Below are 57,671 nucleotides of genomic sequence, written 5' to 3'. Positions count from 1 at the left end.
CACAGTACTTGGCCCATCTACGTTGCGGCCAGCCTCAGTGGCATGGTGCGCTCCTTTCTAGTACCGGTGTACAACGCGCTCTTCGCACGTGTGCTACGACGCGAAGACTATGCACGTGGCGCTGGACTTGGCACGGTGGTGTTTCAGACCAGCTTAGTACTCAGCCCCGTGCTGGCGGGCATCCTGATCGCCTGCGGCGGCAAAGGGCTTGCGTATGCTACCGCGGTGGCAGCGGCAGCTGTCGCGCTGCTCGCACTGGCACTCCTGCGGATCGAGGAACCCACCGTCGACAAACCACGTGCCCCCGTATTGCGCAGCATCGCCGAGGGAGCACGCTTTGTATTCTCCAATCAGATCATGCTTGGAGCGATGGCGCTGGACATGTTTTCCGTACTCTTGGGTGGCGCAGTATCGATGCTGCCAGCATTTATCCAAGATATCTTTCACTATGGCCCAGAAGGTCTAGGCATTCTGCGCGGCACGCCGGCACTGGGTTCGGTACTGGCCGGGCTATGGCTGGCACGGTACCCGCTGCAGCGTCACGCAGGACGCGCACTCCTGCTGGCAGTCGCCGGATTCGGGGTGTGTACGATCGCGTTCGGCCTGTCCCAACACTTTTGGCTGTCAGCGGCCATCCTTCTGGTTTATGGAGCCTGCGATGGGGTCTCAGTCGTCTTGCGCGCAGCCATTCTGCAATTGGTGACACCGGACGAGATGCGTGGACGGGTCTCAGCGATCAATAGCATCTTCATTGGTTCGTCTAATGAACTGGGCGCATTCTATGACGGCGTTATGGCACGTTTTATTGGTCTGGTCCACGCCGTGATTCTGGGTGGCTGTATGACTTTAGTGGTGGTGAGCATCACCGCACTGAAGGCACCGCGGCTACGCCGGTTGGACCTGCGTGACCTGTAACAGCCAATGCGCCATCATCGTAGCCGCCATCAGGCTGGGAATGGCGCATCCAAGCAGCGTGCTGAGGTTCTATTCGGCCACGTCGGCTTTCTGTAAGCACGCCACCTAATCTCCAGCCCTTTGCCCAAGAACACATCGAGTACCTGATAGATGTGCACGGACAGAGGGCGGTCTGTGATGTTCATCGCGTTCGACAAGCCGGTGTCCCACATCCATGACCGCGTTGGCTTAGCCGTGCACCGTAAGCGTCAAGACCGCCATGATGACGATCTTGACGCATGGCTTGACAAGCATCGATTACAGAATCGTCTCAATTGTGTCCGTGCTCATCACTTCGCCGCGCGGTGCAATATAGGAGGTCACCCCAGTGATGGCGATCATTTGCCGCGTGTACATCAAGTGGGTCGCATACGCATGCATCGCACTCGTCGTGGTGCTGCTGTAGGCACTGCCCGATCCCATCACCATAACCAGCACCGAGACGCAGCCTTTTATGTTTACATCACGGTAACAGGGTAAAACGGGGTTGAAAGCTAGCGCTATACCTTCCCAAGGATGGATGAGCGTCACCGCACCCGCTTCATAGGGCACGTTGTTTTGGGATACCACGATAAAGCGCTGCGATACAGGAATGGCAGTGATACCGTCGTCTGACTTCAGGACACTAAGCCCGCTGCTTTTAGCTGTGATGGTCAAGTCGAGATAATGGCATGTTGATCGGTGTCAAATGTCAGGAATCGAAGACATGACTTGAGCCTCTCTTGGAGTGGGATCTGTGAACACTAATAGTGTTGAGATGATTTCCATGCGGCAGTGAACGCATGGAAATCAGTGCAACCCCATGTGTGCATGGTCGAACATTGTCTGCCGAGGCAACACCGCAACGTCAGTCCAAAGCATCTGCAAGTACTCAACGCCATCGTGTATCTCACTGAGTACGGCTGCCAATGGCATCACCTGCCCAAGCGCTTCGGTCACTAGCACCGATCTACACGCATACAAACCAATGGGCGAAACGGGGCTGCTGGATCAAGCTTTCGAGCCACTCCAGCAAGCACCCATCGTGCAGATCGAGCTCCAGGTTGTGTCGCTAGACAGCATCAGCGTGAAGATGCATCCGGACGGCACCGACGCGCCTCAAAAAACGGTCGGTCCACGATCGGAACATTTCTTAGTGGGTGGAACATCAAGAAAAAAATCACTTGCTCGCAACGGAGGTACGCGCGCCCATCACATGCTCTCTATCACCCGGATAAGTACACGATGTGCCGCAAGGTCGTAAGTAGCTGTTGCTCAAGCAGGTCGGGCCACCGCATCGCCCGTTGCACGTGCTTATTGCAGCGCGCGCTCCAGGAGATGATGTCCCTTAATTAAACAGTCTATGATCTCGATCACCAGGCAACTCAGGAAATACTAAAATTTAACCATGACATCGAGTGTGTACTTTGCCATTTGTTGCGCCTTCTGGCTTTTTGAAACACTGGCTTCCGCCATCACAAGAGAGCAGCGGTTCCTACACACACCCAGTGCTAGTCCGCCCAAGCACGATCACAGTCCGGCATGGTGGGCACTAAGTGCAGACCGCCTTGAATGGCTATGAAGCGACAGGTTGCCGTGAACACCTGGGAAGCGGCACGGGAACGCAATGGCGAGGCGATCACATGGTCATCGGCCTCCGGAAACACCAGTAGCTGGCGCTGCTTTAGCGGCGTCCCAAATTGGGTAAACATCGTACGCAGCGCCTCGACCGAGATCACCGAATCCTGATGCTGCGCATCGCGGTAGTAATAACCAACAAACACTGGTACTCGTACCTGAGCATACACTGACGGATGCATCCCCCCTCGACTCAGTGTGTACAACGCACGATATCCATCCAGATGCGCCCCACTCGCCCAGTACGCGCTTTTAACAGGCCAGCGCATCACCGGATCACCACTGTTTTTGACCCAGACCAGTAATTGGCTCCCCCAAGGCCATCCCAATACACGCAACTGTTCGTCACGCTCACGCACGAGCGGCGACCACAACACCAACGCCTGAACTTGGCGTGGATCAGCGGCCACAGCTTGGGTAGCCAGGGCGCCCCCCATGGAGGTACCAATCACCACCACGCGCTCGCCCAGCACACGCGCTACCGCGAGCGCTTCAGCCGCAGCCTGACGCAACTGTACGGCATCAACGCCACGCAACGCATCGATCGGCTGTAGACCATGTCCAGGCAACCGGGGCAAATACAAATTACAGCCAAATGCACGGGCCAACCGAACATGGGCGGGAGCACCTTCACCCTGACTTGCAGTGAAGCCATGCAGATAGACCATCGCACAACCAGCACGTGCCGGATGCAACGGATCAGCCCAGATAATGCGTGCCTTTGTGTCCGGGCGCAGATGACCTGCGGCACCCTCACGTTGCGCCAACCACTGGATCAGAGTGTTGGGATGATCCGGCACACTCACCGGCACAATCGGCGGCAGCATGGTAGAAGTACGCGGGCCTAGTACGAACATCACCCCCAGGACAACCAGTATCCCCAATAACCAGGGCCATCGACGTCTGCTCGACTGAGTCACAACGCACCACCCTCCTTGGAACAACAATGCGGATATGTTACGAGAAGAGAACCAGCATTCCGGAAGAACTGCAGCGACAAGGGAACGCTCATTGACAAGCGTGCTTGGCAATTGCGTATCAACCAACAACAATTAATGTGTAATAACACTCAACAAACAGACACCGGAAAAACAACCCGCGTTCAATCGCCCTGCTGCTTTTGCATATGTTCCCAACGCTCTTGCGCATCGATCGTACGCTCAGCCGTAAGGCGCGCATCAAGCCGCTCCAAACCGATCTCCTCGCCGGTATCTACACAGTAGCCGTAATCGTTAATTTCCAAGCGATTGAGCGTGCTATCGATCTTAGCGATCAGCTTACGGTAACGGTCACGGGTGCGGAGCTCCAGAGAATTCTCAGTTTCACGGGTTGCACGCTCAGCTTCATCGCCAATATCACGTACCTCCTCACGCAGGTTTTCGATGGTCTGTTTAGATTCTTCGACAAGATCCTTACGCCATTGCTCTAAACGCTGGCGGAAATACTCCCGATGCAGCGGGTTCATATACTCCTCTTCTGACGAGGGCTTATAACCCAACGGCAACACCGGGCGGCCCGTCGCCTCATCAACATCGTATTTAACGACCTTATATTTAGTCTTAGGCATACGAGGCATGGTTTCACCACTCACTGCCACAGCCACCTTACCTACAGGACGTGACGGACTCAGTGTGGCAGAAGAATCAAACTTGGCAGGAGTCTTCGCTGCGGATTTCGAAATAAGCGCAGCATTCTTAGCAGGCGCAGACTTAGATTTAACCGCAATTGCTACGACCGGAAGAGACCCATGATCGCCGATCGGCACAGACGCCACAGTAACGGGTTTACTTGCTGACTTCAGAGCAGGCTTAGCGATCGTATCCGCAGAATTCGCGGACACAGGCTTGACCGGGGCATCTTTATTAGCAACAGTCTTATTCACAGAGGCGTTCTTGCTGGCGGGGTGTTTCCTGGCAGACAGAGGCGCGTTCTTGGCAAGCAGTTTCTTGTCACTAGGAACAAGCGCCGTTTTCTTGCCAATGGGCTTGGCAGTTTGAGGGACGACCGAAACAATCTTCTTTGCAGTTTTTTTAGCAGCCACGAAACACGCTTCCTTGATTCCCCTGGACCTGGGAAAGCCGGTCTTTATAGCCTACCTGGACCTAACCAAGCAACCGCGCATTCATCCAATAACATTTAGAAGTCACAATGCACCCACTCATCGTCCTGCTAAAGATTTACAAGCGCCTCATCAGTCCGTTCTTAGGGCCGCACTGCCGTTTCGAACCAAGCTGTTCTGAATACGCGATGGGTGCCATTGCCCGCTTCGGCACACTGGGCGGCATTTGGCTGGCGGCACGCCGGCTAGTACGCTGTCATCCGTTGCAACCGGGTGGCTACGACCCGGTACCCGACAACGACAGCACGCAGGTCAATCCGTCTTCTTATCGCTGTACAGGACACCACCAATGACTCCCACCTTGATCGTTAACGCTCGCCTGATCAATGAAGGCCGTGAATTCGACAGCGATCTGAGAATCGAGAATGGGCGTATCGCCCAAATCGGCACAGGGCTATCAGCACATAAGGGTGAAATCGTCGTTGACGCAGCCGGGCGCCGTTTGCTGCCAGGCATGATCGACGATCAAGTGCATTTTCGCGAACCGGGGCTGACCCACAAGGGCAATATTGCCAGTGAATCAGCCGCTGCAGTTGCAGGGGGACTGACCAGCTTCATGGACATGCCCAATACCAACCCGCCGACATTGGACGCTGCCGCATTGCAAGCCAAGTACGACGCTGCAAGCGGCCGTGCCTGGGGCAACTATGGTTTCTACCTCGGCGCTAGCAACGATAACCTTGACGCAATCCATACACTGGACCCAAAAACCAGTCCAGGCATTAAAGTGTTCATGGGTGCCTCCACAGGCAACATGCTGGTGGACAATGAGGCCACGCTGGAAGCGATTTTCCGCAACGCACCAACCCCAATCATCACCCACTGTGAGGACACACCTACCATCAACGCAACACTGGCCGAGTATCAGTCCCGCTACGGCGATACACTGAGTGCCAAGCAACACCCAGACATCCGCTCGCGCGAAGCCTGCTTGAAATCCTCACAGTTAGCGGTGTCACTGGCAAAGAAGAACGGCACCCGGCTGCACGTACTACATATTTCTACCGCCGATGAGCTACGCCTGTTCGAAAGTGGTCCGCTGGTCAATGCGGCCGGCAAGCGATGCAAGCACATCACCGCTGAAACCTGCATCCATTTCCTGCATTTTGACCGCATGGACTATGCACGCCTTGGCAACCTGATCAAGTGCAACCCAGCCATCAAGGAAGCCAGCGACCGCGAAGCACTGATCACCGCTCTGGCAGAAGACGTGATCGACGTGCTCGCCACCGACCACGCACCACACACCTTGGAAGAAAAACAGCAGCCATACGCCCAGGCCCCCTCCGGCCTGCCACTGGTCCAGTACGCACTGGTTGCAGCACTGGAACTGGTGCATGCAGGTCGGCTGCCAGCCACCGAGATCGTGCGTAAGTTCGCCCATGCACCTGCGCAACTGTTTGACGTGACTGGACGCGGCTTCCTGCGCGAGGGCTACTGGGCCGACTTAGTCCTGGTCGAAGACACACCATTCACCGTAAAACGTCAGGAAATACTTTCTAAATGTGGCTGGTCACCATTCGAAGGCACCACATTTCGTTCTCGTATCGCTGCTACTTGGGTCAACGGCTACCACGTGTGGAACGGCAACCACCTGGTCGGCGTACCGAGCGGCCAGCGTCTGGAATTTGACCGCTGATGCCTACGCTTGCTTTGAACAAGTTGCTCAGACTCGGCATGTTAGTCATGCTGACTTTACCTGCAGTTGCATACGCCCAGGACAGCACAGCAGAAACCCGCGCTGGATTCCCCACCAGCGTATCCCAAGGCGCATTGGTAATCGGGACAGTCCCGGCAGGCAGCCAGGTCGAATACACCGGACGGATGTTGCGCGTCGACGACAAAGGTCAGGTCGTATTTGGTGTAGGTCGTAACGAAATCGGGCCACTGATACTACGTATCCAATCTCCACAAGGTGCTGTCAAACAAGTCAGTATCACCGTGACAACGCGCACGTGGCCGGTCGAAGTGGTTAACGGCGTGCCCCCAAAAACGGTCAATCCACCACCTGAGATCGCTGCACGAATCAAGCGCGAACAGGCACAACTCACCAATGCACGCCAACGCAACGACGCCCGCTCGGATTTCGCCCAACCCTTTATCTGGCCAGTGCAAGGCCGGATCAGCGGACGTTTCGGCAGTGCCCGCATCTACAACGGTCAGACTGCAGGCAATGGCCACTCAGGGATGGACATCGCCGCACCGACCGGAACACCAGTAAAGGCACCAGCGGCTGGTGTGATTACCTTCGCCGCGCCGGATTTGTACCTGACAGGCGGCACTGTGTTGTTGGACCATGGTTCCGGAGTGAGTTCCAACTTTCTGCACCTGTCACGGATCGATGTGAAAGTGGGCGATCAAGTGCATCAAGGTCAAGTGATCGGTGCGGTCGGCGCAACCGGGCGAGCCACCGGACCGCATTTACATTTTGGGATGAACTGGTTCAACGTGCGTATCGATCCAATGTTAGTACTCGAACAAACACGCTAAACCTCTACCGCTTTACACACCCAGTCCACAACAACGCATTCACTCCAGGGGCAGAGTGTCGAACAGCACCTGAACCCGCACAAGGAATGTGCCCTCCTCTTACATGGCACTACTGACCCGATCGCGTCCAGCCGCCTTGCTTGCATACAAGCCGTTATCGGCACGTTGTAGGAGTGCTTCAAGGGATTCATCGGGTAACCACGAAGCCACTCCAAGACTCAATGTGCAGCGCAACCGAGTACACTCAAATTGCAACGGCTGGCTTGAAACAGCGACACGGATACCCTCAGCAATGCGCCGGGCTGCTGACAAATCAGCGCCGGGGAAGATTGCGATTAACTCGTCGCCTCCATGACGCCCAAGCGCGTCGCTGGCACGCAGCCAGTCGCGCACACGCTGCACCACCTGACGCAGACAAGCGTCTCCAGCAGCATGACCATATTCGTCATTGATGCGTTTGAAATGATCGATGTCGATAAACGCCACCGATAATGGTGTGCCCATCTGCCGGGCATCATCGATATCGCGCTCTAATCTCCGCTCGATCGCAACCCGAGTCAGCGCACCGGTGAGACTATCCACATCCGCAAGCAACCTTGCACGGTCGCGATCACGCCGCAACTCCAGCATATGATCAGCCAATACCAGAGTGACCAGCAAACAAGATATTCCCAGCGACATGCTGAGCCCGTACCCAATCCAAGCACCATTGCCACTCAGTCCATTCCAGCCAATCAACTCCAAACTGCGCAGCAAAGAGCACAATAGCAATGGTGTCCAGGCCGCCAACAATGCCCAAGCATCACGGTGACCACGGACCCCACCCAACCAGGCACAACTAAACAGCAGCAGCAACGAAGCAACCATCAAAGAAAGATACGTGAGTGCCGGATATGGCTGGATCTGCGGCACCACGTTTAAGAGTGCCATCATCAGCAACCAACCAGCCGAACACTTCAACGCCAAATCCACCCGTGGTATCCGGGACGCCGTGTTCAGATAGTGACGCTGGAAATTAACGATGACAAAGCCACCGAAGGTGGCGACCACCCGTATCGGCACTGGGGAGGACCCGAACAGCTCTCCGAGCAGCGGCAAACCACGTGCCTCGCCGTCAAAGCCGATCAGGTACAGCAGTACGCACACCAGATTGACAGTAAAGTAACCATAAACAGGTTCACGCAACCGTCCCCAGAGTGAGGCTGAAAGCACGGCCAGCACCGCCGTGGAGCCAAGGATAAAACTATACCAAGCGACATGATCCAGATCACGACGATGCACCACGTCATTGCTCACAATCGAAACCGGCATCGGTATTGTGGTCTGTGCATGCACACGCAACCATACTGCTTTCCCCTGCGGAAGCCCATCGGGTAAGTCGATCACCAATGCACGTGTAGAGTAGCGGCGGTCCGCCGCCGGTCCGTAGATAGCATGGCGGCTCGGTACATGACGCCCCGGCACCCAAGCCTCGACCCAATTCAGATACGGAAATTCGATTTGCAACTTCGGTTGCCCAGCCGCAGTGATCTGACGGTCAGCGCGGATACGCCACCAGACCGGATGTCGCGCCGATTCATAGATGCTGCTACCAACGTTGTGATTCGGGCGCAACATAGCATCGTATACACCGGCCAACACCTCGTGTGCTGGCGGGTCGTCATCCAAGCGGTCAAGCATCAGCGACTGCGCGCCTGCTGGTACCACCAAGCACAGCAACAGGCATATCAACAGAAAATAACCAAGCTGACACTTCATTCGCTTCGTGGTTCTCAACGACAGCACCACTGAGGAGATGGGATGCCCGCAACGCCCCATAAACCAAAGTGCATGGACCGCTCTGCAGCCTCTCTGCGCTTCCACATGATTAATGTGCAATGGATGATCTCCAATGCCTTATTCTTGGTGATGTCCGCCTCGGTATGGATTGCAGTTCTTTGAATTTATTCACGCTGGCATGACCTTTGATTGCCACGTGTTGAGCTCTTTGACCAACACGTCAATTCATAACCCTAGCTCCTTGATGTCGCTGCATTGAACTTCAAACCAATAGCACGCCCTCTGCCCTTGAGCTGTGAACACAAACTGGCATACAACATCTCCCTCATCCTGTATATATTTATTGACCAGGTCTTGGACAACAGTGTGCTCAAGATCGAAAGCATTGGTACGAATGAATCCTTGATTGATGGAAAGAAGAGATCGGACAGCGTAGAAATTGAATGACGTTCTTTATGGCTAAACTATCTTCTCAGCAATACTGTTAATCGGCTGCTGAGAATTTTTTGAGAAAAATTTATTAATTAATATTCGCTGGCTAAATAACACTGAATAATCTCAGTTGGTCACATTGCGGCTGTCCAAATATATAGACCCTCAACGCCCTCTGGCAAAAAACGCAGATCAACTGTGAGCTAAGCAAGTTTACAGAAAATAATATGATTAAAATCACAATTTATATGATTAATCGACAAGCAATGTGCGACGTAACCACAAAAACCAGCAGCGAAAGTTGACAGTGTCTGAGAGAAATAGCTGTAAAGCCGTGCATTTCAAGCTAATCAATGAGGCAAAATATGAACGCATCGCTTAAATATACTTACCGAATACGAATCAAATCATCACGGCATGCTTATAGCACTCAAATGGCCGTTATACGCTACATTTATCATCAGTAGTCTCATATATACCGATTCAATCATTGACCAATGCAATCCTACTTACAGCGTGTAGGCAGGATTACAAGCGGGCCTATCACCGCTTCTCTTCAGTCAGCAAAACCTTTGCCTCACCCAGGGAATCACGCGGATCACTAGCAGCACTGAGCCTATTGGAACGGCGATCCCATTCCACCGTCTGCACGTTGCCCCACACGTGGCTGGAACCACGCCCGCCGGCAACCGTGTCGCTTGGCTCCCTAAGCGTATGTCCCATCGCTTCCAATCCCTTGATCACCTCTGCCGAAAATGTAGCTGCCTCGGTCTCAATCACATCCGGCAGCCACTGATGATGATAACGCGGCAACGCGGCGACCTGCTGTGCATCCAACCCGGCGTCGTAACCCAGGATCCCTAACAGCACCATCGTGATGATGCGGCTACCGCCAGGAGTGCCAATCACGGCCACTTTATCTGCAGATTCAAGGAAGGTCGGTGTCATCGAGCTGAGCATGCGCTTCCCTGGTTTTGGTGCGTTAGCCTCGTAGCCCATCACCCCGAAGACATTCGGCGCGCCTGGCTGGAGCGCAAAATCATCCATCTCATTGTTCAGCAACACGCCGGTCCCCTTCGGAATCAGACCCGAGCCATATAGCAAATTAACCGTCTGCGTCGCACCCACCCGGTTTCCTTCCGCATCAATGATCGAAAAGTGCGTGGTCTCCTCATCCTCCAGTGGAGTCGGATGACCTGATAACAGGACGCTAGGCAGCGCTTTTTCAGGGTTGATCGCAGCGCGCAAGCCACGCGCGTAGTCCTTGCTAGTCAGCACACGCTGTGGAATCGAGACAAAATCCGGGTCACCGAGAAAGAAGGTACGATCTCGATAGGCACGGCGCATGGCTTCTACCACCAAATGAACACGATGCACTTCATCCAGTCGAGTGAGATCCCAGCCTTCCAGGATCTGCAACATTTCCGCCAACGCGATACCCCCAGAGGACGGCGGCGGTGCCGTGGTGATCTTCCACCCGCGGTAATTAAAACTGATTGGAGCACGTGATTTGACCCGGTAGCCAGCCAGATCTTCAGCTGTCCAACGTCCACCCGCCTGATTCACCCCAGCTAGCAACCGCTGCGCAGTCTCGCCCTTATAAAAGCCATCGAAGCCCTTATCAGCCAATAAACTCAAGGTCCGTGCCAATTCAGGCTGTTTGAAGATATCACCTCCAGCGATCGGCTTACCGCCGCGGAGGTAGACGTCACGGGTACCTGGATAACGCTCCATCACTTCGCGGCGCGCCCGATAGCCCTCCGCCATGCGTCGGTAAATTGGAAACCCCGCACCCGCAATATGGATCGCCGGTGCCAATGTCTGTCTCAATGGGAGCTTGCCATAGTGCTCAGCCAATTCAACGAGTGCTGCCGGTAAACCAGGGATCCCTGCCGACCAGGGCCCGTTGATCGAGCGATCACGATCTAGCTGACCGTCCGTGTTTAGAAACGTACCTGGTTTGACTGAAGCCGGCGCGTATTCCCGGGCATCCAGCATGACATCGCGACCAGTCTTGGCATCATGAAGCAGAAAAAAACCGCCGCCTCCCAAACCGGAACTGATGGGTTGGACCACCGACAGCGTGGAAGACACGGCAACTGCAGCATCGAAAGCATTACCTCCCTGCCTCAGGATCTCCAGCCCAGCCTCAGTCGCCAGATGATGACTGCTGGCAATGACCGCACCAGGTGGGAATCTGGCGACTCCGTCCTGTGGCAGCGCTGTAACCCTTTGCTCCGCCGAAACTTGCGAGAAAAGAAAAAAAACAAAGAACAACAACAAACAACGAGTAAATAACCTCATATTGCGGGAGGTTCCTTTTCATACAACTCGGGATACTTACGCCGCAACTGCTGCAACTTGCTGAGGAGCTGTTCCCGCGTTTCTAAGAGATCAGGATCTGGGTCGATGCATTCCACTGGGCAAACAACCACGCACTGCGGTTCATCGTAATGGCCAACACACTCGGTACAGCGCACCGGATCAATAATGTAGATCGTCTCCCCCATCGAAATCGCCCGATTTGGACACACCGGCTCACACACATCGCAATTAACGCACAATGCATTAATCTTCAACGACATCACGGGTGTCTCTGAAATAAAGCTAGCCACATCCAAAGGGACATCACAGAAGCACCACCACTGCAGCATCGAAATCCTAGCAAACAAGCCATTGAGGCTGACAACACTGAGAGATGCATCAGGACGCCAGCAGGCAGCTGTTCGCACACATCAATATCAGTATCACTTTGCTTCGACGAAAACATACTCAGCCCCAGTGGGTTGCACCACTTTCTGTACACGGGGACTGTCAGCATTCATACCAATGAACAGCACATGCACACCCTTCATCGAACCGGCTTGTACCTTCTTGAACGCAGCATCGACCAAGTCAGCCATCTTAGCCGAAGCCGAAGAACCAAACACCAACAACGTCCCCGGCTGCACCCCACGCGCGAGCGCACTCGTGACGTTCTCTACCTGGCGATCATAGCTACCTTTGAAATCAGGATCTGACTCCGGTGGCAAATAATACAAAAATGGACTGCCAGTACTATTGCCCAAGTTACGGGAAACAACCTGACCAAGATACGTCTTCCAAGCAGCGTTATCATCCTTCGCCGGAGCGGTCAGCACTGCAGAAGCCGCATCGGTCACCGCTTGAACCTTGCCCTGATTACAAGCAGCGCAGGCCACAATGAACGAGGCGATCACTGCCACACGCAACATGTTCTTCATGGTTCCTCCCTGAGGGATTGTGGATAAAACACAAAATATAGTCTGCGCCTAGAAACTCTGCCGCAACGCTGCGACCACCGCAGCAGGTGCAAAGCCAGAAACATCCCCACCAAGCCGCGCGATCTCGCGCACCAGCGAGGACGAAATAAAGCTGTGCTGCTCCGCTGGAGTCAGAAACAATGTCTCAACTTCAGGAATCAGATGACGATTCATGCTCGCCATCTGGAACTCGTACTCGAAATCCGAAACAGCACGTAAGCCACGCAGCAACACACCAGCGCCAACGTGACGCACGAAATGCGCCAGCAATGTATCGAACCCAATGACCTGGACATTCGCATGCTGGTCCAACGCTTCACGCGCTAGAGTCACACGCTGCTGCAACGGCAACGAAGGGCCCTTGGATGGACTCTGCGCAACACCCACCACAACCGTCTCGAACAACGGAGCCGCTCGATTCACTAAATCAATGTGACCATTGGTGATCGGGTCGAAGGTGCCAGGATAAACAGCGATGCGGCGATTGACCACGGTCATATAGACGATACTGAGTTCAAATCAGCGCGCAGTGTAACAGCCGGGTACCGATACAATGCATAGCGCACTTCACGAGTGTGACCGTCACGGTAAGGCTCCCAGCCCGCCGACAACATCACTGGCCCCAGATCAGCCGGGGACTCCAGGTACACCCAAGCCGCCGCCGCCAAGTGCCCCGCCAGCCGCACCGTTACTGTCTCCCACAGTCCAGCAGTAAACGGCGGGTCAACAAAGGCAATATCGAAGCGCACCGCACCCGGACGCTGCAACCACTGCAGCACATCAGCCTGCACGATCTCTACCTGATGCTGAGCACCAAGCCGGGTCACCTGCTCACGCAACCGCGCCACCAACCCCGGGTGACGTTCGATCAATACCGCCGCCGCCGCACCACGCGAAACCGCCTCCAATCCCAACGCACCACTACCAGCAAATAGATCCAGAACATGTGCCCCCGGCAGCACTGGCATCAACCAATTGAACAACGTCTCGCGCACACGGCTGCTGGTCGGACGCAACCCAGGCAGATCCGGCACCACCAAACGAGTATTGCGCCAACGCCCGCCGATAATCCGCACCTGTCCCGCACCACTGACACGCACGGGTAACACACGTCCGTGATTCATCGGCCAACAGAAAGCAACGGGTGGCATGGGAAGGACATCGACATCCAGACACTAAGAAGGAACGTCATGATACCTCCCCGCTGACCAGGAACCTTGAAAGCACCATCCGTGACCCATACCCCGTCCTCATCCCCGCATCAAATGCGGCACATCTCTCATGGAGCATGACAACGATGACCGTTGAACCAGACAAACAGACTCACGGCTTCCAGACGGAAGTCAAACAGTTACTCCAACTGATGATCCATTCGCTCTACTCAAACAAGGAAATTTTCCTGCGCGAGTTAATCTCCAATGCCGCCGACGCTGCCGACAAGCTGCGCTTTGAAGCATTGAGCACCCCCGAATTGCTCGAAGAAGATCCCAACCTGCGCATCCGCGTAGAGTTTGATAAACAAGCACACACCGTCACCATTGATGACAACGGCATCGGGATGAGCCGCGACGAGGCCATCGCGCACCTGGGCACCATTGCCAAGTCCGGCACCGCAGATTTTCTGCAGACGCTCTCTGGCGATCAACGCAAAGACGCTAACCTGATTGGCCAGTTCGGTGTCGGTTTCTACAGCGCCTTTATTGTCGCCGACCACGTCGACGTATACAGCCGCCGCGCCGGACTGACGGCTGCCGAAGGCGTGCACTGGTCGAGCAAAGGCGAAGGCAGCTTTGAGGTAACCACCATCGACAAGCCACAACGCGGCACCCGCATCGTGCTTCAACTGAAAGAAAGCGAGCAACACTTTGCCGACGGTTGGACCCTGCGTAGCATCCTAAAGAAATATTCCGACCACATCGGTCTCCCCATTGAAATGCTCAAAGAACACCACGGTGAGGAGAAAGACACTCCCAAAGAAGCGGAGTGGGAAGCCGTCAACAAAGCCAGCGCCCTATGGACACGCCCTAAAAGTGATATCAAGGCCGAGGAATACCAGGAATTCTACAAACACATCGCACACGATATGACCAATCCGCTCGCCTGGAGCCACAACAAGGTCGAAGGCAAGCTGGAATACACCTCGTTGCTGTACGTCCCAACACGCGCGCCATTCGATCTGTACCACCGTAATGCTGCAAAGGGGCTGAAGCTGTACGTGCAACGCGTCTTCATCATGGACCAGGCAGAGCAGTTCCTGCCGCTCTACCTGCGTTTCATCAAAGGCGTCGTCGACTCCGCCGACCTATCGCTGAACGTCTCGCGCGAAATTCTGCAATCGGGTCCAGTCGTGGACTCCATGAAGGCCGCGTTGACCAAACGCGCCTTGGACATGCTGGAAAAACTCGCCCATGACACCCCCGAGGATTACAAGACCTTCTGGAAAAATTTTGGCCAAGTGCTGAAAGAAGGCCCCGCCGAGGACTACAGCAACCGCGAGAAAATCGCCAGTTTGCTGCGCTTTGCCTCGACCTGCGACACCTCCGGCGAGCCCTCCGTCGCGTTCACCGACTACATCGCACGCATGAAAGAAGGCCAAGACAAACTCTACTACCTGACCGGAGAGTCTTATGCACACATCAAAGACAGCCCATACCTGGAAGTGTTCCGCAAAAAGGGCATTGAAGTACTGTTGATGGTGGATCGTATCGACGAGTGGTTGATGAACTACTTGCACGAATTCGATGGAAAATCGTTTGTCGACATTGCGCGCGGCGATCTGGACCTGGGCACACTCGATAGCGAAGAAGACAAAAAAGCACAGGAAGAGATTGCAAAAACCAAGGAAGGATTAGCCAGCCGGATCAAAGCCTCACTGGGAGAAGATGTGGCCGAAGTACGCGTCTCACATCGTCTTACCGATTCACCGGCAGTGCTCGCCATCGCCGCAGGCGATCTCGGCCTGCAGATGCGCCAGTTGCTTGAAGCCAGTGGACAGAAAATTCCAGAAACAAAACCCGTCTTCGAGTTCAACCCAGGCCACCCACTCATCGAGAAACTCGACGCCGAGCAAGACATGGACCGTTTCGCCGACCTGAGCAGGGTGCTGTTCGATCAGGCGGCACTCGCCGCTGGCGACAGTTTGAAGGACCCGGCCGGCTACGTGCGCCGCCTCAACAAACTACTGCTGGAACTATCGGTCTAAAAGGCACACCCTGGATGCAATGGGCACCGCAGCACCGCGTCCAAACATCCACACCGATACACCAGCAATGCCCCTGGACATCCAGGGGCATTGTCCTCACGGTCCAATACATGACCCCTTGTTCCAACACTCATCCACTGATCACAAACCACGATGCTGAGTGGAGGAACCAAAACGTCTGTCAAACACACTCATAAAGCATCGTCTCGTCAGAACGCTGCATCACAACCACCGTACTCTGACTCATCCACCTCTCCTTCCGCTTTCAAACTGCTTGCGGATCTGCGCATCCACCGCAGCGATTGCAGTCATATTCATCACCCGCCGCGAAGTGGTGCTAGCCGTCAGAATATGCACTGGCTTGGAGATCCCCATCAAAATCGGACCAATCGCCACACCATCGGTGAACACGCGCACCAAGTTATAAGCAATATTGGCCGCTTCCAAATTCGGTAGCACAAAGAGATTAGCCTGCCCCTTCAACGTGGTATTGGGCATAATGCGCTGGCGCAACGCCTCGTCCCAGGCGGTATCGCCTTGCATCTCGCCATCAATGTTCAACCTGGGACTGCGCTTGAGCAGCAGTGCGCGCACTTGACGCATCTTCAGTGCATCACGCGAATCGTGACTGCCAAAGTTACTGTGCGACAGCAATGCCACGCTCGGCTCAATGCCGAACAGCTTCAAACGATAAGAAGCCTGCAGGGTGGCCTCGGCAATCTGCTCGGCACTCGGATCTTCCTGCACATGGGTGTCTACAAAGAAAAACGCACCGTGTTGGTTAATCACACCCGTCATCGCCGCCGTCGAACTCACCCGAGGCTCCAGAGGAATCACGCTGCGCGCGTAGCCAAGCTTCTTGTGAAAGCGGCCGACCACACCGGTCAGCAATGCATCGGCCTCACCACGTGCGACCATCACCGAAGCAATCAGAGTCGGGCGCGAGCGCATCAATTCCTTCGCCGCACTGACCGTCACGCCACGACGCTCCGTCAGCGCGTGATAGTACTGCCAATAATCATTGAAGCGCGGGTCATCATGGATATTGGTCACCTCGAAATCAACACCGGCCTTCATGCGTAGCCCCATGCGCTGAATCCTGGTTTCGATCACATCCGGACGACCAATCAAGATCGGAAAAGCCAAATCTTCGTCAATCACATTCTGCACGGCACGCAGAATCACCTCCTCCTCACCTTCGGCATACACCACTCGCTGCTTGTCAGCGCGGGCGCGGTCATACACCGGCTTCATCATCACACTGGTGCGGTAGACAAATTGGCTCAATTTGTCATGGTAGGCACTCATATCTGCAATCGGGCGGGTCGCCACCCCTGAATCCATCGCCGCCTGCGCCACCGCCGCAGACAGTTCCACTAACAAACGCGGATCAAGCGGACGCGGGATCAGGTAATCCTGGCCAAAGCTCGGTGTCTCACCACCGTAAGCAGCGCCCAGATCCGAAGCCTCACGCCGCGCCAATGCAGCAATCGCCTTGACACAAGCAATTTTCATCTCCTCGTTGATGGTAGTCGCGCCAACATCCAATGCACCACGGAACAAGTAGGGAAAACACAGGACATTGTTAATCTGGTTTGGATAGTCCGAGCGCCCGGTACCAATGATGGCATCCGCCCGCACTGCACGTACGGCTTCTGGCATGATCTCCGGAATCGGATTGGCCAGGGCAAAGATCACTGGGTTAGGTGCCATCATCGCCACCATCTCTGGGGTCAGGATGCCTGCCGCAGAAAGTCCGAGAAAGATATCCGCACCCTCCACGATCTCGGCCAGAGTACGCTTGTCGGTATCCCGCGCGTAACGCTGCTTCTCCGGATCCAAGTCAGTGCGACCCGTATGGATCACCCCTTCACGGTCGTAGGCCAGAATGTTATCCGGATTCAGCCCCAGTGAAACCAGCATATTGACGCAGGAAATACCCGCCGCACCCATGCCGGTAGTTGCTAACCTCACCTCCCCGATCTTCTTTCCAGTGATTTCCATCGCGTTAAGCACCGCCGCACCGACAATAATCGCAGTACCGTGCTGGTCGTCGTGAAACACCGGGATACTCATCCGCTCACGCAATTTGCGCTCAACAACGAAACATTCCGGCGCTTTGATGTCCTCCAAGTTCACGCCCCCGAAGGTTGGCTCCAGGCTGGCAATGATGTCCACTAGCTTGTCCGGATCAGTCTCGTTGATCTCGATATCGAACACATCAATGCCAGCAAACTTCTGAAACAGCACACCCTTGCCTTCCATCACCGGCTTACCAGCCAGTGGACCAATGTTGCCCAAACCCAACACCGCGGTACCATTGGAAATCACTGCTACCAGGTTGCCGCGCGCCGTCAGCTCGCTCGCCTGCTGCGGGTTCTCCACAATCGCCTGGCAAGCAAACGCCACGCCAGGGGAATACGCCAGCGACAAATCACGCTGCGTAAGCATTGGCTTGGTTGCGATCACCTTGATCTTGCCGGCTGGCTGCTGGCGGTGGTAATCGATCGCCGCCTGTTTAAATGTATCGTTTGACATCGTATCTGGATACCTGAATAGGCGCAGGAAGAACGGATTCTACCTGCACGCCAATGACGAGACCTGTCGCACAACCGTCGCAACCGATGCTGCGTACAGCACCAAAAAACACCAAGCCCATACCACCACTGTTGAAGCAACACAGACTGCAACGCTAGACACACTCAACGCGACACCGCTGGCTCAGCACCCTCGGCATGTAGTGACTGAAGTGGCGGTTCGCCACCCTCCAGTGCAATTTTGAGTTGCTCATGGTTCAACGCATTTTCCCAGCGCGAAACAACCAGCGTAGCCACTGCATTGCCAATAAAGTTGGTCAGTGAGCGACACTCGCTCATGAAACGATCCACGCCCAGAATCAACGCCATGCCTGCAATCGGCACTTCCGGCACTACAGTCAAAGTCGCCGCCAGAGTGATAAAGCCGGCACCGGACACCCCCGCGGCCCCCTTGGAACTCAGCATCGCTACCAAAAACAGGGCGACCTGGTGTCCCAGTGTCAGCTCAGTGTTGGTCGCCTGAGCGATAAACAGCGCGGCCAAGGTCATATAAATATTGGTGCCATCAAGATTAAACGAGTAACCCGTCGGTATCACCAGTCCAACCACCGACTTCCTACAACCCGCATGCTCCATCTTTTCCATCAACGACGGTAACGCTGACTCCGAAGATGACGTTCCCAGCACCAGCAACAATTCGGCCTTCAGGTAACGGATCAGTTTGAATATCGAAAAACCGCACCACCAACTCACCACCCCCAAAATCACCACCACAAACAACAGCGAAGTGAGGTAGAACGAGCCGACCAACCAAGCCAAGTTGACCAGCGAATCAACACCATACTTGCCAATAGTGAAAGCAATCGCGCCGAATGCACCGATCGGAGCCGTCTTCATCAACATCTGTACAAGCTTGAACACGGGTACAATCAGCGCCTCCAGTAAATTCAGCACCGGCTTACTACGCTCCCCAGTAAGCGCCAACGCAGTGCCAAACAACACCGCCACAAACAACACCTGCAGAATGTTATCGCCAACAAACGGGCTGAGCAGGGTCTTAGGGATGATGTCCATCAAAAAACCAACCAAGGTCAACTCGTGTGACTTCTCCACATAAGCCTTGATCTCACTCTGGTGCAGGTCGGCTGGATTAATGTTCATGCCCGCACCCGGTTGCACCAAGTGAGCAACGACTAAGCCCACCAGCAATGCCAGTGTAGAAAAGAACAGGAAATAGACCATCGCCTTACCGAACACCCGAGCGACCGTCCCTAGATGGGTCACGCCAGCGATACCGGTAACGATCGTCAAGAAAATGACTGGCGCGATAATCATCTTCACCAGCTTGATGAAGGCATCGCCCAACGGCTTGAGTTGCTCGCCCAAAGCAGGATGAAAATGGCCTAGCAACGCCCCAAGGATGATTGCGATGACCACCCAAAAATATAGCTGGGAATAAAAAGGCATACGCGGGGCAGGCGCATTGGACCGAGTGCTGAGATGCATGGAAACAAACTCCGGTAGACAAAACGGAACCGCACAGTGCGGGCTTCAAATGATGCAATTCTCGAACGATGGCGGAATCATACAGATAACCTATTGGTACTAACCTCCGTACAGATTGCCACTTGGAGCTTAAGATTAAGTCTTTGTGAATTCTTTTACCATTTCTCAAATTTCGCTAAGCCACTTGAACCCACGGCGGCGTTTGCAACCGCCCATTCCAGCAATGTCCTTCACTCATGTGGAATGCCCCGGCCCTAGCCCCCCTTCCCACATTTCTTACGTTACATAGAACTCCCATGCGCCCCATCAAGCTCCTTTTTACCCTATGCATGACAAGCACCGCCTCGGCTGTCATCGCCGCCGACATGAACCACTGGCCAGTGCAATATACCTTTGGCAACAAAACAGAAGCCGCATTAACCGGAAACTTTGCTTACGACTACAACAATTTCTCTGGCGATAATCGCCTTGAGGACAAAAGTTTTATGCGCCGTAAAGAATTGGGCGTAGTACTTAAGAAAAAGAACGCATATGACGCACTCGTCTCCTTTGACTTCCAATCTAAGCTGTGGCTGGACGTATTCTTCCGCTTCGAAACTAAAGCGCTGTTCGACCAGGATTATGGACGTGTCCGCCTCGGCTATATAAAGACTCCGGTTGGTCTGGACGCACTCATCAGCTCGCGCTCCGGAAGTTTCATGGAAAGTGCGCTGCCGGTGCAGGCTATCTATGAGGGTCGCCGTACCGGGGTGGAATGGGTGCTGGAGCGTCCCCAGTATTTACTGCAAGCCGGTGCCTATGGCGGAAAAGATCTGCAAGGTGACAACCCGGGGACCACGCAAGGGATACGTGCGATATGGACTCCGATCAAGACGACTGACAACGTATTGCACTTGGGTCTGTCCTACTCGCAGGAAAACCCACGCGGCTACCACAACGGCTTAAACGTACCGTTCAGCCCACGTACCCGGGTGCGCGCCCGTCCCGAGAGCGGACTGACCGACATACGCCTCGTCGACTCAGGCACACTGGTTGATGTCGACCAGATCCAGCGCAATGGCCTGGAACAACTATGGATCAAAGGTCCATGCTTGGTACAGAGCGAGGCACTACACATCAAGATCGCACGTAACAACGGCCTACCCACTTACAACGCCAACGGCCAGTACATCTACGGCAGTTGGATAGTGACTGGCGAGTCGCGGCCGTACACAGCCGGTACTATTGGCAACGTCATTCCCGTGCATAACTACGGCGCAGTCGAATTACTGGCCCGCTATAGTCGCCTCAACTTGGATGACGGCACCATCCTTGGCGGACGTCAGCATGATTGGACCATCGGCACCAACTGGTACCTCACCAACCACTTTAAGTTCCAGGCAAACTACGTCAAAGCCAACGTCAGTCGCCTCGGCACACGTACCAAACCGGATATCTTCGAGCTACGCGCCCAAGTTTATTTTTAAACCATATCAAGTGAAGACGCCAACATAAGGCCATCAATGCTGCTGTACGTGCAATCACTGCAGCAGCCATTCATCACCACCGCTCCCTAGAAGAACTCATCTCATTGGATCCGGAATGGGACACAGAAGTTGAGTAGAACCATCGAAACCATTCCAGATACAGACAATCGACCCGACACTGGAACATCCTCACAACATCATCCATACCTCGACCATGACGCGCATCGACCACCGCAGCATGGCTTCTGACCACAAGCAAGTGGCACGAGCAGTACAACAACGCTGGAATCAATCACAGCTTGCATCCCCACATACAGCAAGCGCTGAGCACAGGTAACGGGCATTCCCACAGTATCGCTCTTACTGTCAAAGCAAACGACTTGCTGTCGCGAGGCATCCATGATGCGCCGTGTCAAGTGATGGGGAGCGCACTGCCTCGGCTACGACCAGCCTAGTGCCGTGGTTTTACATCTGCGACTACGGTGTACTCAACTCCAGTACGCGCGCGACATCACCTTGACCCAGTAGTCCCTGAACCAAGCACAGCTGCCACTGCATCAGCACAATATCAACAAGATCGGCAACGATAACCTGCGCCTCGGCGGAGGACCCGGTACTGCCACACCCAACGTTATGGCAACCCCTTGCCCATACCCAACAACGACTGAAACCAGCATCTGCTGCACAACACATCCATACAAGCGCCGCACGAGGCATATTGCCGCATTCACTACCGGTAACATCTAGTTGGCACTGAGACTGTCGAGGTTCACTCAGCAGCAACACCACTTAGCCACACTGTGCTAGAGCAACCAATGCAAATTGAACATGCAACTCAAACCACATACCGAAATACTGCCCACCGCACCGAGCGACATCGTACCCACCACACAGCACCGCAATACCAGCCTCAATTGCAGTCTGGAGCACTTACCGCAAGGCGTGGTGATTATCGACGCCGAACTGCGCCTCGTTGCTTGGAATACGCGCTACGTCGAACTATTCCGCTTCCCCCCGGAACTGATGCAAGTCGGCCAACCGATCGAAGATTTATTTCGTTACAACGCACACCGTGGCCTGCTTGGTCACGGCCCCATTGAAGATGCCATCCAACGCCGCCTCAACCACCTGCGCAGCGGCAAGCCACACATGCGTGAAAGCGAGAAGGAAGACGGTACGGTACTGGAAATTCGTGGCAACTCGCTGCCAGAAGGTGGCTTCGTCACCAGCTACACCGACATCACCAGCTACAAAAACGCCACACGCGAGCTACGTTTGCTGGCCGATACACTCGAACACCGCGTGACCGAGCGAACCCGCGACCTGGATCAGGCACGGCGCGAAGCTGAAAACGCCAATCGCTATAAGACCCGTTTCGTCGCATCAGCAGTACACGACCTACTACAACCACTCAATGCCGCGCGCATGTTTGTAGCGATGTTACGCAAGCAATTGCACGAAACAGAGGCACTCCGAATCGCCGACAACATCGATAGCGCGCTGACCGCACAGGATGCCATCCTCAGCAGCCTGCTGGACATCTCACGACTCGAATCAGGCACCCTCAAAACCCAAGTGAATCACTTTGCACTGGGGCCACTGCTGGAAACGCTGGCAGGTGAGTTTGGCATCCTTGCGCAAAGTCGCGGACTCATCCTTACATGGGTCCCCACCTGCGCCATCGTCTGCAGCGACACAACTTTGCTCCGGCGGATTCTGCAGAATTTCCTCTCTAACGCCATCCGCTACACCCCGCGTGGACGCGTCCTGATCGGTTGCCGGCGACATGGCGAATGGCTGCGCATCGAAGTGCATGATCAAGGCCCGGGTATTCCTGAAAGTTTGCAAAGCGAGATCTTCGAGGAATTTCGACGACTCGACGACGGCGTGGTCAACGACCGTGGTGCCGGCCTTGGATTGGCCATCGTCGAGCGCATCGGACACCTGCTCAACCACCGTATCGGACTACGCTCCACACTTGGACACGGCAGTACGTTTTCAGTCAGCGTACCACTGGGGGAGATCGCAGCAACGCATCCAATACTCATGCGGACACCAATGCCAACGCGCGAGCTGGACGATGACCCGATGTTGCATGGCTGTACGGTCTGGTGCATTGACAACGATCCGAGTGTATGCAACGCCATCCACGCCCTACTGAAACGCTGGCACTGTGCGGTTGGCTTCACCGGGAGTCTGGACGAAGCATTCGCCGCCGCCACAACGGCACCACCACCAGAACTGGTACTGATAGACATACACATCGACGCACACGCCGAGACCCCTCTGATACCTCACCTGATCACACGCTGGAGAAAGATGCCACGGGTCATCTTAGTCACCTCGGAACAAGATCCAACCCTGCGCGATCGAGCACTAAATCGCGGCTGGGGCTTCCTAGGAAAACCAGTACGGCCACCAGCCTTACGTGCACTGATGACACAAATGCTGCTGCGCCAAGACTGAACACCGCACAGAGCAGCCTTTAACCGCGTTTAGAAGCAGCACCTAGGCTTCAGGTTCAAGCGATTTGACCAACACCGCCGCTTGGGTACGGCTATAGCACTCCAACTTCTTCAAGATGGCCGTCACATGCACCTTGACTGTGTTTTCCGCCAAACCCAGTTCATAGGCAATCTGTTTGTTTAAGAGGCCATCAGCCAAGCACAACAACACCCGGAATTGCTGTGGAGTCAACCGTGCCAGTTTGACTGCCAACTGGGCATCGGCTTCCGAACACGCCACCAACATCGGCGGGAACCAAGTACCACCATCCAGCACAGTCGCCACCACTTCACCAATCGTCTCTGGCGGTGACGACTTGGGAATAAAACCGGCAGCACCGAATTGCTGCGCACGACGGATCACCCGTGGGTGGTCATTAGAGGAAATGACCACCACCGGAATATCCGGGTGCTCGCCACGCACGTGCAGCAACGCCGAGAAACCGCGGGCGCCTGGCATCGCTAAATCCAACAACACCAACTCGATCTGCGGGTGTGCCTGCAACGCTGCACTAAGCGTAGTGGTACTGGAAGCCTCCAGCACCTTGGCACCATGCAGATTTTGACGCAGCACATGAATCACCGCATTGCGAAACAGTGGATGGTCATCAGCCACCAGGATCAACAGCTCACTCATATGCGCAGTCTGGCACGATGATCACTCGCAAGGCAGCCCAATCCAACAACAGTATCCTCCTCCAGTTTAGAGAAGAGACACCTCATCGATGCCCTCTTAATTATTCGACCGTCATCATGTCAACAACTATCTATTGACACACACCTACCACACCACAGGATACCTTACCGCAGTGATGTACACATGCTGACATGGCTGCAACACACCAGTGACACACATGCATGAGCAATGACCATCACTGCCGGACACCACCAGGAAAGCCCGCCAACAAAGCACTTGGCATTGAAAGCAAACACCACATCGATCCAACCGCACCAATCCATTGAGCCTAGATCCCCAACGGACACATTCGAACCCAAGCAAGATACGTTTGAGTGGGTCATCGCCACAACACCAGCACCCTAAACTCAGCCATCTCAGCACCGTCAGCAACTACACTACGGGCCGTCTGGACACTATCGCTGGCTAACATCCGGAAGCACACTCACAACACGCTCTGCAAGTGAGCGCCCGATGCACGCATCCAAGGATCCTCCTGCTCCAATGTCGAGGGACAGATCGAACGCGATGATCATCAAGAGCGTGCTCCCAGTCACCGGAACCACTCATCCTGCTTACGTCTGCGCCCCACGATCGATGCCATGATCGGCAGACACCTGATTAAAGTGCAATGCACACCGCACGGCGTACATTCATGCACCCACCACTCAGCGGGGCTGAAACATGCTACTGCGCCACGTATCAAGGAAGTGACGACGCTTGAGCGCATCTAGGTAAACAAGCAATCCTGGTCCAAGTGCAATTGGGCGGAACAGTGACACGATGCGATCACTCGCTGGTAAAACCGGCAGCAGCCGTGCCTCACGCAAAAGTATCCGTTGGCCACGCACTGACAACACGTAATCCAGGAAACGCTGCGCCTCGGACACATGCACCGCGCCACGCGGGATCAGCGCGGTACGCAATGCCATGAGGGTGTAGTCCTCAGGCTGCACGATACCCACAGGCGCACCAGCATCCATGCGCGCCTGCGCATACGAACCAAGTACGTTATAGGCCAGCAGCAGCTCGCCGCTGGCGACACGATCCAACAGTGTCCCCGTGCGTGCTTCCAACTGCACCCGCTCATCACCCATCGCTTCCAACAATGCGCCAGCAATGCTGCCAAGCTGCGTATCCTGAGTGCTAAACAGGTAACCAACCGCACTGCGTTCCACATCGTAGGTGCCAATCCGACCACGCAACGGCGCGTCAGGTGTACGCAGCAACGCAAGCAACTGATGGCGCGTGTGTGGCACCTGCACCAATGGCAGCCGTCGAGTGTTGTAGACAATCACCACTGGTTCGTAACCGATCCCGAACACCTCGTGACGCCACTGCGCCCAGTCCGGAAGTGTCCTGGTCAACGGTGAACGATACGCCAGTGCGTGGCCATCATTCGCCAACTTGATCTGCAAATCCATGCTCGCACTGATCAACAGATCCGGTGGTGGCTGGCCTGGCGCCAGATGCAGATAACGATCGTATATCTCCGAGGCAATCACCTCCTCGTAGATCACTTCGGTCCCCGGATGCAAGCGCTGGTAATCCGTCATCACCGCGGCAAACACCTCCACGTCATTCGAAGCTTGAATGTGCAGTTGCGCAGTAACAGGCCCTTTCGTTGCAAAACGCCGCATCTCACCAGGATGCGCCCACACAAGCACATGGCAGGTCGACAACAGCAGTAAGAGGGCAACACGAACCATCATGGGTGCACCCTGGGAAAACGCAGTGTGACAATCAGACCACCACCGATGCGATTGGACAAATCGATACGGCCACGATGGTTATCAACAACCCGTTTGACGATCGCCAATCCCAGACCCGCGCCACCTGGGGGTGCATGCTCACCACGCACAAAACGCTCGAACACACGCTCAGCCTCAGCGGGGGGAATCCCAGGACCTTGATCAGCTAATGTCAACACACACGCATCTGCGTCACTGGTCAATGCCAACTGCAACCCGCCGCCGCCGTATTTACAAGCATTGTCGACCAAATTCTTTAGAGCCTCACGCAGCAACAGTGGATCACCACGTACCCATGCTGGCTGCGGATCAAGCGCCCACTGCACACGTAGCATCTCCTCCCCATGTGACATCACTTCATACAGTGCCTGGTGGATCAACTCGAGCAGATCTACCGTCTCAAAGCGCTGTACCTGGGTACGATGGATCGCACTGGCATCGCTGAGCAACTGGTTAAGTAAACGGCTCATGTGGCAAGCATTACGCTCGATCGCCGTCAGACTACGCCGCAGCTCGAACGCATCGCCTTCCTCCAATGCAAGCTGCGCCTGCGCACGCAATGCCGCCAACGGTGTACGCATCTGATGCGCGGCTTCCGCCATAAACGCGCGCAACGTTTCATTGCTGCTGGACAGCCGCTCCATAAAGTGGTTAAGCGCACCGACCATCTGTGCCATTTCTTGCGGCGGCGCAGCGGTTAACGGCTTCAGATCCGAGGGTTGGCGTTGCGCTAAATCACGCTCGATCCGACGCAACGGCCACAGCGCGCGATACACACCAAGCGCAACCAAGGCCAGGGTCAACAACGTCAGCACCGCAATCACGAGCAACGCATTCACTACCATTTCACGCGCCAACGCATCACGTGCGTGCCGGGTCTGGCCAACCTGGACACGCACCTCAGCCTGCGTCGAAACCGAAGCCAAAGTCCGTGCCACCGCGACGAAGCGCACCCGCTCGCCACTGTAGTCAGCATCGAACAGCAGCGGCACAGCCCCGGCCAGCGGCACACGTGGTGGTAACGGCAAGTCACCATAGCCGGTGATCACGCGCCCATGTACATCGTAAACACGGTAAAAGACCCGGTCTTCAGGTGCCATCGACAACAAGTCCAACGCCACGTACGGCAAATCCACCTGCCACCGTCCATCGACCAGGGATACGCTGCCCAAGATCGATAGTGCAGAGGACACCAACAAATGATCGTAAGAACGGTCAGCCGCACGCTGACCGTAGTCACGCGCGGTAAAGAACAGGACCACCGTGCTGATCATCGACAATGCGCCGAGATACAGCCACAACGTACGGCGGATCGAACCACCGTCAACCTCACGCCTCATTCCCTAAATCCTCGACAATCGGTTCGAGGAGATAGCCTGCACCACGCACCGTGACGATACGCAGCGGTGCAGCTTCCAGCTTCTTACGCAACCGCGCCACATAAAGCTCAATCGCATTCGGCCCGGCATTGTCGTCAAAGTTGAACAAGCTGTTACCAATCTCGTCTTTACCCACCATGTGACCCAGCCTACCAATCAAAATCTCCAGAAGACGGTACTCCCGATTGGGCAACTTGATCGATTCACCATTCAAACTGATGCGATGCGCCGCATTATCGAACTCAAAACCGCCAATCCGCAGCACTTCGCTAGCATTGCCACGATTACGACGCAACAAGACACGGCAACGCGCCTCGAACTCACGGAAGTCGAATGGTTTGCTCAAGTAATCATCGGCACCGACATCCAACGCACACACGCGATCTTCAATGGCATCGCGCGCCGTCAGCATCAGCACCGGTGTAGTGTCGCCACGCCTACGCAACTCATTCAGCAACTGCAACCCATCCAAATTGGGCAACCCAATATCCAACACCACCAAGTCAAAACGCTGGTAGCGCAACACCCCAGCAGCCGCCAAGCCATCGCACTGCCAGTCCACCGCATGCCCGTTACGGCGCATGCGCCGTACAATCGCATCAGCAAGATCAGCATTGTCCTCAACCAACAATAAGCGCATCGAATCTCATCACATCCAAGCAGGTTATAAAGACCAGCGGTCGCATCTCAACGCAGTCACCCATCGATCTTCATGTGCAATGTCTGTCCGTGCATCAGAGTCATTGACAGGTCGATGACAGCTTCGCCCCCCTAACCTGCATGCATTCACTTGGGGTTTTGCCCAAGTTTTACACACCACACAACACATAGGAGGGTATGTGGCGATGCGACGCCTGCACACTATTTTTATCTACCTACTGCTGAGCTTAGCCGCCTCCACCGCCCACGCGGCTGATGGCAGTGACCGCACTGTCACTGCCAAATTAGGGGGCCGCCTTCACTTGGATTTTGCCCGATTCGACAACGATGATCGCGGGCCTCCAAATCGTAACGATACCGAGATCCGCAGGTTCTGGCTGGATGTCACTGGTCAATTTTTCGCCTTCGACTACAAGATCGAAGGTGATTTCACCCAATTGCAGGACGCATTCAAAAGCAAAAACATCGACATTAAGGATGTGTATCTCAGACGCCGCTTTGGTGAGACCGGCACACTGACCATCGGGCAGTTCAAACAGTACTTCAGCCTGGACGATCGCACCGGCTCTGACTACGGGCAATTCCTGGAACGTAGTGGAGCGGCCAATACACTAGCACCGCAGTATCACAAGGCGGTGTCATGGCAAGCCGCTCGCCAGAACACCACCTGGGAGGTGAGCGCCTACAGCCTGGATAGCATCGATGTCTCCAACGTGAACGGACGCGCGTTCGGTGGCCGTGGGACTTGGTCACCGGGAGTACGAGAAGGCGACGTGCTGCATCTTGGTTTGTCTCTGGCACACGAGCGTTACGATCATCCCGGCAGTGACGGTATGACCGCGTTAAGCATCCGCCCACGCCCGGCTGGGCATCTCTCCGATAACAGTCGCGTGACACTGGCACGCTTCGCCGATGGTCGCGATACCAAAGTAAACAAATGGGCACTGGAATACGCGCAAGTGCGCGGACCACTGTCATGGCAAAGTGAGTATATCGGCGGCATATTCGACGACGGCATGCAACGCGCTACAGTGCAATCCGCCTATGGCTTTGTCAGTTGGTTCGTAACGGGTGAATCCCGTGCTTACGACCGCAAGAATGGACGATTCACACGAATCAAAGCGCTGCATCATCCACGTGGAGCATTAGAATTGGCACTACGCTATGATCGCATGTGGGGCACCCAGCACCGCAACAGCCAACCCGATTTCCTCAACGTCTCCACCGCTTCTTGGACACTGGGAGCAAACTGGTATCTCAAGCCTAACCTGCGTCTGATGCTGAACCTGATCGACAGCCATAATCGCGACCATCTGGCCGGCACCACGTTAGACCATACCCGGGCGATCACCGGGCGTTTGCATTACGACTTCTAGCATGCCCCACAGCACCAACACATACGTCAAAATACCCACTAATAGCCGAACGCTACGCCGTAGTAGGTGCGACACACGCACCATAACGGCATGCTACCGTCTCCCACCTGCAACATTCCAAGGAAATTCTCCATGCTGACTGTGCTCGGCTTCGGAATGGTCATCACCTTCATGTATTTGATCATGAGCAAACGGCTCTCGCCGCTGGTCTCGTTGATCATCGTACCCATCGTGTTCGCGTTGGCCGGCGGCTTCGGCACCCACATCAGCGACATGATGCTTGAAGGTATCAAGAAAATCGCGCCAACCGGCGTGATGCTGATGTTCGCCATTCTTTATTTCGGGGTGATGATCGACGCTGGTCTGTTCGATCCGCTCGCGCGACGTATCCTACGCATAGTCAAAGGCGATCCTCTGAAGATCGTCATGGGTACAGCAATCCTGGCTCTGCTGATCTCACTCGACGGTGACGGCTCAACCACCTACATGATCACCGTCTCGGCCATGTTGCCGCTATATCAGCGCCTCGGTATGAACGCACTGAATCTGACTTGCGTGACCATCCTGGCCGGCGGAGTGATGAACCTGACACCATGGGGTGGCCCAACCGCGCGCGCAGCCACTGCGCTGCATGTCGATCCAGCCGATATATTCATCCCACTCATTCCGGCCATGGGCATCGCTATCATCGGCATTCTGATGCTGTCATGGTGGCTGGGCCTGAAGGAACGTCAACGTCTGGGTGTAGCCAAACTGCCTAGCGGCAGTACTTGGAATGGCAACACGGTGTCCGACGAGGAAGATGCACTACCCACCGTCGAAGGCGATGCTGAGGATATCAAGCGACCCAAGCTACTGTGGGTGAATTTTGCACTCACTGTAGCGCTGATGACCGGATTAGTGATTAGCATATTGCCGATGCCGGTGCTCTTCATGATCGGCTTCGCATTAGCATTGCTGATCAATTATCCAAACCTGGCAGAACAACGCCGTCGTGTGGTTAATCATGCGGGCAACGTCCTGTCGGTCGTCTCGCTGATTTTCGCTGCAGGCATCTTCACAGGCATCCTGTCAAACACTGGAATGGTTGACGCCATGTCACGCAGCTTTCTGGCACTCATCCCAGACAGCTTGGGACCATACTTGGCAGTGATTACTGCCATCGCCAGCATGCCTTTCACTTTTTTCATGTCCAACGATGCTTTCTATTTCGGCGTATTGCCGATCCTATCCGAAGCCGCCAGCCACTACGGTATTACCCCGTTGGAAATGGCACGTGCCTCATTGGCTGGACAGCCAGTACATCTGCTGAGTCCACTCGTACCTTCTACCTATCTGCTCGCCGGGCTTGCCAAAGTAGATTTCGGCGACCACCAGCGTTTCGCCCTGAAATGGGCAGTGTTAATCTCAATGCTGCTGCTGCTCGGTAGCCTGTTATTTGCACTTTACCCACTGGCCGCCTGAACTTGGCTTTCCATCCAGTATCCGCACGCCTACTTTCAATTTCTTCAAGGAATCTCGTATGACCCTCCGCATCGCCTACGTCACCAGCGGCATGGGCAGTATCGGCACTGCAATCTGCCAGAAGTTGGCACGCAACGGCCATACCGTGGTTGCCGGCTGTGGTCCGAACTCGCCTCGCAAAGCCCACTGGCTTCGTGAGCAACGTGAACTTGGCTTCGACTTCATCGCCTCCGAAGGCAATGCTGCTGATTGGGATTCAACAGTATCTGCCTTTGCCAAAGTCAAAGCCGAAGTCGGCGAGATCGACGTCCTGGTCAATAACGCCGGTGGCAGCCGCGACATGCTGTTCCGACAAATGGGCCGTGAAGACTGGAACGCAGTGATCAATAGCAACCTCAATGCACTGTTCAATATCACCAAACAAGTGATTGACGCCATGACCGCACGCAACTGGGGACGCATCGTCAACATTGGTTCGGTCAGTGCGCACAAAGGTCAAATCGGGCAAGTGAACTACGCTACTGCAAAGGCAGCGATGCACGGCTTCACTCGGGCGCTTGCACAAGAGGTCGCTACCCGCAACGTCACCGTTAATACTATTTCCCCCGGTTATATTGCCAGTGCCGCAATCAGCAGTTTCCCCCCCGACGTACTCGACCGTCTCGCCAACTCGGTACCGATGCGGCGCTTGGGCAAAGCCGAAGAAGTGGCCGCACTGTGCGCCTGGCTGGTTTCAGACGAAGCCGCCTACGTCACAGGTGCCGACTACGCCGTCAACGGGGGCTTACACATGGAATAAGGGCCACACGTGATCGCTGCCATAGCAACACGTCTTCACCTTACTACTACGCTTGCACACTCAAGCGTCGTCCCCACCCAGGTTGCAGGTAGCCCATTTGCAGACGGCTGACTTCCGGCTGACTGCACTGCACTCAAGCCAGCACCACCTGGAGTTTCACGCAATACCTACCAACAGAAGACATCGAATCCCAAGCAACACTGATCCCCTAAAACCAACTCATCTAAGGATTGGAGCAACAGTGTTCATCGTCCACACTCTGGCCTGCCCTGATCACAGCTTTCAGAACAACTTTTCTGAAGCAAGGCCACACCTCTATCAAGCCCAATAGAATAAAAATAAGAAGATGCACCCAATCTTCAGGCCAGATGCGCGAATGCCTTCTGACACCAATCGATGATCGGATTCCAAAGGATCCCTAAAGCCAACAGGGCGAACACATTGATACCTAGTATCGCCCCCAGGACACGATCATCGTTAACCGGCAGCGGCTCACCGACCGGCTCGTCGAAATACATCACTTTGATCACCCGAAGATAGTAATAAGCACCAATCACTGCACACATCACCCCCAGGATCGCCAGCCACAGCATGTGGCCCTGGACGGCGGCACCGAGCACAGCCAATTTAGTCCAGAATCCTAAGAAGGGCGGAATACCCGCTAACGAAGCCATCACACATAGGACCAGACCCGCCATCCAAGGATTGCGCACGCTCAGCCCTTTAAAATCGTCGATGTTCTCCGCCTCGAAACCACGACGTGACAGTGCAATGATCGCACCGAACGCAGCAGTAGACATCATGGCGTAACTCAGCACATAGAACATGGCTGAGGAATAACCGCGTATGCCACCACCAGCCACACCCATCATCAAAAAACCGACATGGGAGACCGTCGAATAAGCCAGCATCCGCTTGAGGTTGGTCTGCGCAATGGCCATCAGATTACCGATCAGCAAGGAGAGCGCCGCCAGACCACCAAACAGCAAGCGCCACTGCGGTGCCAATGGACCGACACCCACTTCCAGTAGCCGATAAACCATGCCGAACGCGGCCAACTTTGGCGCCGAACTGATAAACAGCACAATCGGTGTCGGTGCCCCTTGGTAAACGTCAGGCAACCACATATGAAACGGCGCAGCACCAAGTTTGAAAGCCACTCCGGCGATCATAAACACCGTGCCAGTCAAGAGCAAAGTCTTTTCCGAGGAACCATGGATCACATCGCTGATACCGGACAGATTGAGTGTGCCAGTGGCGCCGTAAATCAGCGACATACCATATAACAGCAAACCAGAAGCCAACGAACCAAGCACGATGTACTTCATTGCTGCTTCAGTCGAAATTCTGCTGTCGCGATTGACCGCAACCAGCGCATAGGAACACAGCGCCAACAGTTCAAGCCCAAGGTAGACCATCAGCAAGTGACCGGCAGACACCAAGACCATCATGCCCAAGGTGGCAAACAGCACGAGCACTGGGATTTCACCCTGGAACAGGTTGCGTTCACGCAAGTAACTCCACCCGTAAACCAAGCTCAGACCGCTAACCAAGACAATCACCACTTTCATCACATCGGCAGCGATATCCCGGACAAACATGCCATGGAAAGCATCTCCCTGTCCGCCAACACCGGCGACTAACATCGACAACACACCCACCAAAATCGCAACCGAGAAAAAATGAGTCCACACCTTCCGCGCCTGACTGATAAACAGATCGATCATCAACAAGGCAAAGGTACTACCGAGAAGTACCAGCTCCGGCAACAAAGGAGCCAGATCGGCGATGTTCAACGCAGATGTCGGCGTGTTCATTATCGAATCCTGAAATCAATCTTGCGGCAGCCGGTCACAGCTTGCTCACGGCAATCTGAGTAGTGAGCTTAGCGATGGACACATCCATCAAATCGGTCAGCGGCTTGGGATACAGACCCAACGCCAGCACGCCAATCGCGAACAGCACGAGTACGGAAGCTTCTCGAATATTAATGTCTTTTAATTCGGCCACATGCGTATTAGCCACATTGCCAAAAAACACGCGCTTGTAGAGCCACAGTGTGTAGGCAGCGGTGATCACCAGTGTCGTCGCTGCGCCAAAAGCCACCAGTGGGTGCTTTTGAAAACTGGCCAGGATCACCATGAACTCGCCGACGAAACCACTGGTTCCCGGTAAGCCCGCATTTGCCATATAGAACAACATGGCAAAAGTCGCAAACCATGGCATGACATTAACCACGCCGCCGTAATCAGCAATACGGCGGGTATGCATGCGGTCGTACAGCACGCCAATGCAAGTAAACATCGCACCAGAGACGAAGCCGTGGGAAATCATCTGCACCATTGCCCCCTGTAGCCCAAGGCGTACCGCATCTGTATTACCAAAGTCACGGACTAAGGTGAAAGCAATGAAGATCCCCAATGTCACAAAGCCCATGTGCGCAATCGAAGAATAGGCAATCAGTTTCTTCATATCCTCCTGCACCAATGCAACCAAGCCGACATAGATCACTGCAATCAACGACAACGCGATGACCACCCAAGCGAACTCGTGGCTGGCATCCGGAACAATCGGCAAATTGAAACGCAAAAAACCGTAACCACCAATTTTCAACGCAATGGCCGCCAGGATCACCGAACCTGCAGTGGGTGCTTCCACGTGAGCATCCGGCAACCAAGTATGCACAGGGAACATCGGCACCTTGACCGCGAAAGCAATCAAGAACGCAAAGAACAACCACGTCTGCTCTTTGGCGCTGAGCTGCATCGCATACAAATCAACTAACTGGAAACTACCACCCTTCAAATACAGGTAGATCAAGCCAACCAACATCAACACAGAACCGAGAAAGGTATAAAGAAAAAACTTGATCGCCGCATAGATCCGACGTGGGCCACCCCAGACACCGATAATCAGGAACATCGGGATCAGCATCGCCTCGAAGAACACATAGAACAGCATCGCGTCGGTCGCCGCGAAAATACCGATTGTCACACCTTCAAGAATCAGAAACGCCGCCACATACTGGGGTACACGCTTGTCGATCGCACTCCAGGCACCAATCAACACCAATACCGTCACTAGTGTGGTCAACAGGATCAGCGCCACCGCGATACCGTCCACACCAAGGTTGTAACCAATACTGTACGTTTGGATCCAGACATGCTGCTCAACAAACTGCAACGCATCTTTAGCAACATCGTAACCATTCAACAGTTGCAGACTGAATCCAAAAGTAGCCAGCGCTACCGCCAATGCTACCCAACGAGCAACATGGGCGTTGCGCAACGCCAGAATCAAGATGCCACCAATCATCGGCAGCCAAATCAAGATAGACAGTAGAGGGCAGTTCGACACGTATTCTTATTCCGTAACAGATCAACGCCAAAAACACATCAGCACGGCCAACAAAGCGATCAAGCCAATGATCATTGCGAAGGCATAGTGATAGACAAAACCAGATTGCGTGCGACGCAGCACACGCGCCACCAAGCCGATCAGGTGTGCCGAACCATTCACCAAAACGCCATCCACCACATGGATATCGATTGCACGCGAAACCTTACCAAGCTTGACACCACATCCTGCAAAACCGTCAATCCACACCCTATCAAAGCCGTACTTGTTTTCCAGGATGCGTACCGGTAGCGAAAAGATCTGGCGCATTTTTACTGGCCATTCCGGCTTCCACAGATAGAACAACACGGCAAGCAGGAAGCCAGCAACCGTCAGAAAGAATGGCCACGACATCACACCATGCAACGCAAAAGCCACCGGTCCACGGAAGTCCTCACCCAAAATAGCAACGGGATCCTGTGCCGGATCATAAAAATCAATAATGCCTGTAAAGAATGAGACAGCCTGACCCCTGATCGCCTCAACAGCATGATGGCCTGCCCAGTCCGTACCAAACAGCATCGGGCCAATCGTGAAGAAGCCCAACGTAATAGAAGGGATCGCCAGCAAGATCAGCGGTAAGGTCACCACCCAGGGCGATTCGTGCGGCTCATGCACACCATGCGCATGCTCTTCATGTCCATCTGGCTCTTGTACATGCGCATCGCTGCCATGCGCGTGCTCGGCTCCGCTACGGCGGAAACGCTCCTCACCATGAAAGGTCAGGAACAACAATCGGAAGCTGTAGAAACTCGTCACCAGCACACCGCCAAGCACCGCCCAGTAAGCGTAAGTCGCCACCCAACTGTGGGCCTGCTCAGCATGGTGCGCTGCCACCTCAATAATGGTGTCCTTCGAATAGAACCCAGAAAAGAACGGCGTCCCCACCAAAGCCAGCGTACCAATCACACTGGTGATATAGGTGATCGGCATGTACTTGCGTAGCCCCCCCATCTTGCGCATGTCCTGCTCATGATGCATACCGATAATCACCGAGCCAGCCGCAAGAAACAGGAGTGCTTTAAAAAAGGCGTGGGTCATCAGGTGAAACACCGCCGCCGAATACGCCGACACACCCAGCGCCACCGTCATATAACCCAACTGCGATAGCGTGGAGTACGCCACCACACGCTTGATGTCATGCTGCACGATGCCGATCAATCCGGTGAAAAATGCGGTCGTGGCACCGACGAACAGTACGAACTGCAACGCACTCTCACTGAGTTGGAACAACGGCGACATGCGTGCAACCATGAAGATGCCTGCCGTCACCATCGTCGCCGCATGGATCAACGCTGAAATAGGCGTGGGTCCTTCCATCGAATCAGGCAACCACACGTGCAACGGAATCTGTGCAGACTTACCCATCGCACCGATAAACAAGCACATGCACATTAACGTAGCCGTCGACCAGTTCAACGGCTCGATGACGTGGATGACCCTGCCCAACACATTGATGTCACCGCTCCACACGTTAGTGGTTTGCCCCATCAGGCTAGCCACGTTGGCAAAGACCACCGAATAATCCAATGTGCCAAACGTGTACAGCACCAGGCTGATGCCAAGCAAGAAGCCGAAGTCGCCGACACGATTCACCAAGAACGCCTTCATGTTGGCAAACACCGCCGTCGGCCGCTTGAACCAGAAACCAATCAACAGGTAAGAGACAAGTCCCACCGCCTCCCAACCGAAAAACAACTGCAAAAAATTGTTGCTCATCACCAGAATGAGCATCGAGAAAGTAAACAGCGAGATATAACTGAAGAAGCGCTGATACCCCGGATCTTCTGCCATGTAACCAATGGTATAGACATGGACCAGCAGCGACACAAAAGTGACTACGACCATCATCATCGCCGTCAACCGATCGATCATGAAGCCGACATGGGCAGAATAATCACCGACCTGGAAGAAGGTATAGAGGTTCTGATTAAACGGCGCCGCCCCCTGCCCGATGAGCTGGTAAAGCGTCCAACACGACAACGCACAACTGACAGCAACGCCGAGAAGGGTGGCACACTGTGCCCCCTTGCGACCGACTTGGCGCCCTAACAGGCCGGCGACAATGCTGCCAAGTAGTGGTGCAAGCACCACAGCAATCAGCACATTCTTGGAGAGAGTGATATCCATCTGCTGATCAGCCCTTCAGAGAATCGACTTCGGCCACATTAATCGTGTGGCGGGTACGGAACAGGGTGACCAGGATCGCGAGGCCAATGGCCGCTTCTGCAGCAGCCACGGTCAGGATGAAAAACACGAACAGTTGGCCCGCCGTGTCCCCAAGCTGGCGAGAGAAGGCAATAAAGTTGACATTGACCGCCAACAGCATCAGCTCGATGGACATTAGCAATACGATGACATTCTTACGATTCAGAAAGATACCCACGAGACTGATGCAAAACAGTACCGCTCCCAACGCAAGAAGATGACCCAGGCTAATCACGGCTTCATCTCCTGTGCATCGTTGCTATCACTCTGGATCAGCACTACAGGCGCGGGCTTTTCAGCCGGCATCCGCACCATACGCAGGCGATCAGCAGCCCTCACCCGGGTCTGCTGACTCGGATCCTGACTCTTCACACCCTCACGCTTGCGCAGCGTCAGCATCACTGCAGCGATCACGGCCACCGTCAAGATCACAGCAGCAAACTCGAACGGCAGCAAGAAGTCATTGAACAGACTGTGAGCCAACCACGTGAGATTGGAATGCTCAGCCGCCTGAGCAGCAGCATTATCGACTGGAAACGGCGTCGCTGTGCGCAGCTTCACACCAATCAACACCACCATCTGCACCAACATCACCCCAGCCACCAACACGCCAACCGGCAAATATCTGACCCACCCCTCGCGCAATCGACTGGTATCGATGTCCAGCATCATCACCACGAACAAAAACAGCACCATCACCGCGCCAACGTACACCAACACCAGAGTCACTCCGAGGAACTCGGCACCGACGAGCAACCAGATACAGGCCATCGAAAAGAAAGTCAGAATCAGACACAAGACGGCATACACCGGATGACGCACGCTGATCACGGCACCGGCTGCTGCAACTGCGACAGCCGAAAAGATGTAGAAAGCAATATTCACCCAATCCATCGTGACCTCAACGGAAGGCAGCATCGGCAGTACGACGTTCGGCGATCTCAGCTTCAAACCGATCACCGATGGCCAACAACTGCGGTTTGGTAACAATGTTCTCCCCACGCTTCTCGAAGTGATATTCAAGAATGTGAGTTTCTACAATCGAGTCGACAGGACAACTCTCTTCACAAAAGCCGCAGAAGATGCATTTGAACAGGTCGATGTCGTAACGCGTCGTACGACGGGTACCGTCTTCGCGTTTGGCAGAATCGATGGTAATTGCCAACGCCGGACATACCGCTTCACAGAGCTTGCAAGCAATGCAACGTTCCTCGCCATTAGGATAGCGACGCAGCGCATGGAGGCCACGGAAACGTGGCGACTGTGGGAACCGCTCCATCGGATACAACACGGTGTACTTCGGCTTAAAGGTGTATTTCAACGTCAGCCATAATCCAGCCAACAGTTCAAGTAACAGCAGGCTCTTGAAGTAATGCATCATCTTGTTCATCACTTAAACGCCCTTTTGAATCACGCCGTAAAACACCATTAATGCCGTCACTGCAATCCATACAATCGTCAGCGGGATAAACACCTTCCATCCCAGGCGCATAATCTGGTCATAGCGATAGCGGGGGAAACTAGCACGGAACCAGATATAAGCGCTGGCAAAAAACAACACCTTGAGCAGCAACCAAGGCCAACCACCATTCCACACCCAATCAATCAACGGTGAGACATTCCCATTCACCCAACCCTGGATCGGACTGAGCCATCCCCCCAGGAAGAAAATCGAGATCAAGAAACTAACCAAAATCATATTGGCGTACTCGGCCAGGAAAAACAGCGCGAATACGCTGCCGGAGTACTCCACCATGTGTCCGGCCACAATTTCAGACTCACCCTCCACCACGTCAAACGGAGAACGATTGGTCTCAGCCACACCAGACACCCAATACACAATGAACAAGGGGAATAACGGAATCAGGAACCAATCAAAAAAACCAGAACTGCCCGCCTGAGCCATCACAATCTGAGACAGATTGAGACTGCCCGCCGCGATCATCACACCCACCAAGGCAAAACCCATCGCGATTTCGTAGCTGACCACCTGAGCGGCCGAACGCATCGCACCCAGGAAAGCATACTTCGAATTAGAAGCCCAACCAGCCAAAATGATCCCGTAGACACCTAGCGAAGTCATCGCCAACAAATACAACAAGCCAACATTGGCGTTAGACAACACCAGCTTGGCATCAAAGGGCACGACGGCCCATGCGGCGAATGACGGCGCTAAAGTCAACAACGGTGCGATCACGAAAATCGCCTTATGCGCCTTGGCAGGATATACAACTTCCTTGAACAGAAGTTTAAAGACGTCCGCAAAGGCCTGAAAGACACCCATACCAACGTACATCGGCCCGTGACGCACATGCATCCAACCGATCAATTTCCGTTCCCAAACCACATAAAACGCCACCGACAGAATCAATGGTATAGCGATCATCACTATCTTTAGAACGGTCCACAACACGACACCAATGTCACCAAATCCGAGACACCACTGGTGCAACGGATCAACCATATTCAAGAACCATGCATTCATACAGCCACCATCGTGACGCGACCAGCACCGATTGGAGCGGTAGCACCGTGGCCGGTTTCGATCCAGACCGTACCCAGGGCGACGCGCTTGTCCAACACCACTGGCAGCGTCGCTTGACCGGCAGCAGCACCTACCTTGACCATCTGACCAGCGACCACTTGCAACTGCACCGCCTGCTCTGGATGTAAAGCCAACGCCGGAGCAACATTCAGCGGATGCGACTGCAACGCAGCAGCACGGCGTACGACGGCATCAGTGCGATAAATCGCTGGTGTCGCCGCCACTTCCAACCCTTCCTCCGCTGTCACCGGCTGTGCCGATGTCGTAGGAACAACAGGGTGCGGCCGCACCTCAGCGCGCAGACCAGCCAAGTCGACAAAATCAAAGCCCGATAGGCCCAATTCACCTCCCAAGGCACGCAGCACACGCCAACCCTCACGGGCTTCAATCGGTAACTTGCCACCTGGTTTGGCCACCTGAGCGCGGCCATTGAGATTGGTCAGCGTCGCATCGATCTCAGGCAACAAGCCAATCGGCAGGATGACATCCGCCACATCACGGGTCGAGGCACAAGCAAAGTGACTGAACGCGACCACCTTGGCGCCATGCAGTGCGGTACGTGCGGTCGCAGTGTCAGCAAAGTCCAAACCCGGCTCGATCCCGTACAACACATAAGCCTGACAAGGCTCGACGAGCATCGCCGCAGCATCATGCCCTGTTGGCAACACGCCGTGCTGGGTGAGTCCAACCGAGTTAGCCCCTTGTGGGATGCGACACAACGCCGCACCGGTAATCTCAGCAAACTGCCGCGCGGCAGCACGCAATGCGGCGGCTTGGGGATGATTCTCGGCCAATGCACCGACCACAATCACCACGCGGGCAGCAGCTTTTGCCGCATTGAGCAGGACCTCATCGGACAACGCATTGGCCAACTGCGACGGGGGAACGATGTACTTCCCAGTCAGCGAAAAGGTGAAATCGAAATCGACCGGATTCACCGCGTACACTCTGGCGTCGTTGCAAGTGACCGCTTTGCGCAGACGAGCATGCAGCAACGGCAACTCCTGACGCACGTTGCTTCCAAACAATACGACTAGATCAGCGTTGCCGATCTCTGCCAACGGCAACGCAAACGGCTCGGCCACGGCAGCATCGGAAAAGTCACGGTTGAAGATGCGATGATCAAGATGACCCGTGCCCAGCCCCGCCGCCAGACGTGTCAGCAGCGCGCCCTCCTCATTCGAAGTCGCGGGATGCACCAACACACCAAGCGCGTCGCCACGATAAGCACGCAAGATCTCAGCAGCCGCGGACACACCTTCGGCCCAACTCACTTCGCACCATGCGTCACCGATCTTCTTCAGCGGCTTGACCGCGCGGTCAGTCGCGTACAACCCCTGATGCGAGTAGCGATCACGGTCAGATAACCAACACTCGTTCACCTGCTCATTGTCACGCGGCACTGTACGCAGCACTTCACCCTGACGCACATGCAGAAACAAGTTGGAACCCATCGCATCGTGATACCCCAGCGACTGGCATGCCATCAGTTCCCACGGCCTGGCACGGAACTGAAACACCTTGTTGGTCAGTGCACCGACCGGACACACATCGACCACATTGCCAGACAGTTCAGTGATTAGAGGCTTGCCGTCGTAAGTACCGATTTGCAGATTCTCTCCACGGTACATACCGCCTAACTCGTAGGTACCGGCGATGTCGGCAGTGAAGCGCACGCACCGTGTGCATTGAATACAGCGGGTCATCTCGGTCGCGACCAACGGACCAATGTCCTCATCCGGCACCACCCGTTTACGCTCATTGAAACGGCTGACCGAGCGTCCATAACCCATCGAGACGTCCTGCAACTCACACTCCCCTCCCTGGTCGCAAATCGGACAATCCAACGGATGATTAATCAGCAGAAATTCCATCACACTCCGCTGATAGTGCAGTGCCTTTTCGCTGCGCGTGCGGATTTTCATCCCCTCCATCACCGGCGTAGCACACGCTGGTGATGGCTTCGGCACCTTCTCGATATCGACAAGACACATGCGGCAGTTGGCCGCGATGGGCAACTTCTCGTGGTAACAAAAACGCGGGATCGGGATACCAGCGTTATCAGCCGCCTGGATAATCATCGAGCCTTTCGGTACAACCAGATGCTGGCCATCGATCTCGATGGTGACACGATCGGGCGGCACTTCAGGATTCACAGGTTGCGCACTCATGCAGCCACTCTCACCTTGTCGTCAACAATCGACCGGCCATGAACAATGTAGTACTCGAATTCATCCCAAAATTGGCGCAGGAACCCTTGAATCGGCCAAGCCGCTGCCTCGCCAAACGCGCAAATGGTATGCCCCTCAATCTGTCCCGCCACTGTCTTCAGCTGGTGCAGATCTTCCATCGTGCCCTGAGCGGCGACGATACGTTCCAAAACGCGGTACATCCAACCAGTCCCCTCACGGCACGGAGTGCATTGGCCACAAGATTCTTTATAAAAAAACTGCGAGATGCGGCAGGCAAAACGGACACAACAAACACTGTCGTCAAGAACCACGATCCCTCCCGAGCCCAAGCCCGTGCCTAGCACACGCAGGGTGTCATAGTCCAGCGGAAGGCCTTTCAGCTGGTCAGCTTTCAATACCGGCATCGACACCCCCCCTGGGATTGCCGCTTTCAGAACGCGGCCTGGACGCAGGCCACCGGCCATCTCCAACAGTTCGTCGAAGGTGGTGCCTAACGGCACCTCGAAGTTACCCCCTTGCTGCACGCACCCTGAGACCGAAAAGATCTTCGGGCCGCCGTTCTTGGTCTTGCTTAAAGACAGAAACCATTCCGGACCATTGCGGATAATCGCTGGCACTGAAGCGTACGTCTCAGTGTTATTGATCGTCGATGGCTTGCCATACAAACCGAAATTGGCTGGAAATGGCGGCTTGTAGCGAGGCTGTCCCTTCTTGCCTTCCAGGGACTCCATCAGTGCAGTCTCTTCGCCGCAGATATAAGCACCCGCACCAAGAGCGGTGTAGATATCGATATCAACACCGCTTCCTAAAATGTTCTTGCCAAGCCAACCATGCGTGTAAGCATCAGCCAACGCTTGCTCAAAATGCTCGAACGGCTCGTGGTGGAACTCACCGCGCAAATAGTTGTAACCCACGGTCGCACCGGTGGCGTAACATGCAATCGCCATCCCCTCCACCACGGAATGCGGGTTATAGCGCAGGATGTCACGATCCTTACAGGTTCCCGGCTCGGACTCGTCAGAGTTACACAAGATGTATTTTTGCATGGTGCCCTTCGGCATGAAGGACCATTTAAGGCCCGTCGGAAAGCCCGCACCACCACGGCCCCGCAGGTTCGACTGCTTGACCATCTCAATGACCTGCTCCGGCAACATCCTCTCTTCAAAAATCTTGCGCAACGCGGCGTAACCGCCGGTCTTTAAGTAACTCTCATACGACCACGGGGTTTCATAGTGCAACGTGGTATAGACCACTTGGTGAGGTTGGGGCGCCGGGCCAACCGGCCCCTTGGATACGTGAGGCTGTGCCATGACGTTACTCCAACCCATCTAACAGTTGGTCAACCTTCTCCTTGGTCAGGCGCTCATGGTAATGACCATTAATCACCATCATTGGAGCACCCGCACAAGCGGCAAGGCATTCTTCCTCACGCTTGAGGTAAACGCGCCCGTCAGCCGTGGACTGGCCGAGCTTGCAACCAAGTTTTTTCTCGGCATGTGTCACCAAGTCCTCAGCTCCGTTGAGCCAACAACTGATATTGGTACAGAAAGCAACGTTATGACGGCCCACCTTCCGAGTCTCAAACATCGAGTAAAACGTGGCGGCTTCATACGCCCATACCGACGGAATATCGAGATATTTGGCCACGGCGGCGATGAGCTCATCGGTCAACCAGCCCTGATTTTGTTCCTGCGCGGCATACAGCCCCTGCAGCAGGGCCGATCGCTTCTGATCTGGAGGAAATTTGGTAAGCCAATGATCGATGTGAGCACGCGTACTGTCACTCAGAACCACGCGTGGGTCGACATCACGCGCGACTTCAAAATTATTTGTCGCCTTCATCGGTCGACCTCACCAAACACTAAATCGTATGTCCCAATCATGGCCACCACATCGGCGAGCATATAGCCACGAACCACCGCATCCATTGAAGACAGGTGTGCGAACCCCGGTGCACGCAAATGCACACGAAACGGCTTATTCGCACCATCGGAGACCAAATAACACCCGAACTCGCCTTTGGGCGCCTCGACCGCACTGTAGGTTTCACCCGCAGGGACACAATAGCCTTCGCTAAACAGTTTGAAGTGGTGAATTAATGCCTCCATGTCGTCCTTCATGTTCTCACGCTTGGGCGGAGCGACCTTGAAGTTTTCGATCATCACTTGACCGGGGTTAACCTTCAGCCACTGCACGCACTGTTTGATGATGCGATTGGACTCACGCATCTCAGCCACACGGCACAGATAACGGTCATAGCAGTCGCCACAGGTCCCCAGCGGAATATCGAAATCGACCGCATCATACTTCGCGTAAGGCTGCTTCTTGCGCAGATCCCAAGCAATGCCCGAGCCACGCAACATGACACCCGTCATGCCCCACGCCTTAGCCACATCTGGTTCAATCACCCCCACACCGACGGTGCGCTGCTTCCAGATGCGGTTGTCCGTGAGTAACGTTTCGTACTCGTCAATGCGCTTGGGGAACGTGTCAGTGAAGTCCTCCAAGAAATCAAGCATCGAACCTTCCCGAGCCGCGTTCAGACGCTTCAGCGCCTTGCCCTTGTGCCAACGCGATTCCTTGTACTTGGGCATCGTATCCGGCAGATCGCGATACACACCGCCTGGACGGTAGTAGGCCGCATGCATGCGTGCGCCACTGATCGCTTCATAAACATCCATCAGCTCCTCACGCTCGCGAAACGCGTACAGCATCACGGCCATGGCTCCAAGATCCAAAGCATTGGAGCCCACCCACATCAAATGATTCAAGATACGAGTGATTTCATCGAACATGGTACGAATGTACTGGGCTCGCTCCGGCGGCTCGATCCCGATCAAAGTCTCGATCGCGCGTACGTAGGCGTGCTCGTTGCACATCATCGACACGTAGTCCAAACGATCCATGTAACCGATTGACTGGTTGAACGGCTTGGACTCAGCGAGTTTCTCAGTACCGCGATGCAGCAGACCGATATGCGGATCCGCACGAACCACCGTCTCGCCATCCATTTCAAGAATCAGACGCAATACACCATGCGCGGCAGGATGCTGTGGACCGAAGTTCATCGTGTAGTTGCGGATCTCCTGCTTGCGTTCCGCGGCATTGCTGGCGAACGCGCCGTGCGCCTGGTGAATCTCACTCACTTAAGCAGTCTCCGAATGGGCTGATTCGCCAGCCGCGGTCCCGAAACGGGCATCATCACGGATCACACGCGGCACAGTGACACGCGGTTCAACCGAGGTGACCGGGACGTACACAACACGCTTCTGTTCCTCGTCGTAACGCACCTCAACGTTGCCGATCAACGGAAAATCTTTACGGAACGGATGGCCGATGAATCCATAGTCTGTCAGGATGCGACGCAAATCAGGATGGCCCTCGAACACAATACCGAACAAGTCAAACGCCTCACGTTCGAACCAATTCACCCCAGGCCATACGTCCGTCAGCGAAGCCACCATCGGTAACGCATCGTTGGGAGCAAAACAACGCACCCGCAAACGACGGTTATGCTGATAAGAGATAACGTGTGCGAGTACCGCGAAGCGCTGCTGCGGCACCTGCCACGGCTGGGCACCGTCACTCGGAAACTCGCCCCAGGCGAAGCGACCCACCGACTTGCCCTCAACACCACGGCTAAAGCCTTGTGCAGATACATCGGTGGTGTCCCACTCAGCATTACCATAGCCAAGATAGTCCACTCCGCAAAGATCGGACAGCTGTTCGAAATCGAACTCGTCGCACAGCGCTTTACAAACGGCGTACCACTCGGCCGCCGGCACGTCCAGCGTTATCTCGCCGCGCGGTTGGGCTACGGAGACCTGCGCACCTGGGAAGCGTAATGTGAGACGGTCAACGAAATAAGGGGCTTGCTCTGCCATATGGGCTTGGCTGTTCAGTAATTGGCTATTGAGTAGATGAAAACAACAGATCAACGTGCAATGGTCTGGGTTCGCCAGATCTTCTTCTGCAGCTGCAAAATGCCGTAGACCAATGCTTCTGCAGTCGGTGGACAACCTGGAACATAGACGTCCACCGGCACGATGCGGTCGCAACCGCGCACCACCGAGTAAGAATAGTGGTAGTAGCCACCGCCATTCGCGCAACTGCCCATCGAGATCACCCACTTCGGGTCAGGCATCTGGTCGTAAACCTTGCGCAGAGCCGGAGCCATCTTGTTAACCAGGGTACCTGCCACGATCATCACGTCAGACTGGCGCGGCGACGGGCGAAATACGACTCCGTAACGGTCCAAATCCAGGCGGGCAGCACCAGCATGCATCATCTCAACCGCACAGCAGGCCAAACCAAAGGTCATCGGCCACATTGAACCGGTACGTGCCCAGTTCAACAAGGTATCGACGCTCGTCGTCACGTAGCCCTTTTGCAAGAGCGGACTCTCGCCCTCCGGGCGCAGAATGTCGTCCACCTGACCATCCGGGCTCGGATTAGTCATCAGACGATCAATGGCCTGAATCACTCCCATTCCAGTGCTCCCTTCTTCCATACGTATACAAAACCAAGAAACAGCATCCCGACGAACAGGCCCATCGTGACCAGCGCGCGCGCGCCTACGTCCATGAACACCTGAGTCCATGGCACGATGAAGATGATTTCTAAGTCGAAGACAATGAACTGGATCGCAACCAAGTAATAACGCACATCAAACTTCATCCGTGCGTCTTCGAAAGCCGCAAACCCACACTCATATGAGGAAAGCTTTTCGAAATCAGGGCGATGGGGACCGAGGAACCTGCCAATGAGTATCAACGCAAGACCAATACCGGTCGCCACAACCAGAAAAAGCAGACTCGGCAAATATTCGGCCAGCACAGCGATTCTCTCTTAACCTCTGCCTCCAGCAAGTAGAAGGCATAGGCATATATGGGGGGGGGGGATACAGTGGAACTCCACGCTGACGAAATCGCCACACGCAATAACAAGTATGGTGCCCAAGAGGGGACTCGAACCCCTACGACTTACGTCGCTACCACCTCAAGGTAGTGCGTCTACCAATTCCGCCACCTGGGCTTACGTTACGTGACCGACCCTGTACGAAACGTAGCGTATTCTAACCACCTTCAATGTTTTTGCGAGTGATCAGAAGCCTTTTCTGCATCACCAGCCAGCGTCTTAGCGGGGGTTGGCGCTGTAGGAACAGCTGCTGGGACTTGAAGCACCGGCGGCGTCACTTGGCCAGACCCGGCAGCAGGAGTGGGAGACACTTCGGACATCAAGCTGTGCTGCTGCCCAATCGAATGGTGACCGTGACCAGCATACCAAGCCATGAATAGACTGATACCAAAGAACACCACAGCCAACCATTTGGTCGATTTTGAGAGGAAATTTGAAGCGCCACGCGCACCAAATACGGTCCCCGAAGCACCAGTGCCAAAACCTGACCCTGCAGCTGCACCAGTACCACGCTGCATCAGAATCAACACGATCATGGCAATCGCTACCAGCACATAGATCACATTAAGCATCAACATCTCGAATCCGCCTCTGGGTAAAGGGAAGCCGCACGAGCGATAGACAGGAAATCCTCAGCAACCAACGCAGCGCCGCCAACCAACCCACCATCGACATCCTGCTGAGAAAACAACTCCGCAGCATTGCTGGGTTTGATACCGCCTCCGTATAGGATGAGCAGCGAATCGCTGATTGTAGCATCTTGCTTAGCAATTTCACCACGAATGAAAGCATGCATGGCCTGGACTTGGCCCGGATCCGCGTGACGCCCGGTACCAATCGCCCACACCGGTTCGTAAGCCACCAAACCACTTGCCACGCCTTGCGGGCCAACCAAAGCCAACACTGGTGCGAGCTGCATCGCGATAGCGGTCTCGGCCTGCCCGACCTCACGTTGGGATAAACTCTCGCCAACACATAGGATCGGTCGCAACCCGGCATTGAGAGCGGCAGCAAATTTACGCGCCACTAACTCGCTGTCCTCATGGTAGTACTCCCGGCGTTCAGAATGACCAACCAGACTGTAGTGAGCCCCGACGTCAACCAGCATCGCCGCTGCGACTTCACCCGTATAGGCACCATGCTCATGATGACTGACGTTCTGCGCACCAAACGTTAAGCCTTCCCCTTTGAAGCGCTGCGCCAGATCACTCAGATACAGGAATGGCGGCAAGATGATCACACTCACTCCAGGCAGGGGCAAGCCAGCAGCCACCTGTGCGACCAATGCCTGCGCGAACGCGTAGCTACCATGCAGTTTCCAGTTTCCAGCAACGATCTTGCGACGCATCAGTCAACAACTCCTGAAAATTTTAGTAGGCAAGGATAGCCGATACTCCATCGTCCTCAGAGCAATACCTGTCCAAATTCACATGGCAGACCAACCCCTTCTCGCTGTCCTATCAGTAGTCTCTGCCTTGAAACACTGTCAGGCATCAACACACCAAGCACTCAAGTAAATTCATCTGGCAACGCAGTCGCCCGTCCTCCCCTATAGGTCATCTTTCATCCGAACTTGACCTGTACTGACACAAACACTTGCACTTGAGCTTGGCGAGGCGCGGTCAAAAGTGTACCCACGCTTTGCAAATGGCCATTGCACTGCACCAACCCACATATGGCTTGATCGTGCATCCCAACCGCAGCCAATCAGCAGCAGGAAAAAACAGAATTCTTGATGATGCGTCTCAGGTTGCTCCTCCGTCGACCGTAATCACTTGGCCTGTGACCCAGCCTCCAGCCTCGCTTGCCAAGAAAGAAACCACGCTGGCAGCATCCTGTGGCGTACCCAGACGTTTGAACGGTGAAGCGGATGCGATAGCAGCCTGACGTTCTGGCGGCACTTTGGCGAACATGCCCGGAATGATCGCCCCAAGACGCAAAGCGTTGACCGTAATGCCGCGGGGGCCGATTTCCTTCGACAAAATGCGGCTGAACGCTTCAAGCGCAGCCTTACTCGCGGTATACAACGCCGCTCCAGCGAAAGATGCATTGACTATCGCAGACGAAATATTGATGACACGTCCCCCATCCTGCAGATACTGCGCCGCTGCTTGCATCATAAACAGCGCGCCACGCACGTTCACATCGAAGACCTCGTCATAAGCTGCTTCGGTCACATCAGCAATCATGTTCGGCCTGCTGACACCAGCGACGCCAGCATTGTTGACAATACAATCAACACGACCAAAACGCGCCATCGTAGCCTCAAACACGGCAGACGCACTCTGCGCTTTCGATACATCGGCACAGACCATTGCCGCTTCGTAACCGCATTGCGTTATCTCATACAGCACTTTCATGGCAGCGTCTTCTGACTTCCAATACGTCATCATGACCGCCATCCCATCGGCGGCCAGACGGCGCGCGATTTCACTGCCAATCCCCCCAGATCCTCCCGTGATCAGCGCGACCTTCTTGACGTGTTGCGGTGTTGTCATCACGGCCTCCTCCTATACATTTGAAAAGTACGGCTCAGTTGGAATGTATCCACGATGTGTACATCAGCCTGTTTTGCACCTCAACAGGATGATGCCGCATACCGACGGATGCTCAAGTGTTGCGGCGGGCAAGGTCACATTGCCGGGGAAGCCTCCGGTGCCAACAATCAGGCCCTTAGTGTCGCTGCTGGCCAAGCTTCACACAGACCTTGCAGAGCTTCCTAGCCTAGCGCGTGGAGATGCCCGCGGCTTCTGGCGCGTGCAGGACGTAGCACTTCATTCTCTTGTCCTTTCATTGTCGGTGACAGTCCGATGGTGCCGTGGCCCGCAGCAGGTGAATCCAGCGTCATTCTCATGTTTGGCTTGAGTCGGCACGTCGCCTCTTGACCCGTATTCCAATGCCTATGTGGCACCATGCTGACATTCAGCGGTGTCTCGCTGCTGGTGCCCTTGACCACACGCGCTTGACTTGGCTGATGCTGCACGCCACCGGGGAAAGCTCAGCACATCAACAGGACTGCGTGCTCATCATGCCCCTCCGCATTGATCTTGAATGTCCTCATTGTGGTTGTCCTGACAAGCGATCTCTGCCCGCATTGATGTACGCGCATCCATCCGTATTGCGTTTCTTTGGCCACCCAATGCTGTCATCCAATCATTTGATTTGTCCGCGCGCAACCGATTGATCTATATCGGGCTGTGTGGCGATCCTTGCGGATTTCGGGTCAGTCTCAAAGAGCCGGAATGGCCAGGAGAGAGGGGAATGTGGCGACCCGAAACGGCCCATTCGGGTGGTGGTCGCAGCCCCTCAACAACACGCCGGAATCGGCGCGATCGGGCAAGAAAAAAGCCAACAGCGCACTGTTGACCTTTTGGTATGGGTGGTGGAGTGGTCCCCCGCACCAAACAACTCTTGAACGTACACAATCCAAGTGCTTCGAATTGCTGTGCATCAGTGCGCGGAGGCAAACCCACCGCATCCCTTTCCTTTCACCTATGGCCTACCAGCTTGACCTTGCGTCCCGGTACGAGACCTGCGAACAGTCGAGCAGCACCTGTGCCGACCATCAGCTCACGCAAGCCCGGCTGGAATCTCCGTCCGCTGATGAGCTTCAGATGTGGGCGCAGCAGAAAGGCCTAATCGCTCACACCGCGGAATTGCACGCTACCTGCTGCGTCCTCGATCTGTGCGCCGCCCAGCAGCAGATGGGCGGCCACCACGATCTCCGACGACGCCAGCGGCTCGTCACGCGTGTCACGCGCGATCGGCGATGCCTGCTCAATCTGCACCAAGCTGTCGTTGTCGAGCACTGCATTCACCTCTGACAACGCAGCACCCCACAGCACGATGGCGGTGTCCGCGCTGCCGGACTGGCGCAGTGTCCGCCCATCACCTTCCCCCATCGCGAGCAAGGCAAGCAGCACCCCCGCCACGCCGGCAATACCGATCACGGCAGAAGCGCCCCAGCGCTGTTGCAAAGTACGCAAGCCCCACATCCGCTACCGAAAGCACCTGACGCCCGCGCCGCGTCAAACACAGCCAGGCCGTGAGCAGCAGCAGCAGTCCTCCAACAGGCGGCAGCAGCACGAACACACCCACGCTAGCCAGTACCAGCAGTCCAAGTAAGAGAGCCATCCACATGGTGCGATGTCATGCAGCGCCGCAACACAGCGACGCTGTTGAGGCGCATAGCGCTCCAAGCGGGCACCACGCCCACCAACGCACCGCTGCTGAGCAGCCGTCCGCAGCCGAGCAACCCGTTACCTGCACCCCAAGCAGGCAGATTGAGCATGCCGCCGCTGCCCGCCGCAATCGCAGGAATGAGAACACTCGCCACCAAGAGATCGATCACACCACCAAGCAACAGCAGGAACACCGACTCGGCCAGCACCAGCAGCAGCACGGTGCTGTTGGAAAAGCCCAAGGTCTTGAGTACCTCCAGCTCACCGGTGCGCTCGCGTCCTGCCTGCATCATGGTGTTGCCTGAGAGCAGCATGAGCGTAAAGAACACCGCGCCCATGACCGATCCCACCATGAGGCCGACGTCCACGAACGGCGTGATCCAATGGGCGATGGCGGCGTGCTCGCTTTGCGGGCGCGTTTCATCGTCGGAATTGCTCGATAGCGCGTCTATGCGCTGTGCCACACGGTCGGCCTCGTTGACGTCTTTCACCTCGACGACATACCAACCCACCTGACCGCGGTTGTAGGGCGTGGTGTCATCAAACGTCTTCCATGGCAGCAGCAATCGGTCGCAGAAGCCGCCGCTCCTTGTGTCCTGCGCATGCAGCACACCCACGATATCGCAGGCCCAGTTCATGCTGCCGGTCTTGTCGGGGAAGCGGGCCGCTTGCAGCGGCAAGCGCTGCCCCACCTTCCAACCGCCGCGCTGCATCAACTGCGCACCAACAAGCACACCGCTGGGCGTGGTTTCGAAGGCATGGCGCGCGCCCGGGCTCACCTCAATCTCTGGGAAAAGATCCAGGTCATTGGGCCCAACAGCAAAGCTGAAAACCTGTATGCCGACCACATGGACGCCTCAGACCACGTGGCCCACCATACGAGCAACACGGCCCTTCTCGAGCACTGTTCTTTATCGCAATCACCACTGAGTGATTCTTGCATCTAGGTTGCTCTTGGCAACCTTCACACCGTCCAATGATTGGAGAGTTCTTCTGCCTGCTGCAGCACCAGCTCTACCGCGTTCGGTTGCTGATCAGGTGGGTACTTCCACTTCTGCAAACATCGCCGCACGAGGATGCGCAATTTGGCACGTACACTCTCACGTACCTGCCAATCCACCGTGGTGCTGGCGCGCAGTTTCTCGGTGATCTCGATGGCGATCTTCTTGAGCACCTCATCGCCCAACTCACGCACCGCGCTTTCGTTGTTGGCGAGCGCGTCATAGAACGCGATTTCGTCGTGGGTGAGGCCCAGTGTGGCTTCCCGTTCCAGGGTGGCCTGAAATTCCTTGGCCATCTGGATCAGCGCTTCGATGACCTGGGCAGTTTCAATCGCGCGGTTGTGGTACTTGCGCAGGGCCTCCAGCAGCCTGTCACCGTACTTTTTCTCCTGCACGATGTTGTGAGAGGCGCGCGCTTTGATCGCATCGCGCAACAGCTTTTCCAGCAGTTCCACGGCAACATGGCGGCTTTTCATCTGGCGCACGTCTTCCAGAAACTCATCCGACAGCACCTGGATGTTGGGTGTGTCCAACCCCGCCAGGGCGAACACGTCCGCCACACCATCCGCAATGATGGCGTTGTCCAGAATCTGCTTGAGTGCGCTGTTCTTCTCCGCGTCACGGCGCTTCTTGTCCACGGTCGTGAACTTCACGATGGCCGCCTTGATGGCCGAGAAAAAAGCGATTTCCTTACGCAACGCAGCGGCTTCGTCCAGCGTGCCGCACAGCGCGAACGCCTTGGATATGGCGGCCATGGTGTCGAGGAAGCGTGCCTTACCGTCCTGCAGTCCCAGGAGGTGATTGGCGGCAGGCACCAGTAACGGGAGGGCCTGCGTCTCGAATGCGCTGTAATCAAAGCCGTGCATCATGCCGCGTACGATGTCCAGCTTCTCCCGTAGCACGGCCATTGCTTCAGCGGCATTGTGGGTGGGGTCGCCTTTGCCGTTCGCAGCGGTGTACGTCTTGAGCGCCACCTTGAGTTCCTTGGCAATGCCGATGTAATCGACGACTAGACCGCCCGGTTTATTTTTGAAAACGCGGTTAACGCGGGCAATAGCCTGCAGCAGGGTGTGTCCCTTCATGGGCTTGTCGATGTACATGGTGTGGCAGCACGGCACATCGAATCCCGTCAACCACATGTCGCGCACGATCACCAGCTTCAGCGGGTCTTTCACGTCTTTGAAGCGTTCTTCTAGCCGTTTTTTTACCGGTGTGCTGTACAGATGCGGCTTCAACAGCGCCTTGTCGGTGGTTGATCCCGTCATCACGATTTTGATGGCCCCTTGCTTCGGATCGGGGCTATGCCACTCAGGCCGCAGCGGCGGGGTGTGCGCGTCGCCGATACAGATGGCGTTGTAGAGCTGCACGCAGATATCGCGGCTCATGCACACGATCATGGCCTTGCCGTCCATCACCGCAACACGTGCTTCGAAGTGTTGGATCAGGTCACGCGCTACCTGGTGCACTCGGGGCGCTGAACCCACGAGCTTCTCCAGCGCGGCCCATTCGCTTTTGGTTTTCTCACGGCTGGCGATGTCCTCTTCCTCCTCGAAGAGTTCATCAACCTGCGCGTTGAGTGCATCAATCTCGGCCTGGTTCACGTCAAGCTTGGCGAGGCGGCTCTCGTAGAAGAGGGACACGGTGGCACCATCGTCCACCGCATCTTGGATGTCGTAAATGCTGATGTAGTCACCAAACACGGTGCGGGTGTCTTTGTCTTCCTGTGCAATCGGTGTGGCGGTGAAACCGATGAAGGTCGCGTTCTGCAACGCATCTCGCAGGTGCTTGGCATAACCAAACATGTACTTGCCGGTGGTGGGGTGCAGTGTCCCTTTGGTGCCGTACTGGCTGCGATGGGCCTCGTCGGATATCACCACAATGTTGGCGCGATCAGAGAGCAGCGGGTGAACATCTTCCCCCTCCAGCAGCGCGAATTTTTGCACCGTGGTGAAGATGATGCCGCCCGCTTCGCGAGAGGCCAACAGCGCGCGCAGCTCTTGGCGGTTTTCGGCTCGAACCGGAGTGGTCTTGAACAGATCACTGGCGGCGCTAAAGGTGGCGAATAACTGGCTGTCCAGATCGGTGCGATCCGTCACGACCACCAACGTGGGGTTCTTCATATCCGGCTGTTGCAGCAACTTGCCTGCATAGCAAGCCATGGTGATGCTTTTGCCCGAGCCCTGGGTATGCCACACCACGCCTGCCTTGCGTGAGCCGGGTGTGACGTCCTTGCCATAGCCGGCGGGTGCTTCCCGCACTTCCAGCAAGCGCTTGTCCGCCTGTTGTGCGGCCATCACGGTGGCACGTACTGCTTCGCGCGCGGCATGGAACTGGTGGTAGCCCGCAATCTTTTTGATGATGCCGACGTCATTCTGTTCAAACAGCACACAGTGCCGCACATAGTCGAGAAACAACTCGGGCTTGAAAAAGCCCCGCACCACTGTTTCCAATTCCATCTGTAGGCGCGGCCGGTCGTTTTCGTGGTCGATGGTGCGCCAAGGCAGCATGCGTTCGGTATCCGCGGTCAGCGATCCCACACGGGCCGTCCAACCATCGCTGATCACCAGGGCGACGTTGCTATTGAACAGGTCGCTGATTTCATCTTTGTAGGTCTGCAATTGGTTGAAGGCATCCCAGATGTCTGTGTGCTCATTGGCAGGGTTTTTCAGCTCCACCACCGCCAGCGGCAGGCCGTTCACAAAGGCGATCACATCGGGCCGGCGCAGTTGCTGGTGACCGATGATGGTGAACTGGTTCACCGCCAGAAAGTCGTTGTTGCTGGGGTGCTGAAAGTCGATGAACTGCACCCAGTCGGTTTTCTTCTCGTCGCCTACGACACACTCTACGGGCATGCCGTTGAGCAAGAGGCGGTGCACGCTGCGGTTGCGCATCACCATCTGCGGCTCGCTGATCGTGTGCAGCGCATGTACGGCGTCCTCCAAGGCTGTCGCCGGGATGTGAGTGTTGATCCGTGCCAGGGCGGCCAAGAGGCGCTCGCGCAGGATCACCTGGCGGTAATCCGTGCGTTCAGGGGCACTACTGTCTGGCCCAATGTCAGGGCCGTAGGCGACGTGCCATCCCGTGTCCTGGAACCAATGAAGGCAGTGTGCTTCGAGGGTGTGTTCGGTCAGCATGGCAGTGCTCATTTCCTGATGTGTGCCAGCCCCCCAGCAAAGAAGGCGCACTTGGCTTCGATCTTGGCCAATCCGATCTTCTGTGCGGCACTGGGGGCATGGGTGCGTTTGCGGTACTTGGGATGGCTCAAGGCGCGTTCCAGATGCGCGGCGGGCTTGGTTTCGGGCAGGCCGTTGATCTGTTCAGGGGATTCAACAGCGGCACATATGGCTGCCAGTGCAACGTGTGCCGATAGCCAGCCTGATGCAATGCGCGTCAGGATCGATACATCGCTAAACAGCAGCGCCTCAAATTCATGCAGCTGGATATAAGGAATGAAGCGCCCCGGTGGGCAGTCCGCGACCGCGATGGCGTATCTCAGGAGCTGTTCCAGCAAGCAGTGATCCGGTGTGCCATCGGTGTTGACAGGCGTTGCGTACCATAACGGCCGGATGTTCAGTTTCAATAGCCGGGCTTCCTTAGAGGACACGTTCTGCCGCCGTGGCCGGTTCATTCAACAGGGCAAAGTGATCCGGAATTTCAAAGGCTGCTTCATCTACCACGTGCTTGAACAAATCGAGCGTTTTGTCTTGCTCCATGCTGCATCCCAAGAAAAGTAGCGAATGGCTGATGAAGATCTGCCGCAGCGCACGGGGGAGCTGGTTCTGGAAGGCGAAGGGTTCGCCATACGCGGCCTGGTATTGCGCCTGGGTGAACACATGGGTGTTGTCCTGTCCCGCGTCGCCGTGCCGCTTGAGGATGCAACGTTCGCCACGCAACAACCGCTGCACGAAGTTATGGCCCGCCTGAGTGCCATGCATGTAGCCATCCAGCGGCTGCCCCCGTTCACGAAACAGATCTTCAATGACCGTATCGACATTGGTAGTGACGATGCAGCCGTTGGCAAGCTCGGTGAGCAAGCGAACAGGCCCGACAATCGCACCGCGTTGGCGAAACTCGGTTTTGATGAAATGTGTGACATGCTCGGCGGCGGCATCATGTAAGACCTGCGCGGCTTGCAGATCGTCGTATCGCGCCATCAGGGGCTCAATGTCCTGGATGTCCTGTACCTCCAAACCATCGAGCTTTGGGGCGATGTTGCGCAGCGCCTCGCCCCACATCGTGTCACCACAGGCTTTGGAGAGCCCCGCGCCCACGAACGGCGCGATCCGCCTCAGGCGCATCGCATTCACCAGATCAGAGAAGACGCCGCGCTGATCAGAGGAGGTGATGCAGGTGATGGCCGCCTGGTGTTGGTTGATTTCGCGCTGTTCTTCCCAGTGTCTCAGCTCATCCAGGTAGGTCTCTCGCTCCACCCAGTACAGCGCTTCACTGACCTTCACGAAATACTCGTGTTCCGGGTCACGCAGGCTCTTGAAAGATAGTGGCGGCGCTTCATCCAGAACTGCGTTGAATGCTTCATTCGATGAGTACGCCGCCTGCAACGCTTCTTCGACCTTGTCCACGATCAACGTGTTGTCGCGCAGCGCCTTGATATCCATCATCCAGCTCCCGCGGCGTCCACAAGGGCCGTCACAGGCAACTCACCGGAGAGGAGTTTGGGGAGCAGGGTGTCGCGGAGTACTAGCAGCGCTTGATTCTCTGAAGTTAAGTGCTCAATGTGCTCATAGCATGGTCTGGATTTTTCTGAAAAATGCACTATTAGTCGTTCGTCAGGACAAGGAAACTTCCAGCCGATGATTGCATCCTTATCTCCGCGAGGCATCTTAGCGCCCTTGGCTGTGCGTGTTATGAACTCAAAAAATGCATCTTGGTACATCAAGCTATACAGAAACTCAGACCATCGGAGATCTACCGGCGCAAAAGCCAATACATCGGGAGATCTTCCGCCATTAAAGCGTGCCAACCAAATCTTCTTGAAGTAAGGCCGAATATTCGAAACGAGAACTTGGCCTTTAGTAAAGCTCGGCACGGTCGCTGTGGAAGGAAGTGAGGTTGCGCGAGTGATGCCTGCTCTATCATTAAGCATGTTTTCGGTGGAAACGTAGATCCCTTCATTCAGAGAGGCAACATCAACTTTCCCGTTCGCAAATTGCGCAACATCACCGAGGGACTTGAGCATCCACCCCTTCGGAATCTCCCCCAACGCCGCTGCTTCCATCGC

General features: G+C 55.3%; 48 protein-coding genes, 1 tRNA gene and 1 pseudogene (2 of these 50 running past the window's edge). 11 read left to right on the top strand and 39 right to left on the bottom strand.

Annotated elements, in window-relative coordinates:
• Nucleotides 1-915: the 3' portion of an MFS transporter gene (locus tag PLS229_RS01630; RefSeq protein ID WP_038270772.1), read on the top strand. It extends 330 nt beyond the left edge of the window; 915 of the gene's 1,245 nt are visible here — the last part of the coding sequence; the start codon falls outside the window, past its left edge; its stop codon occupies nt 913-915.
• A 297-nt stretch (nt 916-1,212) separates the two neighbouring features.
• Here the strand turns inward: PLS229_RS01630 and PLS229_RS01625 are convergent, their stop codons facing one another.
• Complete coding sequence (locus PLS229_RS01625; protein ID WP_051482281.1) at nt 1,213-1,611, bottom strand: hypothetical protein; 399 nt, start codon at nt 1,609-1,611, stop codon at nt 1,213-1,215.
• 153 nt (nt 1,612-1,764) lie between these two features.
• Between PLS229_RS01625 and PLS229_RS12635 the strand changes: the two genes are divergently transcribed.
• Nucleotides 1,765-1,896 carry a transposase gene (locus PLS229_RS12635; protein WP_081755413.1) on the top strand — a complete coding sequence of 44 codons (132 nt, stop codon included), beginning with the start codon at nt 1,765-1,767 and terminating at the stop codon, nt 1,894-1,896.
• 548 nt (nt 1,897-2,444) lie between these two features.
• Here the strand turns inward: PLS229_RS12635 and PLS229_RS01615 are convergent.
• Nucleotides 2,445-3,491, bottom strand: a complete 1,047-nt coding sequence (locus tag PLS229_RS01615) for an alpha/beta hydrolase (protein WP_038270773.1) — start codon at nt 3,489-3,491, stop codon at nt 2,445-2,447.
• A 182-nt stretch (nt 3,492-3,673) separates the two neighbouring features.
• The gene (gene dksA, locus PLS229_RS01610; RefSeq protein WP_038270774.1) at nt 3,674-4,612 is read right to left on the bottom strand and encodes an RNA polymerase-binding protein DksA; all 939 of its coding nucleotides are present in this window, start codon (nt 4,610-4,612) and stop codon (nt 3,674-3,676) included.
• A 107-nt stretch (nt 4,613-4,719) separates the two neighbouring features.
• Between dksA and yidD the strand changes: the two genes are divergently transcribed.
• From yidD to PLS229_RS01595, 3 genes are read left to right on the top strand one after another with little or no spacing between them, the layout of a single operon-like run.
• Nucleotides 4,720-4,983, top strand: coding sequence for a membrane protein insertion efficiency factor YidD (yidD, locus tag PLS229_RS01605; protein ID WP_038270775.1), 264 nt, complete (start codon nt 4,720-4,722; stop codon nt 4,981-4,983).
• Entirely contained in the window at nt 4,980-6,329 is a 1,350-nt protein-coding gene (locus PLS229_RS01600) for a dihydroorotase (protein ID WP_038270776.1), read from the top strand. Before yidD ends, PLS229_RS01600 begins: the two co-directional genes overlap by 4 nt.
• 47 nt (nt 6,330-6,376) lie before the next feature.
• Nucleotides 6,377-7,180: a M23 family metallopeptidase gene (locus PLS229_RS01595; protein WP_230428269.1), complete on the top strand. Its 804-nt coding sequence runs from the start codon at nt 6,377-6,379 to the stop codon at nt 7,178-7,180.
• A gap of 99 nt (nt 7,181-7,279) precedes the next feature.
• On the opposite strand, the gene PLS229_RS01590 is transcribed toward PLS229_RS01595, so the two are convergent.
• From PLS229_RS01590 to rsmD, 6 genes are all read right to left on the bottom strand, one after another.
• Nucleotides 7,280-8,938 (bottom strand): GGDEF domain-containing protein, encoded by a 1,659-nt coding sequence (locus tag PLS229_RS01590; protein WP_038270779.1) that lies wholly within the window; start codon nt 8,936-8,938, stop codon nt 7,280-7,282.
• Between the two features lie 996 nt (nt 8,939-9,934).
• The gene (gene ggt / locus PLS229_RS01585; RefSeq protein WP_081755414.1) at nt 9,935-11,695 is read right to left on the bottom strand and encodes a gamma-glutamyltransferase; all 1,761 of its coding nucleotides are present in this window, start codon (nt 11,693-11,695) and stop codon (nt 9,935-9,937) included.
• On the bottom strand, nt 11,692-11,976 hold the full coding sequence (locus PLS229_RS01580; RefSeq protein WP_038270856.1) for a YfhL family 4Fe-4S dicluster ferredoxin: 285 nt from the start codon (nt 11,974-11,976) through the stop codon (nt 11,692-11,694). Before PLS229_RS01580 ends, ggt begins: the two co-directional genes overlap by 4 nt.
• A gap of 162 nt (nt 11,977-12,138) precedes the next feature.
• On the bottom strand, nt 12,139-12,633 hold the full coding sequence (locus PLS229_RS01575; protein WP_038270781.1) for a hypothetical protein: 495 nt from the start codon (nt 12,631-12,633) through the stop codon (nt 12,139-12,141).
• Between the two features lie 48 nt (nt 12,634-12,681).
• The gene (coaD, locus tag PLS229_RS01570; protein ID WP_038270782.1) at nt 12,682-13,170 is read right to left on the bottom strand and encodes a pantetheine-phosphate adenylyltransferase; all 489 of its coding nucleotides are present in this window, start codon (nt 13,168-13,170) and stop codon (nt 12,682-12,684) included.
• Nucleotides 13,167-13,796 (bottom strand): 16S rRNA (guanine(966)-N(2))-methyltransferase RsmD, encoded by a 630-nt coding sequence (rsmD, locus tag PLS229_RS01565; RefSeq protein WP_038270857.1) that lies wholly within the window; start codon nt 13,794-13,796, stop codon nt 13,167-13,169. Before rsmD ends, coaD begins: the two co-directional genes overlap by 4 nt.
• Nucleotides 13,797-13,969: 173 nt before the next feature.
• Here rsmD and htpG point away from each other — a divergent pair, with 173 nt between their 5' ends.
• On the top strand, nt 13,970-15,874 hold the full coding sequence (gene htpG, locus PLS229_RS01560) for a molecular chaperone HtpG (protein ID WP_038270783.1): 1,905 nt from the start codon (nt 13,970-13,972) through the stop codon (nt 15,872-15,874).
• 243 nt (nt 15,875-16,117) lie between these two features.
• On the opposite strand, the gene PLS229_RS01555 is transcribed toward htpG, so the two are convergent.
• Nucleotides 16,118-18,412, bottom strand: a complete 2,295-nt coding sequence (locus PLS229_RS01555) for an NADP-dependent malic enzyme (protein WP_038270784.1) — start codon at nt 18,410-18,412, stop codon at nt 16,118-16,120.
• A 164-nt stretch (nt 18,413-18,576) separates the two neighbouring features.
• Nucleotides 18,577-19,917: a dicarboxylate/amino acid:cation symporter gene (locus PLS229_RS01550; protein WP_038270785.1), complete on the bottom strand. Its 1,341-nt coding sequence runs from the start codon at nt 19,915-19,917 to the stop codon at nt 18,577-18,579.
• Nucleotides 19,918-20,213: 296 nt separating this feature from the next.
• On the opposite strand from PLS229_RS01550, the gene PLS229_RS01545 reads away from it, so the two are divergent.
• On the top strand, nt 20,214-21,383 hold the full coding sequence (locus PLS229_RS01545; protein WP_038270786.1) for an OprO/OprP family phosphate-selective porin: 1,170 nt from the start codon (nt 20,214-20,216) through the stop codon (nt 21,381-21,383).
• A gap of 214 nt (nt 21,384-21,597) precedes the next feature.
• Nucleotides 21,598-23,849, top strand: a pseudogene (locus PLS229_RS01540) (hybrid sensor histidine kinase/response regulator).
• A gap of 42 nt (nt 23,850-23,891) precedes the next feature.
• Here PLS229_RS01540 and PLS229_RS01535 read toward each other — a convergent pair.
• From PLS229_RS01535 to PLS229_RS01520, 4 genes are all read right to left on the bottom strand, one after another.
• Complete coding sequence (locus PLS229_RS01535; RefSeq protein ID WP_038270788.1) at nt 23,892-24,524, bottom strand: response regulator; 633 nt, start codon at nt 24,522-24,524, stop codon at nt 23,892-23,894.
• A gap of 707 nt (nt 24,525-25,231) precedes the next feature.
• Entirely contained in the window at nt 25,232-26,272 is a 1,041-nt protein-coding gene (locus PLS229_RS01530; RefSeq protein ID WP_038270858.1) for an ABC transporter substrate-binding protein, read from the bottom strand.
• Entirely contained in the window at nt 26,272-27,654 is a 1,383-nt protein-coding gene (locus PLS229_RS01525; protein ID WP_038270789.1) for a sensor histidine kinase, read from the bottom strand. The genes PLS229_RS01530 and PLS229_RS01525 overlap by 1 nt, the downstream gene beginning before the upstream one ends.
• Nucleotides 27,644-28,333, bottom strand: a complete 690-nt coding sequence (locus PLS229_RS01520; RefSeq protein ID WP_038270790.1) for a response regulator transcription factor — start codon at nt 28,331-28,333, stop codon at nt 27,644-27,646. The genes PLS229_RS01525 and PLS229_RS01520 overlap by 11 nt, the downstream gene beginning before the upstream one ends.
• 205 nt (nt 28,334-28,538) lie before the next feature.
• Between PLS229_RS01520 and PLS229_RS01515 the strand changes: the two genes are divergently transcribed.
• The 3 genes from PLS229_RS01515 to phbB all read left to right on the top strand — a co-directional run bounded on the left by PLS229_RS01515 (nt 28,539) and on the right by phbB (nt 31,992).
• Nucleotides 28,539-29,729: an OprO/OprP family phosphate-selective porin gene (locus PLS229_RS01515; RefSeq protein WP_038270791.1), complete on the top strand. Its 1,191-nt coding sequence runs from the start codon at nt 28,539-28,541 to the stop codon at nt 29,727-29,729.
• 132 nt (nt 29,730-29,861) lie between these two features.
• A complete protein-coding gene (locus PLS229_RS01510) occupies nt 29,862-31,193 on the top strand; it encodes a CitMHS family transporter (RefSeq protein ID WP_038270792.1) in 1,332 nt (443 codons plus the stop codon).
• Between the two features lie 58 nt (nt 31,194-31,251).
• Entirely contained in the window at nt 31,252-31,992 is a 741-nt protein-coding gene (phbB, locus tag PLS229_RS01505) for an acetoacetyl-CoA reductase (RefSeq protein ID WP_038270793.1), read from the top strand.
• A 359-nt stretch (nt 31,993-32,351) separates the two neighbouring features.
• On the opposite strand, the gene nuoN is transcribed toward phbB, so the two are convergent.
• From nuoN to PLS229_RS01390, 24 genes are all read right to left on the bottom strand, one after another.
• Nucleotides 32,352-33,809 (bottom strand): NADH-quinone oxidoreductase subunit NuoN, encoded by a 1,458-nt coding sequence (gene nuoN / locus PLS229_RS01500; RefSeq protein WP_038270795.1) that lies wholly within the window; start codon nt 33,807-33,809, stop codon nt 32,352-32,354.
• A 34-nt stretch (nt 33,810-33,843) separates the two neighbouring features.
• The gene (locus PLS229_RS01495; RefSeq protein ID WP_038270796.1) at nt 33,844-35,349 is read right to left on the bottom strand and encodes an NADH-quinone oxidoreductase subunit M; all 1,506 of its coding nucleotides are present in this window, start codon (nt 35,347-35,349) and stop codon (nt 33,844-33,846) included.
• Nucleotides 35,350-35,370: 21 nt separating this feature from the next.
• The gene (nuoL, locus tag PLS229_RS01490; RefSeq protein WP_038270797.1) at nt 35,371-37,518 is read right to left on the bottom strand and encodes an NADH-quinone oxidoreductase subunit L; all 2,148 of its coding nucleotides are present in this window, start codon (nt 37,516-37,518) and stop codon (nt 35,371-35,373) included.
• Nucleotides 37,519-37,525: 7 nt separating this feature from the next.
• On the bottom strand, nt 37,526-37,831 hold the full coding sequence (gene nuoK / locus PLS229_RS01485; protein WP_038270798.1) for an NADH-quinone oxidoreductase subunit NuoK: 306 nt from the start codon (nt 37,829-37,831) through the stop codon (nt 37,526-37,528).
• Nucleotides 37,828-38,490, bottom strand: a complete 663-nt coding sequence (locus PLS229_RS01480) for an NADH-quinone oxidoreductase subunit J (RefSeq protein ID WP_038270860.1) — start codon at nt 38,488-38,490, stop codon at nt 37,828-37,830. Before PLS229_RS01480 ends, nuoK begins: the two co-directional genes overlap by 4 nt.
• Before the next feature lie 7 nt (nt 38,491-38,497).
• The gene (gene nuoI / locus PLS229_RS01475) at nt 38,498-38,986 is read right to left on the bottom strand and encodes an NADH-quinone oxidoreductase subunit NuoI (RefSeq protein ID WP_038270799.1); all 489 of its coding nucleotides are present in this window, start codon (nt 38,984-38,986) and stop codon (nt 38,498-38,500) included.
• A gap of 3 nt (nt 38,987-38,989) precedes the next feature.
• Complete coding sequence (nuoH, locus tag PLS229_RS01470; protein ID WP_038270800.1) at nt 38,990-40,081, bottom strand: NADH-quinone oxidoreductase subunit NuoH; 1,092 nt, start codon at nt 40,079-40,081, stop codon at nt 38,990-38,992.
• Nucleotides 40,078-42,312 carry an NADH-quinone oxidoreductase subunit NuoG gene (nuoG, locus tag PLS229_RS01465; RefSeq protein WP_114867061.1) on the bottom strand — a complete coding sequence of 745 codons (2,235 nt, stop codon included), beginning with the start codon at nt 42,310-42,312 and terminating at the stop codon, nt 40,078-40,080. The genes nuoH and nuoG overlap by 4 nt, the downstream gene beginning before the upstream one ends.
• On the bottom strand, nt 42,309-43,643 hold the full coding sequence (gene nuoF, locus PLS229_RS01460) for an NADH-quinone oxidoreductase subunit NuoF (protein WP_038270862.1): 1,335 nt from the start codon (nt 43,641-43,643) through the stop codon (nt 42,309-42,311). Before nuoF ends, nuoG begins: the two co-directional genes overlap by 4 nt.
• A 4-nt stretch (nt 43,644-43,647) precedes the next feature.
• Nucleotides 43,648-44,175, bottom strand: a complete 528-nt coding sequence (gene nuoE, locus PLS229_RS01455) for an NADH-quinone oxidoreductase subunit NuoE (RefSeq protein ID WP_038270802.1) — start codon at nt 44,173-44,175, stop codon at nt 43,648-43,650.
• On the bottom strand, nt 44,172-45,479 hold the full coding sequence (locus PLS229_RS01450) for an NADH-quinone oxidoreductase subunit D (RefSeq protein WP_038270803.1): 1,308 nt from the start codon (nt 45,477-45,479) through the stop codon (nt 44,172-44,174). Before PLS229_RS01450 ends, nuoE begins: the two co-directional genes overlap by 4 nt.
• Nucleotides 45,480-46,217, bottom strand: coding sequence for an NADH-quinone oxidoreductase subunit C (locus PLS229_RS01445; RefSeq protein ID WP_038270805.1), 738 nt, complete (start codon nt 46,215-46,217; stop codon nt 45,480-45,482).
• A 50-nt stretch (nt 46,218-46,267) separates the two neighbouring features.
• Nucleotides 46,268-46,822 carry a NuoB/complex I 20 kDa subunit family protein gene (locus PLS229_RS01440; protein WP_038270806.1) on the bottom strand — a complete coding sequence of 185 codons (555 nt, stop codon included), beginning with the start codon at nt 46,820-46,822 and terminating at the stop codon, nt 46,268-46,270.
• Nucleotides 46,813-47,169: an NADH-quinone oxidoreductase subunit A gene (locus PLS229_RS01435; RefSeq protein WP_038270807.1), complete on the bottom strand. Its 357-nt coding sequence runs from the start codon at nt 47,167-47,169 to the stop codon at nt 46,813-46,815. The genes PLS229_RS01440 and PLS229_RS01435 overlap by 10 nt, the downstream gene beginning before the upstream one ends.
• Before the next feature lie 113 nt (nt 47,170-47,282).
• Nucleotides 47,283-47,367, bottom strand: a tRNA-Leu gene (locus PLS229_RS01430).
• A 50-nt stretch (nt 47,368-47,417) separates the two neighbouring features.
• Nucleotides 47,418-47,828 (bottom strand): preprotein translocase subunit SecG, encoded by a 411-nt coding sequence (gene secG, locus PLS229_RS01425; RefSeq protein WP_038270808.1) that lies wholly within the window; start codon nt 47,826-47,828, stop codon nt 47,418-47,420.
• A complete protein-coding gene (tpiA, locus tag PLS229_RS01420; protein WP_038270809.1) occupies nt 47,822-48,598 on the bottom strand; it encodes a triose-phosphate isomerase in 777 nt (258 codons plus the stop codon). The genes secG and tpiA overlap by 7 nt, the downstream gene beginning before the upstream one ends.
• A 397-nt stretch (nt 48,599-48,995) precedes the next feature.
• Nucleotides 48,996-49,748: an SDR family oxidoreductase gene (locus PLS229_RS01415; RefSeq protein WP_038270810.1), complete on the bottom strand. Its 753-nt coding sequence runs from the start codon at nt 49,746-49,748 to the stop codon at nt 48,996-48,998.
• A gap of 1,137 nt (nt 49,749-50,885) precedes the next feature.
• On the bottom strand, nt 50,886-51,236 hold the full coding sequence (locus tag PLS229_RS01410) for a hypothetical protein (RefSeq protein WP_160199326.1): 351 nt from the start codon (nt 51,234-51,236) through the stop codon (nt 50,886-50,888).
• 113 nt (nt 51,237-51,349) lie between these two features.
• Nucleotides 51,350-52,210: an ABC transporter permease gene (locus PLS229_RS01405; protein ID WP_160165153.1), complete on the bottom strand. Its 861-nt coding sequence runs from the start codon at nt 52,208-52,210 to the stop codon at nt 51,350-51,352.
• 185 nt (nt 52,211-52,395) lie between these two features.
• The gene (locus PLS229_RS01400) at nt 52,396-55,566 is read right to left on the bottom strand and encodes a type I restriction endonuclease subunit R (RefSeq protein ID WP_038270864.1); all 3,171 of its coding nucleotides are present in this window, start codon (nt 55,564-55,566) and stop codon (nt 52,396-52,398) included.
• Nucleotides 55,567-55,574: 8 nt separating this feature from the next.
• Complete coding sequence (locus PLS229_RS11875) at nt 55,575-56,036, bottom strand: DUF4276 family protein (RefSeq protein ID WP_200866187.1); 462 nt, start codon at nt 56,034-56,036, stop codon at nt 55,575-55,577.
• The gene (locus PLS229_RS01395) at nt 56,026-57,051 is read right to left on the bottom strand and encodes an SIR2 family NAD-dependent protein deacylase (RefSeq protein WP_205395222.1); all 1,026 of its coding nucleotides are present in this window, start codon (nt 57,049-57,051) and stop codon (nt 56,026-56,028) included. The genes PLS229_RS11875 and PLS229_RS01395 overlap by 11 nt, the downstream gene beginning before the upstream one ends.
• Nucleotides 57,048-57,671: the 3' portion of a restriction endonuclease subunit S gene (locus tag PLS229_RS01390; RefSeq protein ID WP_051482285.1), read on the bottom strand. The gene runs 750 nt beyond the window's last position; only the last 624 of its 1,374 coding nucleotides appear in the window; the start codon falls outside the window, past its right edge; its stop codon occupies nt 57,048-57,050. Before PLS229_RS01390 ends, PLS229_RS01395 begins: the two co-directional genes overlap by 4 nt.

Source organism: Xylella taiwanensis, from assembly GCF_013177435.1.
Classification (GTDB): domain Bacteria; phylum Pseudomonadota; class Gammaproteobacteria; order Xanthomonadales; family Xanthomonadaceae; genus Xylella; species Xylella taiwanensis.
The sequence above is the reverse complement of the archived record's forward strand: the minus strand, read 5'-3'. Positions and strand labels throughout refer to the sequence as shown.

Bases quoted from the DNA above. Each gene is read 5' to 3' on its own strand.
- PLS229_RS01445 (WP_038270805.1), bottom strand. From the start codon at position 46,217: ATGGCAGAGCAAGCCCCTTATTTCGTTGACCGTCTCACATTACGCTTC.
- tpiA (WP_038270809.1), bottom strand. From the start codon at position 48,598: ATGCGTCGCAAGATCGTTGCTGGAAACTGGAAACTGCATGGTAGCTAC.
- PLS229_RS01395 (WP_205395222.1), bottom strand. From the start codon at position 57,051: ATGATGGATATCAAGGCGCTGCGCGACAACACGTTGATCGTGGACAAG.
- nuoI (WP_038270799.1), bottom strand. From the start codon at position 38,986: ATGAACAAGATGATGCATTACTTCAAGAGCCTGCTGTTACTTGAACTG.
- yidD (WP_038270775.1), top strand. From the start codon at position 4,720: ATGCACCCACTCATCGTCCTGCTAAAGATTTACAAGCGCCTCATCAGT.
- PLS229_RS01530 (WP_038270858.1), bottom strand. From the start codon at position 26,272: ATGGTTCGTGTTGCCCTCTTACTGCTGTTGTCGACCTGCCATGTGCTT.
- nuoH (WP_038270800.1), bottom strand. From the start codon at position 40,081: ATGAATGCATGGTTCTTGAATATGGTTGATCCGTTGCACCAGTGGTGT.
- nuoF (WP_038270862.1), bottom strand. From the start codon at position 43,643: ATGGCACAGCCTCACGTATCCAAGGGGCCGGTTGGCCCGGCGCCCCAA.
- PLS229_RS12635 (WP_081755413.1), top strand. From the start codon at position 1,765: ATGGTCGAACATTGTCTGCCGAGGCAACACCGCAACGTCAGTCCAAAG.
- PLS229_RS01400 (WP_038270864.1), bottom strand. From the start codon at position 55,566: ATGCTGACCGAACACACCCTCGAAGCACACTGCCTTCATTGGTTCCAG.
- nuoL (WP_038270797.1), bottom strand. From the start codon at position 37,518: ATGGATATCACTCTCTCCAAGAATGTGCTGATTGCTGTGGTGCTTGCA.
- PLS229_RS01480 (WP_038270860.1), bottom strand. From the start codon at position 38,490: ATGGATTGGGTGAATATTGCTTTCTACATCTTTTCGGCTGTCGCAGTT.
- PLS229_RS01515 (WP_038270791.1), top strand. From the start codon at position 28,539: ATGCGACGCCTGCACACTATTTTTATCTACCTACTGCTGAGCTTAGCC.
- PLS229_RS01580 (WP_038270856.1), bottom strand. From the start codon at position 11,976: ATGTCGTTGAAGATTAATGCATTGTGCGTTAATTGCGATGTGTGTGAG.
- PLS229_RS01600 (WP_038270776.1), top strand. From the start codon at position 4,980: ATGACTCCCACCTTGATCGTTAACGCTCGCCTGATCAATGAAGGCCGT.
- PLS229_RS01595 (WP_230428269.1), top strand. From the start codon at position 6,377: ATGCTGACTTTACCTGCAGTTGCATACGCCCAGGACAGCACAGCAGAA.
- PLS229_RS01510 (WP_038270792.1), top strand. From the start codon at position 29,862: ATGCTGACTGTGCTCGGCTTCGGAATGGTCATCACCTTCATGTATTTG.
- PLS229_RS01535 (WP_038270788.1), bottom strand. From the start codon at position 24,524: ATGAGTGAGCTGTTGATCCTGGTGGCTGATGACCATCCACTGTTTCGC.
- PLS229_RS01575 (WP_038270781.1), bottom strand. From the start codon at position 12,633: ATGAAGAACATGTTGCGTGTGGCAGTGATCGCCTCGTTCATTGTGGCC.
- htpG (WP_038270783.1), top strand. From the start codon at position 13,970: ATGACCGTTGAACCAGACAAACAGACTCACGGCTTCCAGACGGAAGTC.
- PLS229_RS01555 (WP_038270784.1), bottom strand. From the start codon at position 18,412: ATGTCAAACGATACATTTAAACAGGCGGCGATCGATTACCACCGCCAG.
- PLS229_RS01545 (WP_038270786.1), top strand. From the start codon at position 20,214: ATGCGCCCCATCAAGCTCCTTTTTACCCTATGCATGACAAGCACCGCC.
- PLS229_RS01590 (WP_038270779.1), bottom strand. From the start codon at position 8,938: ATGAAGTGTCAGCTTGGTTATTTTCTGTTGATATGCCTGTTGCTGTGC.
- PLS229_RS01550 (WP_038270785.1), bottom strand. From the start codon at position 19,917: ATGCATCTCAGCACTCGGTCCAATGCGCCTGCCCCGCGTATGCCTTTT.
- nuoE (WP_038270802.1), bottom strand. From the start codon at position 44,175: ATGAAGGCGACAAATAATTTTGAAGTCGCGCGTGATGTCGACCCACGC.
- PLS229_RS01440 (WP_038270806.1), bottom strand. From the start codon at position 46,822: ATGGGAGTGATTCAGGCCATTGATCGTCTGATGACTAATCCGAGCCCG.
- secG (WP_038270808.1), bottom strand. From the start codon at position 47,828: ATGTTGATGCTTAATGTGATCTATGTGCTGGTAGCGATTGCCATGATC.
- nuoG (WP_114867061.1), bottom strand. From the start codon at position 42,312: ATGAGTGCGCAACCTGTGAATCCTGAAGTGCCGCCCGATCGTGTCACC.
- ggt (WP_081755414.1), bottom strand. From the start codon at position 11,695: ATGAGGTTATTTACTCGTTGTTTGTTGTTGTTCTTTGTTTTTTTTCTT.
- phbB (WP_038270793.1), top strand. From the start codon at position 31,252: ATGACCCTCCGCATCGCCTACGTCACCAGCGGCATGGGCAGTATCGGC.
- nuoN (WP_038270795.1), bottom strand. From the start codon at position 33,809: ATGAACACGCCGACATCTGCGTTGAACATCGCCGATCTGGCTCCTTTG.
- PLS229_RS01415 (WP_038270810.1), bottom strand. From the start codon at position 49,748: ATGACAACACCGCAACACGTCAAGAAGGTCGCGCTGATCACGGGAGGA.
- PLS229_RS01520 (WP_038270790.1), bottom strand. From the start codon at position 28,333: ATGCGCTTATTGTTGGTTGAGGACAATGCTGATCTTGCTGATGCGATT.
- coaD (WP_038270782.1), bottom strand. From the start codon at position 13,170: ATGACCGTGGTCAATCGCCGCATCGCTGTTTATCCTGGCACCTTCGAC.
- PLS229_RS01525 (WP_038270789.1), bottom strand. From the start codon at position 27,654: ATGAGGCGTGAGGTTGACGGTGGTTCGATCCGCCGTACGTTGTGGCTG.
- rsmD (WP_038270857.1), bottom strand. From the start codon at position 13,796: ATGAATCACGGACGTGTGTTACCCGTGCGTGTCAGTGGTGCGGGACAG.